The sequence below is a fragment of the Massilia sp. CMS3.1 genome, from assembly GCF_051262535.1.
In the GTDB taxonomy this organism is placed as follows: domain Bacteria; phylum Pseudomonadota; class Gammaproteobacteria; order Burkholderiales; family Burkholderiaceae_D; genus Telluria.
The window spans coordinates 228,448-282,483 of record NZ_JBIMES010000007.1 but is presented as its reverse complement, the minus strand read 5'-3'; the positions used below and the strand labels follow the sequence as shown (position 1 = coordinate 282,483).

The following is a 54,036-nucleotide window of genomic DNA, read 5'->3' as shown; positions in this document are numbered from 1 at the left end:
CAGTCCTGTCTTCCCGCGCCGCCTGCGTGGGCGCCGCCCTGTTTTCCCTCAGTGGCCTTGCTTGCGCTGAAACCACCCCGTCGAGCTGGAAATTTTCCGGTTTCGGCACGCTCGGCGCCGTCCACTCGGACGAACGCCAGGCCGACTTCGCCGCCTCGGTCCTGAAAGCCGACGGGGCCGGACGCACGGCACACTGGAGCCGCCACGTCGATACCCGGCTCGGCGGCCAGCTGGACTGGCGCCTCGATGCGCGCTGGTCCGCCGTCGTGCAGGTCGTCACCGAGCAGCGCCTCGACTCGAGCTACCAGCCGCGAGTGGAATGGGCCAACCTGAAATACCAGGCGACGCCCGAACTGGCCCTGCGCTTCGGACGCATCGCGCTGCCGATGTTCATCGCCGCCGACTACCGGAAAGTCGGCTATGCCTATCCGTGGGTCCGCACGCCGATCGAGGTGTATGGTGTCCTGCCGATCAGCAATAGCGACGGCGCCGATCTCAGCTGGCAGTGGAACGGCGAAGCCCTGCGCAGCACCACGCAGGCCTTCTATGGCCGCACCGACATGCCGCTCTTCGACGGCGCTCGCCTGCGCGGGCGCGCCATCGCCGGGCTCTCGCACACGGTCGAGCAAGGCGCGTTCAGCGCCCGCGCCTCGGTCATCACCACGCGCCTGTCGGTGAACCTGTTTCCGGAACTGTTCGACGCGCTCGACAGCTTCGGTCCCCAGGGGCGCGACATCTCGCGCCGCCTGAATATCGACGACAAACGCGCCACGGCCGCGAGCCTCGGACTGAACTACGATCCGGGCGACTGGTTCATCGTGAGCGAAGCCGGGCGCAGCAAAGTCAAGGGCTACCTCGGCGGCACGCGCTCGGCCTACCTGAGCAGCGGCTGGCGGCACGGTACCCTGACGCCGTATGCCGGCTACGCCCGGGTGTGGGGCCGCGAACCGGAAGGACCGAACGCGTTGGCACTGGGCGGCCTGCCGGCGCCGTCTGCGGCTGCAGGCGGCGCCGTCAATTCGGCGCTCGCTGCCATGATGCGCGCGGTGCCCTCGCAGTCCACGCTCAGCGCCGGCGTGCGCTGGGACCTCGCTGCAAATATTGCGCTGAAACTGCAGCACGAGCGTGTCACCACGCGCGCGGGCACGCGCGGCATGTTCATCAATTCGGTGCCGGACTACCAGTCCGGGCGCACGGCGCGGGTGACCAGCGCCGCCCTCGACTTCGTCTTTTGAGGGCAGGCATGACATTGATTCCCACCAGGCTCCTCGGCGCCATTCTCCTCGCGTTCTGCGCAGGGCTCGCGCAAGCCGGCGAGCTGGTCGTGATCGTCTCCGCCCACAGCCCGGTCGAGGCACTGCGCCCGGACCAGGTGGCAGCCATCTTTCTCGGCCAGGCGCCGCGCTTTCCGAACGGGGCGCTCGCCACCCCGCTCGACCAGCCGATCGCATCAAAGGAGCGCGACCAGTTTTACGCTCGCGTGGCCGGCAAGACGCCGGCCCTGCTGAAGGCCTATTGGTCGAAGATGGTGTTTACCGGCCGCGGCCAGCCGCCGCGCGACCTGGCAGGCAACGCCGAGGTGCGCAAGGCGGTGGCCGACGACCCGGCCCTGGTCGGTTATATCGAACGCGAGGCGCTCGACCCGAGCGTGCGCCAGGTTTTGCTGGTGCATTGAAAGGACGCGCATGATTCCCTCACTCTCCTCTGTCCGCACGGGCGGGCGCGCTTCGACACTGGCGCGCTGGCTCGGGCGCGGCCTCGACACCCATATTTCGCTGCCCCTGTTTGCCGTTCTCCTCGTCATCGGTTTGTGGGTCCTGACGCTGCGCGTGATCGACGCCGATCGCGCCGCCACCGTGCGGGCGGTCGAAGCGGCGACACGCGAGCGCGTCGCCACCTACGAAGCACAGATGGCGCGCAGCCTGTACGGCATCGACCAGACCCTGAAGGTGCTCAAATATGCGGTCGCCCTCAATGGCGCGCAAGGCGCGATTCCGGCCCTGCGCGCACAAGGCCTGCTGCCGCCGGCGCTGGTATTCGCGGTGTCGATTGCCGACCGCGACGGCCGCGTGAATGCCACCAACCCGGAGCGGGGCGCGCACGATATCTCGGGTACGGGTTACTTCCTCTACCACCGCAACAATGACCTGGGCCTGCCATTTGTCAGCGCGACCCTCGGCGACAGCGCCAACGCCGAGCCGCACCTGCACTTCACGCGCCGCATCAACGACGGCGCCGGGCGCTTCGCCGGCGTGGCGATCGTCGCGGCCGATCCGGCCTACTTCACCAGCGCCTATGAACGCGCGCGCGACGGCGAGCACGGCATGCTCGGTCTGGCCGGCCTCGATGGCCAGATGCGCGTCTTGCGCATGGGCGACAGCGTGACCTGGGGCCAGCGCATCGAACTCGGGAGCGCCGCCGGCGGCGTCAGCCTGTACCAGGGTCCGGACGGCGTGGCCCGTTACACCAGCGTGCAGCGCCTGCACGGCTTCCCGCTGGCGATCGTGGTCGGCCTGTCGCAGGAAGAGCAGTTCGCGCCGTTCAATGAAAAGCGCGGGACCTACCTGCTTGCCGCCGGCAGTGCCACCGCCATGCTGCTGCTGGTGGTGAGCGTGATCTCAGGCTGGGCCTGGCAGTTGGCCAGGGTGCGCCGGCGTGCGCGCCGCGCCCAGGAAACCTATGCCGCCGCCTCGGAAGGCAGCCTGGACGCCTTCTTCGTGCTGCGCAGCGTGCCCGGCCACGAGGGCGGCATCGCCGACTTCCTGGTGGAAGCGACCAACTCGCGCGCCGAGGGGCTCACCGGCCTGCCGCGCGCGCGGATGCAGGGCATGCTCCTGTGCGACGTGTTCCCGCACTTCCGCAGCAACGGCATTTTCGACGATATCGCCCAGGTGGCCCGGGATGGCCAGCCGCGCGAAGGCGAATGGCAGGCCTCCTCGCGCGAGGCCGACGGACGCTGGCTGCACCGCCAGGTGGTGGCGGTCGAGGGCGGCGCGGTGGTGATCGTGCGCGACATCAGCGAGCGCAAGCAGGTCGAGGCACGGATCTTTCACATGGCGCACCACGACGAGCTGACCGGCCTGCCGAACCGCAACCTGATGCATGACCGCATCGAGCAGGCCATCGGCAACGCCGCACGGCAAGGCAATGCCGTGGCGCTGGCGTTTGTCGATCTCGACGGCTTCAAGCTGATCAACGACGGCCTTGGCCACAAGGCCGGCGACGAATTGCTGAAGGTGGTCAGCCGGCGCATGGGCGCATGCCTGCGCCGCAGCGACACGCTGGCGCGCTTCGGCGGCGACGAATTCGTGATCCTGCTGCCGGACCAGGCGCATGACCCGCAGGGGCTGGGGCCGCTGCTCGAAAAAATCCGGCTCGCCGTCACCGAACCGATCGAGGTGGCCGGCCAGGCGGTGCAGGTCAGCTGCAGCATGGGCGTGGTGATGTACCCGCGCGACGGGCTTGACGCCAGTGCCTTGCTCCTGAACGCGGACGCCGCGATGTACCGCGCCAAGGACATGGGCAGCAATAACTTCCAGTTCTATGCGCGCGAGATGAATGACAGCGTCGAGGAAAAGCTGGTGCTGCTCGACGGCCTGCGCCATGCCGTGCAGGCGACCCTGGAGGGCGCCTTTGATAACGGCTTCCGCCTGTTGTACCAGCCCAAGGTCGACCTGCGCACCGGGCGCGTGTTCGGCGTCGAAGCGCTGATCCGCTGGCAGCATCCGGAGCACGGCATGGTGCCGCCGCAGCGCTTCATCGGCCTGGCCGAAGAGAGTGGCCTGATCGTCGAGATCGGCGACTGGGTGGTGCGCGAAGCCTGCCGCCAGGCGCGCGCCTGGGTCGACGCCGGCCTGCCGCCGATCACCATGTCGGTGAACGTATCGGCGCGCCAGTTCGAGGAAGCACGCCTGGTCGAGCGCGTCGCCGCGGCACTGCGCGACACGCGCCTGATGCCGGAACTGCTGGAACTGGAAGTGACTGAAAGCCTGATCATGCGCGACCTGCAAAAATCGGTCGCCAAGATGCGCGAGCTCGAAGCGATGGGCGTGTCGCTGTCGATCGACGACTTCGGCACCGGCTACTCGAGCCTGTCGTCACTGAAGACCTTTCCGATCAGCCGCCTGAAGATCGACAAGAGTTTTGTCAGCGAACTGGCCGACAACCCGGACGACCAGGCCATTGCCATGGCCGTGATCTCGCTTGGCCACAAACTGAATTTGCGCGTGATTGCAGAAGGCGTCGAAACCGAGCAGCAGCGCGCCTTCCTGCGCGAGAACGAGTGCGACGAGATGCAGGGCTACCTGTTCAGCAGGCCGGTGCCGGCGGACGAGATTGTCGACATGCTGGAGGCGTATGCGCTGGAGCTGGAGCTGGCCGCCGTGTAAGGGTTATTGGATTCCCGCCGCGTCGCGCAAGCGCCGCACCAGCGCTTCCGGATCCGCATCGACCTGCATCAGCGCCGCATGCCCCGGGCGCACGAAGCCCTCTTCCACCTGGTGCCGCGCGAAGCCCATCAAGCCATCGTAGAAACCATCGACATTGAGCAAGCCGATCGGCTTGGCATGAATGCCCAGCTGGGCCCAGGTCACCATCTCGAACAGTTCTTCCAGCGTGCCGAAGCCGCCCGGCATGGCGATAAAGCCTTCGGACAGCTCGGCCATCATGGCCTTGCGCTCGTGCATGTCCTTCACCACGAACAATCGCGTCAGACCGGCATGGCCGACTTCGCGTTCGACCAGCGCGCGCGGGATGACGCCGGTGGCTTCGCCGCCGAGGCGCAAGACCTCGTCCGCGATCACGCCCATCAGGCCGACCTTGCCGCCGCCGTAGACGAGGGCGATATTGTGCTCGACCAGCACGCGCGCCAGGCAGCGTGCGGCGTCGGCATACAGGGGCTTGGCGCCATTGGAGGCGCCGCAGTAGACGGCAATCGATTTCATGGAGGTTCCGTAAATAGTTAAGCGCCTGAGAAAACCGTCCAGGGCAAGGCGCAGCGTCGAAGACAGTACGATAGTACGGCGAGACGATGCAACGCCGCCATGGGCGGTTTTCTCAGGCGCTCGGGTCGCGGCCTTCGTCGGGGAGTTTTTTGAGGTACTCCTCCGAGAGCTTCTCGAACAGCAGGCTGGTATCGCCACGCAGGTAGGGCCCGAGCATCGACAGCACCTGGTAGCAACCACGCGCGAGCGCGTCGGCAATCGCCTGCTGCTCGCTGTATTTTCTCGGGTTGCGCACGTATTCGTAGGACAGCCAGTAAGTCGCCACCACGACCATGTTGGTCGCCATGGCGGCGATCTGCTGGTCGCTGGCATCGAGCGAATTTTCGCTGCGCAGGTCTTCGCACAGCTGGCGCGCGACCTTGATCTTGTGCGCCAGGATGGCCTTGAAGTGCAGCTCGAGCTTGCGGTTGCGCGACAGCAGGTCGTTCAGGTCGCGGTAGAAGAAGCGGTAGCGCCAGATCAGCTCGAACATCAGGTGCAGGTAGAGCCAGACGTCTTCCATGTTCGACCGCCGTCCCGCCGGCACCGTCAGGATGCGCTCGATCTCGGCCTCGAACTGCACGAAGATCGAATTGACGATGTCGTCCTTGTTGCGGAAATGGTAGTACAGGTTGCCGGGCGAGATATTCATCTCCTCGGCAATGACGGTCGTCGTGATGTTCGGCTCGCCGAACTCGTTGAACAGCCTGAGCGAGAGCTCGAGGATGCGTTCACGGGTGCGGCGTGGAGCTTTCTGTAGCATGGATGGCGGTGGTGGTGATGTCACTCGCAAGCATATCATCGAACCGCATGCCGGCGGCATTGCGCGGGCATGGCGCGCTTGCGGTTCAGCCGGCGGCGCCGCCTTTTGCCGCGGTGCGTTTGGTGGCCGGCCGCGCCCCCGGCGCTTTGGCCGCGGTCCCCTGCGCCGGCGCTGCCTTCGTCGCCGGTTGCGCAAGCGCCTTCTTCTGCGCCTTGCGGCGCAGGTGTTCGCCCGCGAGTTCCGCCAGCATCCGCTCCAGCTCATCGATGCGACCGTTCAGCGCTTCCATCTCGCTGCGCGCCGGCACGCCGATGGTGGCCAGCGCCCGCGCCACGCGTTCTTCAAACACCTGTTCCAGCTTGCCCCAGGTGCCGGACGCGCGGCGGCTGGAGCGCTCGGCCTTGCGCGCCACGGTGTCGGTCGCGTCCTCGACCTGGCGCGCGCGCTTTTGCAGCTCGCTGCCGTCGCGCACCAGGCGCGTGAACTCGCGCCCGCCCGCCTGCTGAGCCTTGGCGAACGCACCCAGGCCCGCCTGCCAGATCTGCTGGGCCGAGCTGCGCACGGCGCGCGCGAGCTCCTCTTCTTCCTGCTCGAGTTCCTTGATATTCTTCGTCATCGCTTCCTCATGCTGTTCACGCCATTGTCGGTGTGCTCGATAGAACCCGCATTCTAAACGCCATGCGTGCCTTGCACGGGTAAGGCCCCGTGCAGCAGTGCCAGCAATGCGTCGGCGCGCCAGGGCTTGGCCTGGTAAGCGTCGGCGTCGCCGCTGGCCAGGGCCGCGGCAATCGCCGGATCGTCCTGCGCGCCCGACAGCAGGATCCGGAAGCTGCCAGGCGCCAGGCGGCGCGCCTGCGCCAGCAATGCGGCGCCAGTCATGCCCGGCATCAGATGGTCGCTCACGATCACGGCAACGCGTTCGCGCGCCAGCACGGCCAGCGCGTCGGCGCCCGAACCCGCGCTCAGCACGCGCCAGCCCTGGCCCTGCACGGTCTCGTCCAGCATGGCGAGCATGAACGCGTCATCGTCGACCAGCAGCAGGACCGGGGCCGCCCCGTCATCGACGCCCCCGTCCTGGTCCGTTCGGCACTTCAGCGCGCCCAGCTCCTCCATCACGGTATCGAGCACGCGTCCGTTGCAGCCCAGCGCCACGTGGCCGACGCCGCCCAGCGCGATGTTGCGCGCCCCCGCCAGGATGCTCGAGGTCTGCGGCGAGACGATGTTGTCGTGGTGGCTGAAGATGGAAGTGATGAGCAGCCGTTGCGCGGCGTCCTCCGCGCTACCGAGCTCCTGCAGCCAGTCGCAGGCGGCGCCCTTGACGCGCCGCATCTGGGCTGCGTTGGCGCCCAGCCCGAAGCTCGCCAGCCCCGTGCCGTGGTGCGGCGTGCCGAGCGTGATGATGCGCGCCACGCGGCTGCTTCCGTGCACGCGCATCCAGGCGCGCGCCACCAGGCCGCCCATGCTGTGGGCGACGATGGCCACTTGCGACGCGCCGGTGGCGGCGCACAATTGATCGACCGCGCCCTCGATGAGCGGCACGTAGTCGTCGATCGCGCCGCCGACCGGTTCCAGGTCGATGCCGGCATAGCTGATGAAGTTGCGTTCCAGGCGCGGCAGCAGATAGCTCCAGTAGCCGCTGTTGCAGCCGTAGCCGTGCACCAGCAGCACGGGCACCGCGCTCGATTCCGGATCGATGTGGCGGCAGGGGGCGCCGCGCGGCATGAACCACGACGTGTACAGCATGCTGGTCCTGAATTCCTCGGCCAGGAGGCGCAGGCGAGCGCCCGGACCGAGATGAAATTCGGGGGGCGTCGGGCTGGCGAAGCAGGCGCTGAGGACAAAATTGTTCATGTTGATGGCCAGGCGTACCAGCGCCACGCAGGCAACACCCAGCGCAAGCGCCGCCCATAGCGGTACATCGAACCAGCGCCAGCCGGCCAGCGCAATGCCGGCCGCGCCCACCGCCTGCAGCACCAGCAGCCATTGCAGCATGCGGCGTGCGCTCATGCTCATGGCGCTACCCGTGGCGCCGGCTTGCCGGTCAGGCTGGTGGCCAGGCTGCTCGCCAGGCGCGCCGTGATGCCGTAGATCGACAGCTGGGGGTTGGCGCCGATCGAGGTCGGGAACAGCGAGCCGTCGTGCACCGACAGGTTCGCCAGCCCACGGTAGCGCCCGTCCGCCGAGGTCACGCCGCGCCGTTCATCGCCCGCCATCGTGCAGCCGCCCATCACGTGGGCCGACGCCACGCGCGTCATGTGCAACTGCTGCGGCAGCGTCGCGATGGCGCGCTTCGCCTCAGCCCATGAGGTATACAGCTGCGCCGTTTCGTGTGCCGGCTGCACGGCGCTCGCGCCGGCCGCGAACTGGATCTCGGCCATCGTGAGCAAGGCGCGGCGCGCGCCATCCCACAGAAAATCGTTGAGCGGATAGTCGAGCACCGCGGCGCCATCCTTCAATTGCACGGCGCCGCCCGGCGACTGTTCATGGAAGCCGTCGCGCAGCAGTGCCAGCATCCCGTGCATATGCGGGAACTGGCGCATGAGATCGAAGTGGCCGTGGCCGAAACCACCGAGCGTCGTCGACAACAGCACCGGATGCAGCGGCGGCGCTTCGAGTTTGTAGCCGAGCGGGCCGTCGATCGGGCTTGTACCCAGGAAGTGGTCCGAGTAAACGGTCTGCGGCGCACCGGCCCAGGCGTCCACGCGCTGCGGGAAGATGCCGGCCGAGATCAGGGTCGGGTGCAGGAAGGTGCGTTTTCCCAGCAGGCCGTGCGGATCGGGCGCGCCGGAACGCATCAACAGGGCCGGCGAATTGATCGCGCCGCCCGCGACGACGAAGTGTTTCGCGCGCAGGCGCAGCAGGCGTCCGGTGGGAGCGACGCCATCGGCGCTCAATGCGGTGCACAGCAGTTCGTCGGCGCGTTCGCCGCGCAGCACGAAGCGCTCCGCGCGCGCACGCGTCACGAGCGTCGCCCCATGCTCGAGCGCCGACGGAATCGTCGTCACCAGCATCGACTGCTTGGCATTCGTCGGGCAGCCCATGCCGCAGTAGCCCAGGTTCCAGCAACCCTTCACGTTGCGGCGAATGAAGCCCGATGCGATCCCGAGCTTGTCCAGGCCCCGTTTCAGGAGGTCGTTGTTTTCGTTCGGCGGGGCCTGCCAGTCGCTCACGTGCAGGCGCGCTTCCATCATCGCGAACCAGGGCTCCAGCGATGCGCTGTCGTAGCCGCTCAAGCCGAACCGGTCGCGCCAGTAGTCGAGCGTCGGCACGGGCGTGCGAAAGCTCGAGGTCCAGTTGACGGTGGTCGAGCCGCCGACGGTGCGTCCCTGCAGGATCTTGACGCCCTTGTCGAGCGTCTGGCGCGCGGCCGACTCCTGGTACAGGGATGGATAGGCGTCGGCCTCGCGCATCTTGAAATCGCCCGACGACTGCAGCGCGCCCTCTTCCACGATCAAGACCGACAGGCCCGCCAGCGCCAGGATTTCGGCGGTGACGCCGCCGCCGGCGCCGCTGCCGACGATGACGACGTCCGCTTCCAGGGTGCGGTCCGCTTCGAGGCGTGCGGCGTCGACGATCTTCCAGCCGCGTGCGATGCCGAGGCGGATCGGGTCGGGAATGATGGCTTGGGAGATGGGGATGGTTTTTTCGGTCATGGCGTTGACAGTTCCTTCATCGGCCCGGGATAGCCGATCGCACTCCAGTTGGCCGACTGCGCATACCAGGCGCCGAGCGATAGGTCGTGCAGCGCGCTGTAGGCGGTGCGCAGCAGGGCAAGGCGGTGCAGGCGCCAGTCCTGCAGGAAAGCACTGACGGCCTGCGGATCGGCTTGCGTCCAGCCACCCGGGATACCGGTCAGCAGACGCCGCGCCGGCGCCAGCGCGAGCAGGCCAAACAGGTCCTGCACTTCCTTTTGCACCGATAGCGGCAGGTTCGCAATCGCCGTGTGCACGCCCGCGACAGTGCGGGACACCGCCGCCGTGCGCTCGGCGGGGCTGGCGGGCAGCGCACCGGCCAGCATGGCCGGGACGATGGCGCCCAGGGCGGCGCGCGCTTCGCCATCGAGCACGAAGCGTTGCAGACCTGGCGTGTGCAGGGCGCGGTAGATGCCGCCGCCTGCGGCCAGTACGAGCGCGCCCACGGCACCGGCTTTCAGGAAGGATCTGCGGTTTGTCTCCATCTGGAATCCTTGTTGTTATTGCCTCTAGTGTACGCCAGGCTGACGCTGTCGAAAGAGCATCGATCTAGAGGGAGTCGTCGGGATGACGGCATTCCTGTGCTCCATGCAAATAAGCTTTGCCATGGGGGCCTGTCATGCAAATTTTGTTTGCATCGCGCTACGGCCCTGAACATTGCTGCCGACAAGCCTTCTCAAGCACGCAGCGCCCTTGTACCATGGAGCATTCAGCTCGACTACGAAAGCTTTACATGACCAGTTCCCTCCTCTCCCGCGCCGGCTGCGTCGCCCTGTTCGCCGCCGCTTTGGCCCTGCCCGTGCAGGCCGCCAGCACTGCCACGTCGTCCGCTTCGAGCGCGGGTTCGGCCTCGTCGGGCAGCGTTTCCGATTCGATGGGCGCCTCGAGCAACAGCTCCGGCGGCGACGACCGCGTGGCCGCCGGCCAGTACCGCGTCATCGACATCGCCGCCGCACCGGGTAAACCAGGCACCACGCGCATGACCCTGCACGCGGCTGCCGCCGGCGCCACACAGGAATTCACCCTTGACGTGCCGAACCGCGTGCTGGCGCAGCGCACTGTGGACAAGGGCGCACTGGTGCAAGTGAACCTGCGCGAATACGGCTATGAATTCGCGCATGCGGACAGCAAGCAAGCCTTCTTCCTCGCGCTCGAAGACAACTGGCACCGCGAACTGGGCTCGCAAAAAGTCGCGATCTGATGCGGAATCGGCTGCAACCGCGGCCGCAACCGCGGCTGCGACCGGGGCTGCGGCCGCTCTGCGCGGCCCTGGCCTTCTGCGCGAGCGGCAGCGCCTGGGCCGGTATCCCGACCTTCTGCGAACGTGCGAACGAGATCAGCGCCGCCGACCAGGACCGTGTGCTGCGCTTTGCCGGCGTCCTCAAGCGCGAGCTGGAACATTCCGGCGCGCGCGTGGCGCTGGTCTCGCGCGCCGGCACCGACCTGAGCCGCTTCGGCCTGGTGTATTCGCACGCCGGTATCGCCTTGCGGGACAACCCCGCCAGCCCCTGGGCCGTGCGCCAGCTCTACTACGCCTGCGACGAATCGCGCCCGCGCCTGTTCGACCAGGGCGTCGCCGGTTTCGCGCTCGGCGCCGAAGCGCCGAGCCGCGGCCACATGTCGCTCGTGTTCCTGCCCGATGAAGACGGCGCGCTGGAAAGGACCGCGCTCGACAAATCCCTCGCCCTCTCGCTGCTGGCGGGCCGCTACAGTGCGAATGCCTACGCCTTTGGCACGCGCTATCAGAATTGCAATCAGTGGGTGGCCGAGCTCCTGGCCAGCGCCTGGGGGCGTTTCGACGGCACCGGTGCTCCGCGCGAGCACGCCCAGGCCTGGCTGCGCGCGCAGAACTACACGGCCGGCCCGGTGAGGATTGCATCGCACGCGATGATGTTCGCGGGACAGTTCGTGCCGCTGGTGCATGTGGACGACCATCCGGTCGAGGACATCCACGCGCTCGCACTGCAGGTGAGCGTGCCGGAGTCGATCGAGGCGTTTGTTCATCGCCGGCTGCCCGAGGCGCGCCGGGTGGAGATGTGCCACGACAAGGAGAGGATTGTCGTGCGGCGCGGGTGGGAACCGATCGGTGCGCAGTGCCGCGCAAAGCCGGGAGACGAAATCATTGGGCTTGGCACCTGAGCCCTTCGCAGGACCGTCTGGCCACGACCCATCGCATGGTGTACTTCAAGGAATACGGGCAGGCCCTGCAGGCGTCCTGCGATGGAGAAAGATCACGCAAGGCTAACACACAGGCTTGCGACACGCGCATGTCGATGCAAGTAAATACTAATTGTACTCACAAGCAAGATTTCATTCTTTGTGTCGCGATTTAACCTTTATAGTTTGCATGCAAGCACTGCCATATGGCGGCTTGCGCAATTTCTGCCGCGACGCATAAACCTGTGCGAATAGATGCGGAAAGACAGTGAGTCACCTTAAGGGCCCTAACATGATTAATTTAAAACGATATACAAAAATGCTGATCTGTTCAGCCGGTTTGCTGGCGGCATCGCTGCTGGCAGGCTGCGGTGGCGGCGATCAAGGCCGCGATCCGATTCTCGGCGTTCCAGCCGCTACGCTCGCCAGCATCGCGGTCACGCCGGCCACGGCCTCGGTTGCCCTGGGCGCCAGGCAGCAGTTCACTGCAACGGCATCCTATACCGACGGTTCGGCACGCGACGTCAGTGCCAACGCAGCGTGGAGCTCGGCGACCACCGCTGTGGGCACGGTCAACGCTGCCGGACTGGCCACCGGCGTGCGCGCCGGAACCACCATCATCACTGCGGCATTCGAAGGCAAAAGCGGGACCGCTACCTTGACCGTGCTGCCAGCCTCGCTGGTCTCGCTGGCGCTGACGCCGGCAGTGACCACTTTCCCGATCGGCGCGACCCAACAGCTGGCAGCCGCCGCGACCTATTCCGACGGCAGCGTCGTCGATGTCACGGCCAATTCGACCTTCCTGTCGGCCACCCCGGCCTCGGTGACTGTCGGCGCGGGCGGCTTGATGACGGCCGTCGCTTCCGGGACCTCGGCGCTGAGCGCAAGTTTTGGCGGCAAGAGCGCCAACGCGCAGGCCACCGTGACCATGGCGACTGTGTCGAACATCGCCGTGTCGCCGGCAATCGCCGGCGTTGCAGTGGGAGGCACACAGCAGTATATCGCCGTCGCCACCTACTCGGACAACTCGACCGCCATCGTCACCCGCACCGCTGCCTGGAGCTCCGGCTCGAACGCCATCGCCACGGTAACGAACACCGGCGTCGCCACCGGCGTCACGCCAGGCACTACCACGATCAGCGCAGCCTTTGGCGGCCAATCGGGCAGCGGCAACCTGACCGTGACCGCCCTGCCGGTCGTCCCACCAGTTGAGCCACCAGTGGTCCCGCCGGTCGTGCCACCAGTCGTGCCACCAGTCGTCCCACCAGTTGCCAGCGTCAACCTGCGCAGCGCGGCGAGCTTCGCTGTCCTGGCCGGCACCGCGCTGACCAACAATTCCGGCGGCACCACCCTGATCAGCGGTGACGTCGGCTCACCGTCGCAAACCACCGATCCGACGCTGGCACCGGGGCCGTACACCAACTACAAGTCGGGCGCAATCCTGGACAATGCCCTGGCCGACTTGCAAAGCGCCATTACCGACGCCAACGGCCGCAGCTGCGACGTCAGCTTCGCCGCCAACATCGACCTCGGCGGCCTCGCATTGCCTCCAGGTGTGTATTGCTACGCCGGCTCCATCAGCGTCACCGGCACCCTGATCCTGAGCGGTCCTGGCGTGTATATCTTCCGTACCGCACAGACCCTGAACACGACTGCCAACTCGACCATTGCACTGACGAATGGCGCCACGGCCGACAACATCACCTGGGTGCCGACCGGCCCGACGACCCTGGGCGCGAACAGCGTCTTCAAGGGAAGCATTCTGGGTCAATCCGCTGCCATCACCGTGGGCGACAACACGACGCTCCTGAATGGCCGCGTGCTGTCCGGCGCCGCTGTCACGCTGCGCAACAACCAGATCGCCAAATAAGAATGACTTTCATGAAAACCACCTGCACATTCAACCTGGCCATGCTTGCCGCGTACGCCGCCATGCTTGCCCAGCCGGCGCTTGCCGCCGACACGGCCGGCGACACCTTCATCAACCCGGACTGGGCCAACAGCGCCTGGTACGTCGGCGGTTCGCTCGGCCAGTCGCGTGCGGCCATCGATGAACCGCGTATCCGGCGCAGCCTGGCGGCAAACGGCGCCACCGTGACGGCCTTCGATTCCGACGAACGCGAACTTGGCTTCAAACTGTTCGTCGGCAAGCAACTGAACCAGTACTTTTCGGTGGAAGCCGGCTATTTCGACCTGGGCAAATTCAGCTTCGCAGCAACGACTTCGGGCAACGGCAACTTCCGCGGCGAGGCTGGCTTTCGCGGCGCAAACCTCGACCTGGTCGGGCAACTGCCGGTGACGCAACGCCTGTCGCTGCTGGGACGCGCCGGGATGCAATATGCCCACACCCGCACCAGCTTTACCGGCAACCGGCTAGCCGCGGTCACCAATCCAAACCCGCGCGAGAAAAAGCTGGGCGCCAAGGTCGGCCTGGGCCTGGAGTACAAGCTGAGCGAGGCACTCGCCCTGCGCGGCGAAGTCGAGCGTTATCGCCTCAATGACGCCGTGGGCAATCGCGGCGAGGCCGATCTGCTCTCGCTCAGCCTTGTCTACAAGCTGGGCCGGCCGGCAACGCGTGCCTTTGTCGCCGCGCCGCAGCCTGTGGTCGTGACCGAAGCGCCGGTCGCCGCGCCAGCGGTCCAGGCGCCTGCGCCACAGCCGGTATCGGAGAAGGTATCGTTCGCCGCGGAAGCCCTGTTCGATTTCGACAAGGCGATCGTCAAGCCTGAAGGCAAAGCTGCCCTCGACGCCTTGATGGCCAAGCTGCAGGGAATGAACACGGAAGTGATGATTGCCGTCGGCCATACCGATTCGGTGGGCTCCGACGCCTACAACAACAAGCTCTCGCTGCGCCGTGCGGACGCGGTCAAGGCGTATCTGGTGTCCATGGGCCTGGACCCGGCCCGTTTGTACACCGAAGGCAAAGGCGAATCGCAGCCATTGGCGTCGAATGCGACCGCCGAGGGCCGCGCCAAGAACCGTCGCGTGACCATCGAAGTGGTTGGTACGCGTACCGTCACGCGCTAAAACCGCTGTCGATGGAAGAGCCACCGCGGCATCGTGCCGCGGTGGCTTTTTTTATGACCTGCCGTGCAACTACCGCTTCAAAATCTGCCTGGCAATCCCGCGCAGAATATTCACCTCTTCCGTCTCCAGCTGCGCGCGCGAAAACAGCCGCTTCAAACGCGGCATCAGCTTCTTCGGGTTATCCGCATTCAGGAATCCGATCGACACCAGCGCCTCTTCCAGGTGCGCATACATGCCCTCGATCTCGGTCACGCTGGCCGCGTCGCCATGGAACCCGATCGGCGTCTCGATCACGCCATCGCCGATCGCCGCCATCCGGCATTCATAGGCCAGCACCTGCGCCGCCTGCGATAAATTCAGGGATGAATAGGCGGGATTGGCCGGAATATTGATCAGCACATTGCACTTCTCGACTATCTCGTTCGGCAAGCCGACGCGTTCGTTGCCGAGGATGAGCGCGGGCCTCACCTCGCCCTGCCCTGCCGCATGGCCGGCAAAGGCGCGCGGCGTCCACACCGGCGGCGAGAATTCGCGCAATCTGGCCGAGACGGCGGCGGCGAAATTGCAGCCTTCCAAAGCTTCGCCCATGGAGCCGACGACGCGCGCGCCCTGCAGGACATCGAGGGCGCCGCTGGCAAAGGCAACCGCTTCCGGGTCATTCAAGAAGTCGGTGCAGCGCGGCGAGACGAGCACGAGTTCGGTAAAGCCCATGGTCTTCATGGCGCGGGCCACCGAGCCGATATTGCCGGCGCGGCTGGTCTCGACGAGCACGAAGCGCAGGCGGTGAAAAAGAGACGTGTCGGTTTCGTTCGGGTTCATTTAAAATAGCGCTATCGCGCGGCGACGAGCAATTGAAATTCTGGCATCAAGGGCCGGAATTCTAACGGGTTCGGCGCCGCTTTGCTCTTTAATTCAACTCATACTCGATCGTCCGCGGCGCTCTATGCGCGGTGGGCGTCAGCGTTTTTTCAGGGAAAAGATAACATGCATCCAATGCTCAATACGGCCATCAAGGCCGCACGCCGCGCCGCCACCGTCATCAACCGCGCGTCTTTCGACCTCGACCGGATCGTGGTCTCTGAAAAACAACATAACGATTTCGTTACCGATGTCGACCAGGCGTCCGAGCAGGCGATCGTCGAGACGCTGTTGAAAGCTTACCCTGACCACGCCATCCTGGCCGAAGAGTCGGGTCCGTCGCGCAACCTGAACGACGACAGCGAGTATGTCTGGATTATCGACCCGCTCGACGGCACCACCAATTTTTTGCACGGCTACCCGAACTTCTGCATCTCGATCGCGCTCCAGCACAGGGGTGTGATCACCCAGGCCGTCATCTATGACCCGGTTCGCAACGACCTGTTCACTGCCAGCAAGGGCGCCGGCGCCTACCTGAACGACAAGCGCATCCGCGTCAAGAACCACGACCGCATCGGCAAGGCCCTGATCGCCTCCGGCCACGGCACCGATCCGCGCGCGCTGGCCGAATACCTGCGCATGTATGAAGTCGTCGCTTCGCGCTGCCATGGCATTCGCAGCAGTGGCTCGGCCGCGCTGGAACTGGCCAACGTGGCCGCCGGCCGCGTCGATGCCTACTTCGAAAAAGGCCTGAAAATCTGGGATATCGCCGCCGGTTCGCTGTTAGTTACTGAAGCGGGCGGCATTTGCGGCGAGTTCAGCGGCGAGTCGGCCTACCTGAACAAGGGCGACATCATGGCCGCCGGCCCGAAGGTATTCGCACAGTTGGTCCCACTGATGGTCCCTTTCGCGTAATTAGCGTAAAATAGCGGTCTAGCTTGTTGCCGTGGCGCGTTGCGCACCACGGCGCCCATCCCGGCATTTCCCAGCGCAACAAAATACCGACAATGATTGTAGGGCCGGCGTACCGCTTAGCGGTGCTGCAACGCCGTTGCTATCATCCCCTCCGATCCTGGCGCCGCTTGCGCCGCGGCGGAATCAACCTCACCAGAAGAGATCCATGTCATTTGCTACCCTCGGCTTGTCCGACGCTATCGTTCGTGCTGTCACCGAACAAGGTTACACCGTCCCCACCCCAATCCAGGCACAGGCGATTCCCGCCGTGCTCGGCGGCGGTGACCTGCTCGCCGGCGCCCAGACCGGCACCGGCAAGACCGCCGGCTTTACCCTTCCGCTGCTGCAGCGCCTGTCGACCGACGCTGTTGGCGCGGCCTTGACGAGCAAGAACTCGCCGCGCCGCATCCGCGCCCTGGTCCTGACCCCGACCCGCGAACTCGCAGCCCAGGTCGAGGAAAGCGTGCGCCTGTACGGCAAGTACACGAACATGAACTCGGCCGTGATCTTCGGCGGTGTCGGCATCAACCCGCAGATCAAGCTGTTGAAGCAAGGCGTCGACGTCCTCGTCGCCACCCCTGGCCGTTTGCTCGACCACGTCGGCCAGCGCACCGTCGACCTGTCGAAAGTCGAAATCCTGATCCTGGACGAAGCCGACCGCATGCTCGACATGGGCTTCATCCACGACATCAAGAAAGTGCTGGCAGTGCTGCCGGCGAAGCGCCAGAACCTGCTGTTCTCGGCCACTTTCTCGGACGAGATCAAGGCCCTGGCCGACAAGCTGCTGAACAACCCGGCCTCGATCGAAGTCGCACGCCGCAATTCGACTGTCGAAGTTATTTCGCAAAAGATCCACCCGGTCGACCGCGACAAGAAGCATCCGATGCTGTCGCACCTGATCAAGGAAAACGACTGGAGCCAGGTGCTGGTGTTCACCCGTACCAAGCACGGCGCGAACAAGCTGGTCGAGCAGCTCGGCAAGGACGGCATCGGCGCAATGGCGATCCACGGCAACAAGAGCCAGACCGCGCGTACCAAGGCGCTGTCGGAGTTCAAGGACGGCGCCCTGCAGGTGCTGGTCGCGACCGATATCGCCGCGCGCGGCATCGATATCGACCAGCTGCCGCACGTGGTCAACTATGACCTGCCGAACGTGCCGGAAGACTATGTGCACCGTATCGGCCGTACCGGCCGCGCCGGCGCCACCGGCGAAGCCGTGTCGCTGGTCTGTGTCGACGAGCACGACATGCTGAAAGATATCGAGAAGCTGATCAAGCAGACGCTGCCGCGTCAAGTGATCCCGGGCTTCGAGCCCGACCTGAACGCCAAGGCCCAGCCGATCCAGCTGCGCAGCGGCGCGCCAGGCCATGGCGGCCGTAGCCGTGCACCTGGCGGTGGCGGCGGCGCAGGCCGTGGCCAGGGCCAGCCGCGCAGTGCGGCCGCCGGTGGCGGTGCACGTCCGGCCGGCAACGGCGGTGGCCGTCCGGCTGCGGCTGGCGGCGGTGGCGGTGGCGGTAACCGTGGCGGCGATGCCAGCCGTGGTCCGCGTTCGGCGGCTGCACCTCGTACGGGTGGCCGCGGCCGCTAAGCGGTTCGCGAATCAGATTCAGATTCAAATCAAAACAGCCCGGACTATCCGGGCTGTTTTTTTTTGCGTTCTCGTACGGGCGTGCGTTCGCCGCACGATTGGACATCGCCTGCGTACTTGGCGGCGCAGTGCTACGATAACGGGCTGACAACATTCGAGACCGACATGCCCAAATTCGCCGCCAACCTGAGCACGATGTTCACCGAGCTCAGCTTTCTCGACCGCTTTGCCGCGGCGCGCGAGGCCGGATTCGAGGCCGTCGAATTCCAGTTCCCGTATGCCTGCGAACCTGACTGGATCGCCGGCCGCCTGTCCCGCTACCAACTCGAACTCGTGCTGCACAATTTCCCGGCGGGCGACTGGCCGGGAGGCGACCGCGGCATGGCTTGCGACCCACGCCGCATCGCCGAGTTCCGCGACAGCGTCGCGCTGGCCCTCGACTACGCCGACGAACTGGGGGTGAAACAATTGCACTGCATGGCCGGCATCCTGCCGCCGAATGTGCCGCGCGAGCGCGCCCACGCCACCTATATCGCCAACCTGCGCTACGCCGCCGCCGCGCTGAAAGAACAAGGGCTCGACCTCCTGATCGAGCCGATCAACGACCGCGACGTGCCGGGCTATTTCCTGACCGGTTCGCGCCAGGCCGCGGCCGTGATCCGTGAATGCGCCGTCGATAACCTGTTCCTGCAGTTCGACATCTATCACGCGCAGCGCATGGAGGGTGACCTAACTAATACCATGCGCGAACTGCTGCCCCTGATTCGCCATATCCAACTGGCCGATGTGCCGGGCCGGCATGAACCAGGCACCGGCGAAATCAATTTCCCTTACCTGTTCCGCGTGCTCGACGAGCTCGGCTATGACGGCTGGATCGGCTGCGAGTACACGCCCGCCGCCGGCACCCTCGAGGGCCTCGGCTGGCGCGGGGCACACTCCCCTGCCCTGGCAGTACATAGCTAGACAAGCCTGACCGGCTGCGGCACCATTGTCTCCTTATTAATAAGGAGCGAACATCATGATCCAGGGACTGCGCACCGTCATCTATCCGGTCACGCAACTGCTTGAAGCGACACAGTGGTACCGCCGCGTGCTCGAGAAGGAACCCTATTTCGACCAGCCCTTCTATGTCGGCTTCGAGGTCGGCGGCTTTGAACTCGGCCTGATTCCCGACGGCGTGCCCGGCAGTACCGGCGCGACCGCCTACTGGGGCACGCAGGATGCGGCAGCCGAACTGGCGCGGCTGGAGTCGCTCGGCGCCAGCGTCGAGTCGCCGTTGGCGGACGTGGGCGACGGCATTCGCGTGGCGACCGTGCGCGACCCCTACGGCAACCTGTTCGGCATCATCGAAAACCCGCACTTCGACCGCGCCAAGGTCGCCTGAGTTGATCCAATGCAACGCCGCTGTGCGCGGCGTTTGCCAAAATAGGGTCTTTCCGTCCGGCATCTTCGCCGGCTCGAGAGGACCCGATGAGAACAGTTCGCTTTGCCCTCACCACCTGCCTGCTGACCGTCAATCTGGTACTGGGCGGCTGCGCATCCAGCGGCGGTCCGGTCAGCCTGGTGGAAGTGCGCGAATTCGCCGACGCCTCAGCCAAGCTCGGCGGCTATGGTGAACTCTCGCGCCGCTACCGCGACACGTATGAGCGCGAACAGCCGTATCTGCCCGCCTCGAGCGACAAACTGGCGCGCGAAAACGACGCCAAGCGGCGTGCCGTGTACGAAGACTTCGTCAGCGTGCAAAAGGCCCTCGTGCTCTATATGCAGACCTTGAGTCTGTTGGCTGGAGATACGCGCTACGACCTGACCGAACGCATCGACGACCTCGGCAACGGCTTGAAGGCGAATACCGAATCGGGCCTGCAGCAGCGTCATGTCGCCGCCTACACGGGATTGACGCGCCTGCTGACACGTGCGATCGCCTCCGGCTACCAGAACCGCAGCGTCGACACCATGGTGCGCGACGGCGACGCCGACGTTCAGACCCTGTTAGAGGCGATGATCTCGCTCACCCGCCTCTACTACAAGACCAATGAGAATGAAAAGAAGACCGTGCTCGGCATCTTCGACGTCGAACTGCCTTTCACCAAGGGTAATAACGAACGCATGCTGGTCACGCTGGCCAAGGTGCATTACCTGAACAAGGCGAGCGAGTACAAGCTCATCGACCGCCGCTACGACCTGGCCTTGCAGGGATTGACCAAGGTGGCGCTCGGGCACCAGAAACTGCGCGAAAACCTGCACAAGCTGACGCAGGAAGACGTCAAGCGCATGCTCGGCAATTACGGACGCGACCTGCGGATGATCCGCGACGGCCTCGTGAGCGAATGATCTTCAGGGAGTCACTATGGCAAACGAAACGAAACCGAAAGGCGACACAACCGATCTGGCAATCGACGCATTCGCCGGCGCGGTAGCCGGCGCGGTCACCGAAGGCATCACGCAGGGGGCGCATCCTGCCAACGCCGCCGTTGCCATCAAGGTGGATGGCGGCGCTGCCGGCACATTAGCGGCGACAGCGGCGAATGCGCCAGCGGCCGGCAAGGGTGGTCTGGCCAGCGTGGCGCAGATCGTCGAACTGGCCGACCAGCTCTCGGCCTGCGCCGACGGGCTGCACGAGCGCATCATGCGCGACATCCGCACCTACGACGGCGTCGTCGTGCCGCCCCATGTGCAAGCCACCGCGCGCGCGCTGCTGGAAGACGAGCTGCTGTTGCGCCAGCGCGCCAACGGGCTGTATGCCGACGCCGCCACCTATATCGTCAAGTCGCTCGGCAAATCGCAGCAGGGCGTGGTGGCGCTCACCACCGCAGCGGCCGAGAAGATCCGCAAGATCGCGCTGATCGGCGACATCACGGGCCTGGTAGCCGGCCTGCTGCACCTGGCGGACGCCGCGGCGACCGGCCAGGCCGCCTCGGTGATCGCCGCGCTCGACAAGATCCATACGCACATGAAGGCCATCGACACCCTCAAGGCACCCGTCAAGCCCGCCTAAGGAAGTCTGCAAGCGCGCACGTGCGCCCATGTTCTTCCGGCCCGCATCGCGCTACACTGGTCCCACACCAGTTCATGTGGGAGATCGCAATGAACGGCTTTTCCTGGCTCCGGCCAAGCGCGCGGCTTGCCGCCGCGCGTGCCTGAAGCGCGCAGGTTCCCCATGAACGTTCTTGATCAAAGCCAGCTGATCCAGTTGCGCGCCGCGCTCGAGACGCAGCTGGCGGCGCTTAGCCGCACGGACGCGCCGCAGAGCGCGGACGGCACACGTGACCTGCCCGTCTCCGAAGTCGAAACCTCACCTGCCGACAAGGCGACCGTGCGCCTGCTGAACGATCTTGCCCTCGAGGCTGCCGGCCACCATGTGGCCCGGATGCAGGTGCTGCGCCGTGCGCTCGCGAAATTCGAGGATGGCAGCTATGGCCTGTGCGAGGAATGCGGCGACGGCATCGGGTTCTTGCGACTCGAGGCCCGCCCGGAGGCGCATCTCTGCATCGGCTGCCAGACGCGCCTCGAAAAACGCTAGCGCATGTGCTGGCCGCCGTTGATGGCGATGTCGGCGCCCGTGATGAAAGCGGCGGCGTCCGACACCAGATAGGCGATCAGGGAGGCCACTTCTTCCGGTTCGCCCAGGCGGCCGAGCGGAATCTGCGGCAGGATCTTCGTTTGCATGATCTCCTGCGGCACGGCCTCGACCATCTTCGTGCGCAGGTAACCCGGCGAGACGGTGTTCACCGTCACGCCATGGCGCGCCGTTTCCAGCGCCAGCGCCTTGGTGAAGCCGTGCATGCCGGCCTTGGCGGCCGCGTAGTTGGTCTGGCCGTAGGCGCCGCCATTCGCATTGACCGAGGAAATGTTGATGATGCGGCCCCAGCGCTGGGCCGTCATCGGACCGACCGCCTGGCGGCTCATGTGGAACACGCTGTCGAGGTTGGTGCGCAGCACGTCGTGCCAGTCGTCCAGCGTCATCTTGCGCAGGCTGGCGTCGCGCGTGATGCCGGCATTGTTGATCAGCACATCGATACGTCCGAATTCATTGAAAAGGGCTGCCATCATGGCTGCGCAGGCGCGGTCGTCGGTGACGTCGAGGCGCCAGTCGCGAAAGCGGTAGCCCTCGTCGCGCTGGGTTGCGAGCCAGCCCTCGGGCGAGCGATTCGAGGGCGAATACGTTACCGCCACCGTGAAGCCCGCGTCCGCCAGCTGGCGGCAAAGTGCCGTGCCGAGTCCGCCCATCCCACCTGTTACCAGAGCAACCTTGTTCTTTTCCATGTTATCCCCTTGTCATGAACGGCCGGATGGCCGAAAGCGACAAGTCTAGGAGTCAGAATCGGAACGCCTTTGATATGGATCAAGGTTTACAAGGCCTTGGCCCTGCAAGAGGCCGCTCTTAATGGACGATTTCGGGGGGTACCGATGCATCGAAATCGGCCCAGTCGCCCTCCACGATGTTGCCGCGGGCGCGTTCGATCTGGACCGCGCCCAGGCGGCGCATCACATCCACGGCGCGCGACTCGTCACCGGCCTCGTCGAAAGCGACGGCGACCAGCATCCCGGCCTTGCGCTGCTCGACCGGTGCGCGGCCGCCCTCTTCGCCTTCGCCCGCTTCCTTCATCTTGGTAAAGCTGAACAGCGAGCCGACGTGAGCACCGACCAGGCCGCCGACGATCGGGCCGAGCGGACCGGTCACGGGGATGGTCGCGGCACCGACGACGGCACCAAGCGCTCCGCCGGTGGCGGCGCCCTTGATCACGCCTGCCGGCGTTTCCTTGGCGCCGGGCGAGACGATGTTGTCGCCGCCGATCGGCGTCATGTCGTGCTGACCGGCCTGGCTCAGGTAAAAGGTGCTGACGCGCTCTCCCGTGAAGCCGGCCTCGGCCAGGGCGCTGGAAGCAGCGTCGGCCTCGTCCTGGGTCTGGAAGTGCCCTGCAATAATGATGGACATCGGTTTCTCCTGCATGGTTATCGTTGGTTACTCGAAGCATGCTCCTGCTGGGCTGCGCATTCTGTACGCAAACGCACGCAGTTCATAGCCTATTGCCATTGCCCGTAAGCCATGCCATCGAACACCGGTTCTGGCGCCTGAGGCGTTTGCCAGGCGCGCGGATCGACGCGGTAGTATTTCAGGAATTCCTCGTACAGGGCAGGATGGCGCGCGGCGAGGCGGTGCGGCTGTTCGAAAAAGGCTTCGGTGGCCACCGCGAAGAACTCGGCCGGATTGGTTGCGCCGTAATGGTCGAGCACGCCCTCCCGGCCGAACCAGGCGTCGTGGCGCAGGGCCGCGAAATCGCGCGAGAGCACCTCGGACCAGCTGCGGTAGCGCTCAGGACTGCCGAGATAGGGCGCACCGTTGGTGGCACCCGATTCGCTGTCGAGCTGGTGCGCGAACTCATGCAATACAACGTTGTGCGTGGGCGGCTCCTCCATCCCGGCGCGGCGCACATGGTCCCAGGACAGGATCACGCGGCCGTCGTCCCAGGATTCGCCCAGCAAGTCCTGGCGCTCCTCGGTCACCACGCCCGCCGCGTCGACCTGGCGCCGCGGTACCAGGAAGGCGCCCGGGTAGACCAGTACCGCGTTCAGGGTCGGATACACGGAGTCGCCCCGCGTGCCCAGCAGCAGCAGGCAAGCCTGGCCGGCGATCGTCAGGCGCATCTCCTCGCTGATCTCGAGGCCTGCGCAGCCGACAAAGGTTTTTTCATGCAGGAAGCGCCGCACCAGGCGCTCGAGGCGCGCGCGCTGGGCCGCGTCCATCTCCCGGTACTGTTCGACATTACACTCGAGGATCTCGAGCTCGGCAACCGCCAGCGGCCGCGCCAGGGCGCGCCGCAGGCGCCAGCGCGGCACGGCCCAGGCCAGAAGACCCGCGGCCACCAATGCTGAGACGGTCCACAAGGCTTCCATCAGGCCGCTCCCGCCAAGGTGTTGTCCTTCATGCGCCGCCCAGGTGCGCGTCCAGTTCGTCGGCGCCGCCGATCAGGCGTCCGCCGATGAACACCTGGGGCCAGGTCATGCGACCGCTCAGCGCCCGCAGCACGCTGGTATTGATTCTCTGGTCCTGCGAGATATCGGTATAGCGCAGTCTGCGTTCCGAGAGCGCCGCCTTGGCACGGGCGCAGAACGGGCAGCCCGGACGCGAGAACACGACGATCGGTTCAGGCGCCCGCGCGTCCGGATTGATGTGGTTCAGCATGGTGTCGGCGTCGGACACAGCGAGAGGGTCGTCATCGTCCCCACCCTCCTCTTCGATGAAGACCTTTTCGATAACACCGTCGCGCACCAGCATCGAATAGCGCCAGGAGCGCATGCCGAAGCCGAGCTGGCGCTTGTCGACCAGCATGCCCATGCCGCGCGCAAAATCGCCATTTCCATCCGGGACAAAGGTGATGTCATCCGCTTCCTGGCCCTGCTTCCACTCGTTCATGACGAAGGCGTCATTGACGGAGAGACACAGGATATCGTCGACGCCGTTGTCGCGCAGTACAGGCGCGAGTTCGTTAAAGCGCGGTAAATGGGTCGATGAACAGGTCGGCGTGTAGGCGCCGGGCAGCGAGAACACGACGACGGTCTTGCCCTTGAACAGTTCGTCAGAGGTCAGGTCTTGCCACCCGTTCTCGCGCCGCGCCTTGAACGTCACGGCGGGTACGGGTTGGCCTTGCAGCGATTCGGCGGTGGGCAGCATGGGTATTCCTTTGCAAATGGGGATGCGGCGAGATCGCCTTCGAGCGCAAGTGGGGCCTGTTGCCGGCTTTTCAATGTTGCCGGATCGTCGTAACAGCGCGACCCGGCCGGGCAGAACGTAAACGACAAACGCCGCGCAAAGCGCGGCGAATGCTTGACGACAGCGATCGTCGATTACAGGAATGCGCGTCGGGTCTCCACCGCCGCGCCTTCCTTCAGAAGGTCTTACTTGCCGAGCTGGCTCGGCGCAGGGCCGAACAGTGCGGCGACCAGCGGATCGCGGGTAACCGGGCTGCGGTTCACGCGGATCGCGTAGTGGGTGTCGTCCGCCAGGATGTGGAAGTGGCGGCCGCTGCCGGCCATGCTCTGCTCGCGCAGGCCTGGACGTTCCTTGCGCGGGGCGACGCCTTCACGCTTCGGCTGGCAGATCGCGGCCAGGAAGGCTTTCACGCGTTCCTGGTCCGGGCAGATCTGGTACACGGCCTTGCCCAGATAGGTGGCGGTGCCTTCGATGTAGCGGGCCAGTTCGATGACGCCGGCTTCGCGCAGGTCGCGGATGTACTTGCGGGCGCCCGATGGCGAGAACTTCAGGAACCATGCGATCTCGTCGGCCAGCATTTCGTGGGTCGACAGTTCGTTGATCAGCTTTTGCATGTTTTCGATCCGACGCTGCGTGGCAGAGGTCGACCGCACGCGCTCGATCGGCGCCAGCGAGATGGGCGCGCGTTCGGTTGGCTGCGGCGGGACGCGTTCGATCAGCGCTGAATTGCTGGAGGTGTGCACTGCGCCGATGTCGCTTTGCACCGCGTTGTGATGAGTCGTTGCATGCATGTTGGTTTACTCCAATAAAGAGAGAGACTGGGAGGTCCGGGTCGCTGTGTGTGGTCTGACACTCTGACAACACCTCGGGTTCCGCTTAACTGACCTCAAGGTTGCCTGCGTCAGCCCGGCCGGTCTGTGCGCCATCCAACATTGGCAAAATTCCTCAGAGCATTCCGATAAGCCTGTCTTTACGGAAAATCAGACGCGACTTGCAAACCACGCAATTGTCGCAAAAACACAACGCTTTGCCTGATATTTTTTTCTCAAACAATTGATTGTAGAAATTACATTATTTCTCCGGCTCTATAGGAGGGAAATGCGCTTTCGCCGTCACTTCGTTGTAAATCTACCACTCCGCAGTATGGGTAAGTGCGCTAGCGCACCGACCCTCTGGAACTCGTCCTCGTATTCTCCAGTCCAACATCACTGTCTCAAGCACGCGATGTCACCATACCTTTTCAACTAATGGGAGTTTCCTGTGAACAATACGAAGAAGATCGCTCTGGCTGTCGCCATGCTCTGCGCCACTGGCACCACGCTGGCCCAAGAAATCAACCCGTCCTGGTATATCCAGCCTAGCGTCGTCGGCATGAAGCCTGACGCAGACTTCGGCGTGAACGAACGCGACTGGGGCGGTGGCCTGAAGTTTGGTAAAGCCATCAACCAGAACCTGGATGTCCAGATCGGCGCCACCCACGTCCGCGCTGAAGATGGTTCTGCACGTTACCGCCAGACCGTCGTCGGCGCCGATGCGCTGCTGATGCTGTCGCGTTCGAACATCCGTCCGTTCGTGCTGTTCGGCGCCGGTGTCGAGCGTGACAAGGTCGAAAACTCGATCCGCCGCGTGAGCAAGAACTCGCCATACCTGACCGCTGGTATCGGCGTCCAGGCTACCCTGACTCCACAGCTGTCGCTGCAAGCGGACGTGCGTTCGGTGCGCGGCTTCCTGCGTCATGACGAGCTGTATGGCTTCACCCGCAGCAACAACAAGTACCTGACGATCGGCCTGAACTACGCGTTCAACCCGCCTCCAGTGGCAGCTGCGCCAGCGATGGCACCGGCACCAATGGCAGAAGCGCCAATGCCTGCACCAGCACCGGCACCGGTCGCTCCGCCAGCACGCTTCGAAAAGGTCACCCTGTCGACCACCGAACTGTTCACGTTCAACAGCGCTGCCCTGAGCATGCCACAGCCTAAGCTGGACGAGATCGCTGCTGCCCTGGCCGCCGACACCAGCATCACCGACGTCGACGTTACCGGCTACGCCGACCGTCTGGGTTCGGACAAATACAACCTGGCGCTGTCGCAGCGCCGTGCTGACGCTGTGCGTGAATACCTGGTCGGCAAGGGTGTCGATGGTTCGCGTCTGAAGGCCTACGGCAAGGGCGAGGCCAACCCGGTCGTGACCTGCACCGAGAAGAACCGTACCGCTCTGATCAAGTGCCTGGAGCCAAACCGTCGCGTTGAAGTCGAGCAGATCACGATCGAAAAGCGCGTTCAGTAATCAAGATCTCATCCATCACTCTGCCCGTCATGGGCGAGTGCTGAGATGCGGCCTGAGGGGTACTTCGCTCTGTCAAGCCCGTGTTTAAACAACGCGGAATCGACAGGGCCTGGTGCCCCTTTTCTTTTTCGGAGAATCCGTATGGACAAAAAACAGTGGTTTCCTTATTCGCGCCAGATCGTCCACATCCTGAAGTGCGCCGTGATGGAATGGCTGGCACACCGTGCGGCCAGCAAGGGTGCGGCCCTCGCCTTCTATACGCTGTTCTCGCTGGCGCCGATCCTGGTGCTGGTGATTGCCGTCGCCGGTTTCTTTTACGGTGCGGAAGCGGCGCAGGGCCAGCTGCTCAACGAGTTACGGGGCCTGGTGGGCAAGGAAGGCGCCGAGACGATCCAGGCGGTGCTGGCCGGCGCGCAAGACAAGGAAACCGGCAAGATCGCAACGATCATCGCGACTGTGCTGCTGCTTGTCGGCGCCACCAGCGTGTTTGCCGAGCTGAAGGATAGCCTGGACGAAATCTGGGGCGTGCCGGCGCCGAAGGATGCCGGCTGGTGGGACATCCTGCGCACGCGCGTGCTGTCGTTTGGCTTGATTCTCGTGCTGGGCTTCCTGCTGATGGTGTCGCTGGTTGTCACTGCGGCGATGGCAGTCGTCGAGAACTACTTCGGCGGCATGTGGAAAGATTCCGCCGTGATCCTGGGCTGGATTTCGTCGTGCATCAGTTTCCTGGTGATTGCGACGCTGTTCGGCGTGATCTACAAGTTGCTGCCGCGGATCAAGCTTTCCTGGCATGACGTCGGGATCGGGGCGCTGGGGACCGCGGCCATGTTTACCTTGGGTAAATTCCTGATCGGCCTGTACATAGGCAACAGCGGCGCGGCCAGCAGCTTCGGCGCGGCCGGTTCGCTGATCGCCCTGCTACTGTGGGTATATTATTCGGCCCAGATCTTCTTCCTTGGCGCCGAATTCGCCCGCCAGTATGCGCTGCAGCTGGGAAGCTTGCGGCACAAGCCGGCAGAGGTAACGGGGGCGAAGGACGTCAAGCGGATGGCGTGAGTTGAACGTTGACCGAATGCAGAACGGCGCGGAGTCCGACAGGATCCGCGCCGTTTTTCAATTACTCGCCCAACAACTCCGCGATCACTTCCATTCCCTCGACCCGCTCGGCAACCGTCTTGAGGATCACGACCACCGGCACGCCAAGCAGCAAGCCCCACATACCCCAGAGCCAGCCCCAGAACAGCAGGCTGACGAACACGGCGGCCGGGTTCATCTTGGCGATCTTGCCCGTCATCCAGGTAGTGACGACCATGCCGACCAGGGTGGCGATGCCCATCGAGGCGCCGGCGACCAGAATCACCATGCGCAGCGATTCGAATTGCATGAATGCGACCAGGCCGGTTGCGGTGGTGATCAGGAGGGGACCGAAATACGGCATGACGTGCGCCACGCCGGCGAAGATCGCCCAGGCGCCGGCGTTGTTCAGGCCGATCGTGCGCAGCGTCACCCACATCAGCAGCGCCAGCAGGATGTTCGTGACCAGCAGCATGAACATGTAGTTCTGGATCGAGGTGTTGATGTCGTCCAGGATGTGGACCGTGACTTTTTTGCGCGTCAGGGACGGACCGGTGAGCTTGACCAGCTTGCGCTTGAAAGTGTCGCCTGCCAGCAACAGGAAAAACACGAGGAACAGCACCATCGTGGCCTGGGTGAGGAAGGCGGCGAGACCGACCGAACCGGCCAGCAGCCAGTCCGTAATGCGAAACGCGGGCGAGGCCGGCTGCGACAGCGTGGGGCGGCGCTGGATCAGGCGCGCATCCTTGTTCTGGCCGACGCTTGCGGTGGCCTTTTCGATCTCGGCGGCGGCTTTCTGCATCTGCTGGAAGGTCGAGCCCTGGCCGGTTGCCGCACTGGCCATCAGCCTGGTGACCTTCTGGGTGAGCGTAGGCAGTTCGTCGATGATGTTGAAGAATTCGTCTTGCAAGCGGTACATAGTGGCACCGAGTCCGCCGATCAGGATGGCGGTCACCAGGGTCGCACCGATGACGCGCTTGATGTGGATGCGTTCGAGCCAGCGCACGACCGGACTGAGCGTGTAGGCGATGAAGATGCCGAGCAGGAGCGGCACGAAAAATTTTTGCGCCCACTGGAGTGCAAACACGAAGGCGACGGTCGCCAGGATGCCAAGCGAAAGTCCGCGGGCATTGACGTGGATGGGAAGACGCAGGGCGCCGGAGTGCAGGGTGATATCGCCCGCGCCGGAGACAAGCTCCGACTGGGCGATGTCCGCCGTCTCGTGCGTAACGAGCGGCGGTGCCTCAGGGGCGGCGGAATTGTTCGGATCGGCGAGAGCCGAGCCAGGACTGGCGAGATGCATGTGTTTGCCAAATAAAAGTTGCCGGACCGCCGCCCAGCGGCGGGATTATTTCACGCGGATGTCATTCTTGACCGACGTTACGCCCTTGATGCCACGTGCGACTGTCACAGCGCGCTGTGCATCTGCAGGCTGAGCCACAAAGCCCGACAGCTGAACGTCACCCTTGAAGGTTTCGACGTTGATCTCGGTTGCCTTGACGGTTGGGTCAGCAGCGAAAGCAGCCTTCACCTTGGCGGTGATGATGCTGTCGTCGACGTATTCGCCAGTGCTTTCCTTCTGTGGGCCCGAAGCGCAGCCTACCATGGTGAAGGCGAGTGCGCCGGTAAAGATGGCGGTGGCGAGACGTTGGGTGATTTTCATGATGGATCCCTTTCTGGGGTTGGTCAAAGTAAATATTGCTCTTGTGAGCGAATCCGGTACGTTATTTGCCGTACGCGGTTTTTGCGGCGTCGACGCACTGGTCTTTCGCCGCGCCGGCAAACGCGTCGCACTTCTCGAGTGCGACGCGGTATTCCGCCGACAGTTTGTCTTCACGCGCATTGCTGCGCGCTTCGATCATCTTGCGATCCGCCGTGGCATCGGCCTGGGCGGAGATTAAAGTCGCCTTGGCCTGCTTGATGCACACATCGCGGGGATTGCCCGTTACCGCGCCGCAGCGCGCCTTGTCGCGGTCGTAATTCGCGTCGGCGATGCGCATGCGCGCCTGGGTATAGGATTTCAGGGTGTTCTTGTAGGCGGCGCCTGCCTCTTCCTCGACCCGCACGCGTTCGGCTTTCACTTCGGCGATGCAGACATCGCGCGGGTTGCCGGTGACGGCGTCGCAGCGGGCGCGCGCCACCTTGTAATTGGCGGCGGCCATGTCGCGCGCCGTGTTGTATGCGGTCTTGGCGTCAGGCACCGGAATTGCCTGTACCACAGGCTGCGTCACAGGTTGGGCGCGGGCCTGGGCCGACCACATCAGGGCGGCGCCGACGATCATCAGTGTGTGGACATTTTTCAGCTTGCTTGTCATGTTCTTGTTCTCCGTGTGGCTTGACCTTGGTGATGTTTTACGCTGATTGCGGGGCTCTCTCTGTACGCTGTCGAACACAACAGGATATGTCGGATCGATAATGTTGCTTCGGCAATTCAGGGTGCGGCATCGCACAGACCCGGCTTCTGGACGCTCTTATTCTTGACTCACACTTATTGCCAGGAGAAGAATATGAAAGCACCACGCACTCTCGTCGCCGCAGCCGTTGCCGCCGTCGCCCTGCTCTCGGGCTGCGCCAGCTCGCCCATGAACAACAATGGCTACAACAGCGGCTATAACAACGCCGCCGCGATGGGCTACGGCACCATCGAGTCGATCCAGGTCACTCAGGCCGAGAACCGCACCAGTGGTGGTGGCGCGGTGGTCGGCGCCCTGGTTGGCGCATTGGCCGGCAACCAGGTCGGCAGCGGCAGCGGCCGTACCGCCGCAACCGTCGCCGGTGGCGTCGGCGGCGCCTTGATCGGCAATAACGTCGAAAAGAACCGCAATGCCACGGGCGGCCAGGAGATGTACCAGGTCAACGTGCGCATGGATAACGGCGAATACCGCACCGTGGTCCAGGACAGCGTTTACGACCTGCGCGTGGGCAACCGCGTGCGCATGGTCGACGGCCGCGTCTACCGCTACTGATCGGTATGAAAGGCGCAGCCTCGGCTGACCTGCACATGGCGTCTCGGGCCCCGCGCCGGATGCGGCCATGCAGAGCCTGCCGCGCCGACGACATCACCTGACGCAGCATCGGGCCGGCATTGCCGGCCCGTTTCATTTCGTGGAGGTAAAGATGAAGGTGCATAGCGATGTAAAACATGTGTTCAGCGCGGCCCTGCTATTGGCGGCCAGCGCCTTGGCTGCCGCGCAAAACAGCAACGACGCGATGGTGGCGCCTGCCGCGGCGAGCAAACAGACGAATGAAATCGCAGCGGGCGACCCGGCACGCTGGCATCGCGAGGATGTGACAGTCCAGCAGCGCTCTCATTCACGTCAGAAAGAAATCAGCGCGGCGCTTGCTGAAGCGAAGAACGCCTGCCGCCAAGGTCCCGCGACGGAGCGCCCGGGCTGCCTGAAAGCAGCGCAGGATACGTGGAAAGAAGAAATGGCCGCGGCGCGTGCGGAGGCCGGCGTGCAGCCAGGAACCCGGACCCGTTAACACGGCGGCAGACAAAAAAAGACGGCGTCCAATCAATGATTGCGACGCCGCTCAAGCCCCACCATATTCCTTGCCCATCAGGCCCGGTGCCGGAACCCTGCTCGATGGCAGCCGCGGCCGCCATCCGGTTTGCTTCAGAGCGCGCGTTGTGCGCGCCGTTTCTTCATGTACCAGCTGGCCACGCCGATCAGTGCGGCACCAGCCAGGGCTGGCTTGACCAGCCGGCGCTGGCGGACGAAATTGAATGCGGTCAGCGCGTAAGGCATCAGTACCGCGATGCTCGTGCCCGTAGGTTTCAGCAGAGCATCAGCCCGGGCCCGCAATGCCCACGTGGCCTGGTCCAGAGCAGAATGTAACATGACTTCGGGCCGCGCGCCGTGCTTTACCTGTGCCTTGGCGTAGGTGATGCCGGCGCGATAGAACTCGCCCTCGCGCAGCAACTCGGCCTTGCGCTTGACCGGGTCCGTGCTGTGCTTGTGGCCAGCCAGTCCGGTCGGTTCGTCCTGGTGATGCTTGTGGTCGTGTTTTTCCATGTTCCCTCCCCTGTAGGTGGCCGCTTAAAGCAGCGCGTCGCGGTCGTTCCGGAGTTCTTTCATCGTTTCCGGGAAGGCGAGCTTACCCTGCTTGAGCAAAGCCAGTCCCTTCATCACGAGAGCGGCCGTGATCGCCAGAAACACCAGGAACATCACCAGCAGGATCTTCCAGCCCCAGCTGTCCCAGGCCAGCATCACGATAGTCGCGGTGCCGTAGGCCAGTGCGAACCACACGGCGAGAACGGCGCCGGCGAAGATCGCCAGCAGTTCGATCGCGTGGTTACGCACTTCCGACATCTCGAGGGCCGCTAATTCCAAGCGGGACACGACGAGGCCGAACAGGTTTTTCGCCAGGCCGGAGATGCCGCCGATGAGTCCGGGACCATGCACGACGGTTTCGGTCTTTTCCATGGCCTTATCTCCGGCGAAAATTATTTACGGCCCAGGAAGATGCCGACCAGCAGGCCGACACTTGCTGCGGCAGCGACGGTACGCCATGGGTTGTCTTTAACATAGACATCGGCGGTCTCGGCCAGTTCCTTGCTCTTGATGACTGCTTGACCTTGATACTGGCTGGCCTTGCCCATGGCGCGGTCCAGCAGCTCCATGCCGCGGTTGCGCATTTCGTCGGCTTTTTCGCCGGTCAGCGAGGTAGCGGCGGAGAGCAGTGCCTGTGCGTCCTTGACCAGGACCTTCATGTCGGCGCTGGCCCTGTCCAGGTTGGTGTCGATCGAATTGCCGGTGCGGGTAGTGGTGTCTAGCATGGTGAACTCCTGTTGTAGGTTGTGTGGTTGGTGTTAAAAAATCAAGGCACGAGAAAATCGTGCATGTCGTCGGCGTGCTCTTCCTCGACGGCGAGGATTTCGATCAGCATCTGCTTCGTGGTCGGATCCTTGTCGCCGATCGCCAGGATCATCTGGCGGTAGGATTCGATCGCGACGCGCTCGGCGATCAGGTCGGCACGCACCATTGCCTGGGTGTCTTCCGAATCGTCGTACTCGGCATGGCTGCGTGCCGTCAGCGTGGCCGGATTGAAATTCGGCGAGCCATTCAGCTGCGCGATGCGCTCGGCGATGCGGTCGGCGTGCTCCTGTTCTTGCTGGGCATGTTCGAGGAACTCGGCCTTCAGGGCGCCGTTGTTGGGGCCGCTGACGGTGTAGTAGTGGCGCTTATAGCGCAGCACGCACAGCAATTCGGTGGCGAGCGCGTCGTTCAGCATGGCGATGACCGCTTCGCGGTCAGCCGCGTAGCCCGCGGTGACGGCGCCGTCGTCGAGGTTGGCTGCTGCGCGCCGGATCGCCTCGATGTCGAAGCCATGCCCCAGGGGCGTCTTGCTCTGTTCCATGACGTTTCCTTAAAAATGCATCAGTAAATTAACGGGTGGCCGAGCGCGGCGCAATTGGTGCGTTGCCGTTCGACAGCACGACTTCGACGCGGCGGTTCAGCTGGCGGTTGGTTGCCGTGTCGTTACCGGCGACCGGGAAGGCTTCGCCATAGGCCTTCATCGCGACGCGCTCGCGCGCAACGCCCATGCTGCCCATTGCCGTGGCGACCGCATTCGCGCGGCGCTGCGACAGGTCCTGGTTGTAGCTCGAGCTGCCGGTGCTGTCGGTAAACCCTTCGACCAGCACAGTGCGCTCAGGGTTCTGCGCCATCACGTCGCCCAGCTTGCGCAGGGTCGACATTCCGTTCGGAGTCAGGTTCGCTTCGTTGGTGGCAAACAGCACGTCGCCAATGGTGACGACCAAGCCACGCTCGGTTTGCTTCGCGTTCAGGTCGAGCAGCATGGCCTCTAACTTGGCAGTGCGTTCGGCCATCGCGCGGGTCTGATCCTGAGCGGTGGCAGCCTGCTGCTGGGCCATGGCGGCCTGCTGCTGGGCGGCTGCAGCTGCAGCTTGGGCTTCGGCGGCGTCGCGTTTGGCGCGGTCGGCTTCGGCGGTGCGTGCTTCCAGGCGCACTTCGTTGCGCTGGCGCGATGCATCGGCGATGTTCGCTTCGGCGGCCTTGGCGCGCGCCACTTCCTGTGCGGTGGCGATCTTCTGCTTGGCGACATAGGCCAGGCGGTCGATGTCTTCCAGGCTTTCCTTCTTGGCGGCGGCAGCGTTGGCGGCATTGAGCGCGTCGCTGGCCTGCTTGAACTCAAGCGGTGCGTAGCTCGACACCTGCGGGTTGTTATTGGCGGCGACGAAATCGGCGCGTGCCTGGTCCAGCTGCGGCGTCGTGGTCGGCGTCGTGCTGCAGGCTGCCAGCAGGATGGCGCTGGCAAGGACTGCCGGTTTCAAAAAACGTGGTGTCATGGTCTTCCCCTTCGGTCATGGCGCCAGTTAGGCGCCTTGGCGTTAATTTGAGCGTGGCTTACTGGGTGTTGGCGCGGTCGACTTCCTGGCGCAGCACGCGCAGGTCTTCGTTCAGCGCGTTCGACGCTGCGGTGGCCTTGGCCGAATTCGACTTGCTCTGTGCCAGCTGTGCATCGGCCTGGGCCTGCATCGCCAGTTCGCGCGCCAGCTTGTAATCCTTCGACGCCAGGGCTTCGTTGGCGCGCATCATCTTCGCGCGCGCTGCCGTGATCTCGGCAGGAGCCAGCTCGGCGGCGCCCGCCTGCACTGCGTTCTCGACTGCATTGCGCGACACCGCGACGTCGGCCGTGGCCGGTGCCTTCTGGCTGGCGCAGGCGGTTAACAACAGCGCTGCGGTCAGTGCCGTGGCACGGCCCAGCTGGTGCATCGAACGATTCATGTTCATGTGATTCTCCTGAGATGTAAGCAACTTGTTAACGTTATAAGCCTGTTATCGGTCGAGTTCGGTTCGCTGCCGCACATAGATTGCATATCGATCCCGGAGCGCCGATGCTCATCCGCCGCACCGTGCGACACCGCACATTGATGACCGACGCCTTTGCGCTAAGCTTGGCCGCAAGACCGGTACCCAACGAAGGATCGTCATGCCCGATACCACACCACGACACGACGCCGGCCACAAGCACGGCGGCAAGAAAAAGAAAATTTTGCTTGGCCTGCTGGCCACCCTGATCGCGGTTCCGATCATCGCCATCATTTTTATCCTTACCTTTGATTGGAACAAGGCGCGCCCGTGGCTCAATGCGAAAGTGGGCGAGGCCATCGAGCGCCCGTTCGCGGTCCGCGGCAACCTGGCGGTGGAATGGGAAATCCCGGCCAAGCGCATGGCCAAGGCCGACCGCCACCTGCGCGACTGGCTGCCCTGGCCGCACCTGATCGCCAATGACATACACGTTGGCAACCCGGCAAACATGAAGCAGATGGACATGGCGCGCGTGCGCCAGTTTTCGTTCTCGCTCAATCCCCTGGGCCTGCTGCAGCGCAAGATCGGGATCCCGGTGCTGCGCTTCGATTCACCCTATGTCGAGCTGCAGCGCACCGACAGCACCCACTACAACTGGGTCTATAAAAAGAAGGACACCGAATCGAAGTGGGAACTCGACCTCGAGCGCGTGGTGCTGACCGACGGCGTGGTGCGCGTGATCGATGCGCTTACCAAGGCCGACATCACGGCCAATGTGCAAACCCTGGGCAAGGACACAAAATACGGCGTCGGCTTCAAAGTCACCGGCACCTACAACGGCGCCCCGGTCACTGGAGGCGGCAAGCTCGGCCAGGTGCTGTCGCTGAAGGACCAGAACACGCCCTACCCGATCCAGGCCGACATGCGCAGCGGGCCGAGCCGCATTGCGATCGAAGGCACCGTCACCAGCCCGGCCAGGCTCAAGGAAGTCGACCTTCAGCTCGAGCTGGCCGGACGCAGCATGGCGCGCCTGTACAACTTCACCGGCATCACGCTGCCGGAAACCCCGGCCTTCTCGACCTCGGGCCGCCTGCGCGGCGAACTCGATCGTGAACATGGGCGCTGGACCTACGACAAATTCAAGGGCAAGGTCGGCTCGAGCGACATCGGAGGCAAGCTCGTGTATGAAGGCGGCAAGCCGCGCGGCAAGCTCTCCGGCAATGTCGCGACGCGCAAATTGGTGTTCTCCGACCTGGGTCCGCTGATCGGCGGCGACTCGAACGAAAGCAGGAAGGCGCGCGGCGTCGACACCGTGCAGCCGGGCGGCAAGGTACTGCCGGTCGAACAATTCCGCACCGAGCGCTGGAAGGCGATCGACGCCGACGTGCGTTACGGGGCCGAGCAGATCATCCGCGACAAGGCGCTGCCGATCAGCAAACTCTCGACCCACCTGATCATGAAGGATGGCGTTATCACGCTCGCCCCACTCGATTTCGGCGTTGCCGGCGGCACGCTGCGCTCGACCATCCGGTTGGACGGCAGCGGCGCGAAAGGCAACACGATCGCGGCCACGGCCAAGGTCAGCGCGCGGCACATCCAGATCAAGCAGCTGTTCCCGACGATCGAGAAGATGCAGGCGACGGTCGGCCAGATCAATGGCGACGCCCAGCTGTCGGCCACCGGCACATCAGTCGCGGCCCTGCTCGGCTCGTCGAACGGCGAAGTCAAGGCGCTGGTGAACCAGGGTACGATCAGCAAGATGCTGCTCGAACAGATGGGCCTGAACGTGGGCAACATCATCGTCACCAAGCTGTTCGGCGACAAGCAGGTGCAGCTCAATTGCCTGGCGGCTGATTTCAACGTCAACAAGGGCGTGATGCAATCGCAGGTATTCGTGGTCGACACCGCGGAAGCCATCGTGAACGTCAACGGGACGATCAACCTGGCGAACGAACAGATGGACCTCACCATCAAGCCGGAAACCAAGGCGCTGCGCCTGTTTACGCTGCGCGCGCCGCTGTATGTGCGCGGCCCGTTCAGCAAACCCGACGTCTCGGTCGACAAGGGTGTGCTGGCCTTAAAAGCGGGCGGCGCGGCTGTGCTGGCAACCATCGCGGCGCCGGTGGCTGCCCTGCTCCCGCTGATCAACACCGGTCCGGGCGAAGACAGCGACTGCGGGCGGCTGGTGGCGCTGGCCAAGCAAAAGCCGACGGCCCCGCCGCCGGGCAAGGCCAGGGCGCGCTGATGAGCAAAGCAGTGCGTGTGTGTGTTGCCGAACAGACTCTGCGGTGCGCCATGCATATTCTGTAGCCAACGCTGACACAGGAAGACGGCATCAAGGATACGCATGACGCATTGGACACCGGCCCTGGCCTTGCTGGCGGCCCTGATACTCGGGGGACCGCTGGCAGGCTGCGGCAGCACCGGCAACTTGCTGGCGACAAGTGTGAAGGTGGACGATTTCACCATCACGCTTGGCGTCAAGGCTGCGATCAAACGGAGCACGGAACTCAAGGCTGCGGACATCGATGTCGCCACTCGCGAAGGCATCGTCCAGCTGAGCGGCTATGTCCACTCGGCGGAAAACGTGGCAACCGCAGCATCGGTTGCACGCACAGTGAAGGGCGTGAAATCGGTCAGGAATGACCTGCGCCTGAAGTAAACCCATCCAAGGAGATTATTATGAAAAACATCAAACACCTGGCAGTGAGCGCTACCCTGGCTACCCTGGCACTCGGCCTGACCGGCTGTGCCGGCATGTCGCATCAGGACAAGACCACTGCGGTTGGCGCTGGCGCCGGCGCCGTGATTGGTGGCGTCCTGACCGGCGGCAGCGCAATCGGCACGGTCGGCGGCGCAGCTGTCGGCGGCGTCATCGGCAACCAGGCCGGCAAGACCAACTAAGTTTTTACCTTGTAGCACCTTTGGTAAATACATACAAAAACCCCGCTTGCGCCTGCGCAAGCGGGGTTTTTGCTTCGTGGGCGTCGCTTTCTTTATTTATCCGGGCTGGTCGCGCGCAGCATGCACTGCGACAGCCGGTCGAAGTGGAGCAGCGCAGCCTGGGTCAGTTCAATTCGCTTGCGCCGCGTGTCTTCGGTATCGGCAAGCATAATCCAGCCCTTCTGGCGCATTGATTTCAGGCGGTTGTGAACAGTTGCCGGGGCACCCAGGTCCTGGTTGCCCATCACGTCGCGGACCGACAGGCGTTCGTCGGTCTGTCCGGCGCGGGCAACCAGTTCGAGAATGCGCTCTTCCAGGGGATCGAGTTCAGGCAGGGAGGGCAGCCCGCGTAAGGCCTGGCTCAATTGCAGGAAGCGCAGGTAGATATCGGCGGGACGGGTCTTCTTCATGATAATGTCGTTGCAAACTCGGCAGCTGTCATGACGCACGATCGCGTCCCTCTACCGGCTGGTTGAGGATTATTGTACTGTATCGACAATGATGATGAGCCAGCTCAAATTAAACATACTGATGATCAGCGCCACGATCCTGATGTTCCTGATCGCACTGGCCATCAACGAACTGCTTTTTACACGCCTGGAATTTGCACCCGGCATCAATTGGATCTATTTGCCCGCAGGCGTTCGGCTGCTGAGCACACTGCTATTTGCCGAAGCGGGAGCAATCGGCCTGCTGCTGGTATCGTGGGCAGTTTGCTTTTTTTATTTTTTCCCGAACGACCCGGTCCGCTCATTCATGGGTGGCATCCTTGCCAGCGCCAGTCCCTATCTGGTCTATCTCGGCATGCGCTACCACTTCGGTTTGCAAGCCGCGCTGACCAACCTGACACCAGCAAGATTAATCGTTTGTGCGCTGGCGTTCTCGGTCGCCAGTCCCCTGCTCCATCATCTTTGGTTCGCGCTGTACGAGGACAGGACGGATTTGGTCCACAGCTTCCTGGTCATGGCAATTGGTGACTTCTGCGGCACTATTACTGTTCTTTACACTGCCAAATTCACTCTTGCACGGACAGCACCCGTGCGCGGTTAAAGCGGCAATGCCATGCGCATGCCACTGTGCGTGCAAGGTATCGCGCAGGTTCTCCGCTTCATAGCGCAGTGCGAGCACGACAGGGTCAAGCGGGTTCGGCCAAGCATGTACGAGTACGTCTCGTAGCCGGTTGTCGAGCTCGTGCATGCGCCGTTCGAATACCTCCGGTGGAGCGGCCCGATCGGATTCAAGATTCGGGCCAGCCACTTTGCGCCACAATTCCTCCAGGTCGAGTTCGATCCCATAGCTACGCGCGGAAATCAGGTTTGCTTCCTCGATCAGATGCAGTGCAGTATCGGTGAGTGGCCACATGCTGGAAACGATGCAAGGTTGGTAGCCGGCGCCCCCGGCGCGCTTTGTGACAAGCGGGCAGCGGTTCGGGAACAAGAACCGCTCCAGAAATCATAACATTAAACGGGACCTTGCGCGCCGCCGAGACCACCCGGGATCCTCGTTCTAGAATTTGTCACGGCATGTTCAGTGAAAGCAAGCTGACCACCTTACACAAAGGCACTCGACAAGGCCCCCGCTCCCGCATCCTTGACGATCTCGTAGCAAGTGCACGACGCCGCCGCCAGCCCTTCGGCATCGAGGATCTCGATATTGCCGCGGCTATAGATAATCAACCCCTGCTGCTGCAGCGCGCTGGCCGCCTTGGTGACGCCAACGCGGCGCACGCCCAGGGCATGGGCCAGGAACTCGTGGGTGAGGTGGAATTTGTCGGACTGCAGGCGATCGCGGGTGATCAGGAGCGAACGCGCCAGGCGCGCCTCGAGCACATGGAAGCGGCTGCAGACGGCGATCTGGATCGCCTGCGCCAGCAGGGTGTCGGTGTAGCGGTACAGCACCCGTTGCAGGGCGCCGTTGCGGGCGAATTCGGCGCGGAAAGCAGCGCTGTCCATGCGGCTGGCGCTGCCCGGACGCTGGACCACCGCGCGCACCTGGGCCGTTTCATGACCGAGGGCGACGGTAGCGCCGAGCATGCCTTCGCGGCCCACCAGGCCGACCTCGAGCGTCATGCGCCCGCCGGCCACGCCCAGCAGCGAGATCAGGCAATCGTGCGGGAAATAGATATACCGTATAGGATTACCCGCCTCGCCCAGCACCTCGCCGGCCTCGACATGCACCTGGTCGAGCATGGGCAGTACCTGGGCAAGCTCCTGCGGCGGGAGCGCGGCCAGCAACAAATTGGCGTTGTGCTCGGCGACGTCGGGAGGAGCAGCAAAGTTCATCGAATCCTCGCGGTGAATGGGGAGTCCGGCAAGGGCCGGAAAACTCGTTACGGATACATTTACAAACAACTTCGATCAGGTTAAATGCTCTGATAGGGGGTGTATGTTCGGTGACGCACGGAATACCTTGTTGTTCCTAGGGACAATGTTTACATCGGCCGGCGCCATGCCGGTTGACGCGGAAAGCACCTGCCAGACCGCAACCAATGGAGAACAAGCCATGAACAACATTCCCACTCCACGAGTGCGCAGTCAGCACCATCCCCAGCTCCTGCTCGCCGCGCTCGCGGTCCTGCTGTTCTCCCTGATCGGCACCGCTGCCATCATGGGCTGGATTCCTTCTTCCATCGGCGGCAATGCGAACCGCCAGCTGAACGAGGCCGAGCGCGCAGCGCTGGCGTCGACCCTGCCGCCGGCCGGCCAGGCCGTTCCGCTGTCTCCGGCCGCCAACATGGCGCAGCTGGCACCGCAAGGCACGACGTATGCCGCGGCGCCGGCCGCAGGGCCGTCCTATCCGTCCCAGCAGGTAGCCCAGGGCTACGCTGCGGCGCCTGGCCAGGCTTACGCGCCGGCACCAACCCAGGCCTATGCACCTGAACCGGCACCGGCCCCGCGCACGATTGTCAAGCAGAAGCCGGTGCAGGTCGCGGCCGCCGAGCCGAAATGGTGCGGCAATTGCGGCAATATCGAATCGGTGCGTGCGATCAAGCAGCGCGCCCAAGGCAGTGGCCTGGGTGCAGCCGGCGGCGCCGTCATCGGCGGCCTGTTGGGCAACCAGATCGGCGGCGGTACCGGGCGCCAACTGGCGACCGTCGCCGGTGCGGTGGGCGGCGCCGTGGTCGGCAACCAGGTCGAAGGCAATATGAAGGCCACCACCAGCTACGAAATCCGGGTCCGCCTGGACGACGGCACCCTGCGTACTTTCAACCAGTCTAGCCAGCCGCAATGGCGCAGTGGCGACCGTGTGCGCATTGTCAAGGGCCGCCTGCGCGCCGCCTGATACCGCTCTACCCCAGTGTTGAATGAAGCCGGCCGTCCGCAAGGAATGCCGGCTTTTTTCATATCAACAACCCCGATGGAGGCCCGATAATCCAGCAAACGCCCAGGCCTTGAGTTTTTCCTCACGGCAACGTGCGCCAGCGCACGGAAGTACTGCTGAGCTACCCCGAGAATGGCTGGGCGCAACAGAAGCGCCTGCACGCACGGGCCTGCCGCAGCCCACGCCACCCATTCCAACTTCGCATAAGGGGAGCACCATGAACAGCCTTGCATGGATAGGCATCATCGTCTGGGGTCTGGTCGTCACGGGTGTCGGACTGGTCTCGGCCTCGCCGCCGCCCGAGCAGACGGGCGAGCTGGCGGCGCACGACGTCTTTTTCCTCGTCAGCGGTGGATTGCTGACCTGCCTGATCGGGATCGTCGGCCTGCTCGGCTTCATGGGCTGGATTCCGGGATTGCGCAACGCCCGATTGCGGAACGAACAAAAATCTGGCGCATAATGTACGCCAGCGAACGGTGATGCTGAGCTTGGAGCGCAATACTTGATTCACCCCGCCAACATCGGCGCAAACCCAGTGAGGAGACTCATCATGCTGTACACGATTGCAATTGTTCTGGTCGTTTTGTGGCTGCTCGGCCTGGTTACCTCCTACACCATCGGTGGCTTCATCCACATCCTGCTCGTGGTTGCCGTCATCATGATCCTGGTGCGCCTGATCAGCGGTCGAGGCATATAGAAAAGCCGCATGCAGTACCATACTGGTTGTATTGGGTCGTGCCCGGCTGCGCCTCGCATGGCCGGATACCGACCAGGCACAACCGAACCAGGTTGACCAATCCGTTTCGTGGCCGTACCCACAGGGCGCGCCTACGAAACGGATTTCTTTTTTTTCAGGAGTTCATCATGACCACATACTTTACTAAATCCGCCGTTGCCGCCACCATCCTCGCCCTCGGCGTCTCCGGTTGTGCCGACATGAGTGCCACCCAGCGCGGCACCGCCACCGGCGCCGGCGCCGGTGCGGCCCTCGGCGCACTGATCGGCGGCACCACCAGCGGCGGCGGCTCGAATCGCGCCGCCAAGGGCGCCGTCCTCGGCGGCGCTGCCGGCGCCGTGATCGGCAACATCTGGTCCAAGCGCATGGAGCAGCAGAAGCAGGCCATGGAACAGGCAACGCGCGGCACCGGCGTGGAAGTGACCCAGACCTCGGACAATCGCCTGAAAATGCAGATTCCGAGCGACGTGTCGTTCGATACCGGCCGCTCGGACATTAAGCCGAACTTCCAGCCAGTGCTCGAGCGCTTCGCAACCACGCTCAACGAGAACCCGGCGACGAACGTCGTCATCATCGGCCACACTGATGCCACCGGCAATCCGGGCATCAACCAGCCGCTGTCGGTCGACCGCGCAGCCCGCACCCGCGACTACCTCGCCGGCCGCGGCGTGAACCCGTCCCGCATCACGATCGAAGGCCGCGGCGAGCGCGAGCCGATCGCTTCGAACACCGACAACAACGGCCGCGCACGCAACCGCCGCGTCGAGATCTATGTCGCCGAACCAGGCCGCGGTTAATTTGTTGCCATAAGCTTTACTGCTGAAGCGAGCCGCCCCGTGCAAACCGGGCGGCTTTTTTCCGCCTGGACAAGCTGCCCCATGGCGAGAGCGTCGTCGTCAAGACTGTCGTATTGCTGCAAACCCTGCAGTTGCACAGCATGAACGGGGTGTGAGAGCGCGTTCCGGGCCCTCTGGCGCCCCTCGGCAGTGGCGGCCTGGAGCCTGCTGTTCACGCCAGTGTTCGGCTCCCTGCTCCTGATATACAACTGGCACGTGCTGGGACAGGCGCATGCGGTCCGTTCGGCGCGCCGCTGGCTACTCGCCAGCATGGCCGTGCTCGTGCTGGAACTGCTGGCCGGCGCTGTCAACGAACGCGTCAACGGCAGCACGCCGCTGGCGCAACTGATCGGGGCTGCCTGGCTCGGGCTGTGGCTGCTGGCCGCCGCGGCGCCGCAGTGGCAGCTGGTGCGGCGCGCTTCGGTCGTCGCTATGCGCGGCGCGGCTGGAACGGGGCGCTGGGCATGGCGGTGGTGTGCGGCGTGGCATGCTGGGGCGCGGGATTCACGTTGACGCGCCTGTTGCTGGCGGTTACCTGACCCGGACCCCGGCTTATCGTTTACCGGTACTGCATCTCTCTCCCGCAAGTCCACACGCCGCGTTAACGCAGCTTTCGCCCATCTCTCCTGACATTTGTTTCCCAGCGGCCACATCGAGCTGCTGTGTACGCTGCCGTACCAATTCCTGGCGGCCACAAGGGTACACTGTCGCCTACAGGGAAATGGACATTGTATGCTTGACATTCTTGAACGCATCGACCCGCACGGCGACCGCATTGACTTGCTGATCGAGCTGGCCGATGGCCTGCGGCCGAGCCGGCGCCATCTCGGCCATGCGCGCGCGGCCGTGCGTACGCTTACACAACTGCTGCGGGGTAATCCGACGCAGGCCTGGGCGCTGCGCAGCTATATCGTCACGCTGCTCGAAAAACGCCGCCACACGAGCCTGTACAGCGACATCGGCATCCTCTCGAACGACGGCTTCTTCACCGAACTGAAACGCCGGATCGCCTGGCGCCTGCTGCCGCCCGCGCTCGACGACCTCTACCTCTCCGACGCCCTCGACCAGGTGCTGTATGCGGAGGAAGACCATCGCTGGATCCGCTCGGTGCCGGACGCCGACTGGCTGGCCCTGTTCGACGTCGTCGCAGACGCCCCGCCCCCCAAGGATGCCGCGCCCGACCGCGCGCGCCTGGTGACGACCATGGGCATGCTGGACGCCATCCGCACCCTGTCCTGCCGCGTCTGCGCGCTCGGTCTCGAGCCACGCCTGGTGCACAGCTACAGCGAAATCGAGGATTTCGATTCGCCTTTCCTGATGCAGAACATCGAGGTCAACCAATACCTCGACGAGTACGCGCGCTTCCTCGAAGAGAGCATTGCCCATCCGGGCGACCCGCGCCATCTGCTGGTGATGCTTGACCAGTGCGACGACGTGGTGGCCAAGATCCGCCGCAATTCGCTCTCCTTCGGCACCAGCGTCGCATTGACCTATGTGCTGCTGGCTATTACGCAGAGCATCGGTCGGCTGCGCAAGCTGCTGTTCCTGGTCGACCTTAGCGAGTCGGCGCTCGGCGAGACGCCGCAGACGCTGGCCGCCCCGCCAGCCCCGGCCGACGCCGCTCCCGTGGTTCCGTCCGAAAGCCGCGCCCTGGTGACCATTCCGGCCCAGAACGAGCAGCGCCCGGTCAGTGCGCAACGCGCCGCGGCCCTGGCCCTGGCCCAGGAACTGGTCGAAGCCCACAACACCAAATACAAGGTGCGCGGCCTGTTCAGCGCGAATATCCACCTGCTGGCGCGCAACGTCACGGAAAACGCCAGCCGCACCGGTGAGCACTACATTGCCGAGAGCCGGGCCCAGCTGCGCAGCATGTTCAAGGCTGCGGCCGGCGCCGGCTTCATCGTCGGCTTCATGGCGATGTTCAAGATCTTGCTGGGTTACCTGCGCGCCGCGCCCCTGGTCGAAGCTTTTCTCTTCAGCATGAACTATTCGTTCGGCTTCATGCTCGTCCATATGCTGAGCTGGACCATTGCGACGAAGCAGCCGGCGATGACGGCCCAGCGCATCGCCGCCGGCCTGCACAGCCCCGATGGGCGCAGCATCGATTTCGACCGGATGGCCGAACTCGTCAACAAGGTATTCCGCACCCAGATCGTGGCCGTCCTCGGCAACGTGATCGTCGCCTTCCCGACCGCGCTGGTGATCGCGATCGCCTACCGGCAGATGATGGGCGAGCACCTCGTCACGCCCGACAAGGCGCTGCACCTGCTGCACGACATCGACCCGTTCGGCACGCCGGCGCTGTTCTACGCCGCTGTGGCCGGGGTCTGGCTGTTCGTGGCCGGACTGATCTCGGGCTACTACGACAACAAGGCGCTCTACACGCGCATGGGCCAGCGGGTGCGCCAGCTGCGCTGGCTGGGTGCTCTGCTCGGGATCGAGCGGCGCGACCGGCTGTCGCGCTATGTCGAGGACAATTTGGGCGGCCTGATGGGTAACTTCTTCTTCGGCATCCTGCTCGGCACCACCGGCACGGTCGGCTTCCTGCTCGGCCTGCCGCTCGACATTCGCCACGTGACCTTCTCGACGGCGAACTTCGCCACCGCCCTGGTCGGACTCGACTATCGGATGAGCTTGCCGATGGTGGCCAATGCCTTGGCCGGCGTGGCGCTGATCGGCGCGGTCAACCTCCTGGTCAGCTTCAACCTGGCGCTGTGGGTGGCCTTGCGCGCCCGGAATATCCGCTTTACCCGCAGCGTCCTGTTGCTGCGCGCACTAGGCCGGCGCTTCCTGTATGCGCCGATCGACTTCTTCATCGGGCCAAGGGATGCCGACATGGTCGACATCCCGACCTCAACCAAGGGTAACAAATGAACAAACGACGCATCACATGGTGGATTGCCGTTCTCGGCCTGATCGGTGTGATGGCGTCCTGCCGCACCCTGCCCGATGCCGACAAGTTGCCTGAAACGGCGAAAAAGACCAACCCGACGATCGAGCACGCGAGGGGCACGCTGTCGAAGGGACAGACTTCGGCGCTCTTGCAGCGGCGCTGGGCGAATGCGACGGCCGACCTGAAGCAGCTCGCTGTGCTCGAGGAGCAGGCCACCGGCTTGCCGCTGATCGCCGGCAACAACGTGCAATTGCTGTTCGACGGCCCGGCGACGATGCGCGAGATGATGGGGGCCGTGCGCGGCGCCACGACCTCGATCAACCTGGAAACCTATATCTTCGACCAGGATCCGATCGGCCTGCAGTTCGCCGAACTGCTGATCGAAAAGCAGCGCGAGGGCGTCATCGTCAACGTCATGTACGACAGTGTCGGCACGCTCGGCACACCCCAGGCTTTTTTCGACCGCATGCGTGACGCCGGCATCAACATGGTGGCATTCAATCCCGTCAATCCGGCCAAGGCCAAGGGCAACTGGTCCATCAATAACCGCGACCACCGTAAACTCATGGTGGTCGACGGCCGCGTCGCGTTCACCGGCGGCATCAACATCAGCAGCGATTATGCGAACAGCTCGCTGTTCCGGTCACGCGCCAAGCCCGGCAAGGTCGACAAGAACAAGATCGGCTGGCGCGACACCCACGTGAAAATCGAGGGGCCCGCCGTGACGACGCTGCAATGGGCGTTTGTCAACGCCTGGGTGCGCCAGGAAGGCGGCGAGCTGGCGCCACGCGATTATTTCCCGCGGCTGGATCCGGCCGGCGACAAGTTCGTGCGCGTTCTGGCCACCGAGCCGGGCAGCCATTCGGAAATCTACAAGTCGCTGATGGTCGCGATTAACGAGGCGAAAAAGTCGGTGCACATCACCTCCGCCTATTTCGTGCCCGACCAGCAGATCGTCGACGCCATGATCGCCGCCGCCAAACGCGGCGTCGATGTGAAACTGGTGCTGCCGGGCGTGTCGGATCACGGCCTGGTGATGTATGCCGGGCAGGCATTCTACGAGCAGCTGCTGGCCGGCGGCGTGAAGATCTTCCAGCTGCAGGTGGCGATCCTGCACGCCAAGACGGCGGTGATCGACGAAGCCTGGTCGACGATCGGCTCGGCGAATATCGACCGCCGCAGCTTCATCCACAATCACGAGCTCAACGTGGTGATCATCGATCCGGCCTTCGGACGCGAGATGGAGAGCGCCTTCAATGAAGACTTGCGCGATTCGAAACAGGTCACGCTCGAACAATGGCGCGGCCGTCCCCTGGCCGACCGCATCAAGGAATGGGCGGCGCGCCTGACCGAGTACTGGATCTGATACCGCGAAAATGACGAGGCCGGCTTGATGCCGGCCTTTTTTTGATCGCCTGCCTCAAATACCTGCGGCCAGCATCCCCTCCGCCGCCGGCGACCAGATATTCCCGCGACGCAGGAATTTTTCGGTAAGGATGACGCGGAAGGTATTGCTCAGCGAATCCCAGCCATAACGGTCGACTTCGAGCCGCTCATGCTCGACGCGCAGCAGGTTGAAGGAATTGACTTCTCCCCTGCCCCGCGTCGAGGTCGCCGTACCCGCCTGCACCACCAGTGCCGCATAGGCATCGATCTGGTAGCGCGAAGCCGTGCTGGCCGCATGGCTGACGTGCATGTGCCCGGCCAGCAGCACATCGACGCCGCATTCGGCGAACACTTCCATTGCCATCGGCGCGCGGTCGACCAGGTCCTGCTCCTTGAACGTCGTCGGCAGGTCGAACGGGTGGTGGGTGACGACGATCCGCGTGATGTGCGGCGCGAGGCCGTCGAGCTGCGCGTGGATGCGTTGCACCTGCTCCTTGTTCACGCGCCCATCCTTGATCGTCAGCGAGCGCGCCGTGTTCACGCCCACCACGGCGATTTCGTCATCGACAAAAACCGGGTCGAGGTCGTCCGTGATGTAGCGCTTGAAGCGGTCCAGCGGCCTGACGAAGCGCCGGAACACGTTGTACAGGGAGATGTCGTGGTTGCCCGGCACCACGATCTGCGGGCCAGGCAAGGTGTCGAGGTAAGCGCGCGCCTCTTCGAATTCTTCGGTGCGGGCGCGCTGGGTCAGGTCGCCGGAAACGACCACGACATCGGGCGCAATCGAATGGATCAGGTCGTGGAGCGGCCCCAGCAGGGCCTGGTCGACACGCCCGAAATGCAGGTCGGACAGGTGGATAATGGTTCGCATTCAGTATATTCCCAGGTGATCAATAGTCGGTTTGTCGTGCACGAGCCCCCTGGCGCCGGCGCAGCGTCGCCACGCCGGTCACGCAGATCGCCAGCCAGGCGCAGGCCTCAAGCATGCCCGCCAGCACATCGGACAGGTAATGGGCGCCCAGGTACAGGCGCGAGCCGGCCACCAGCAGCACCATCGCGCAGGCCCCCGCCACGATGGCGGCGCGTGCCGGCCAGCTGTGCGCGCGGCGCGTCAGGTAACAGGCCAGCACACCATACAGCAGGGTCGCCGCGACCGTGTGCCCGCTCGGGAAGCTGTAGGTGCTCAAGGCCAGGATCGGTTCGTCGAAATGCGGGCGCGCGCGCTCGAACGTATGTTTCATCGCGACGTTCAGCAGCATCCCGCCCGGTACGGCGGCCAGCAAGGTCAGCATCCAGTGGCGCGCATCGCGCCGCACCAGCCACCAGCCGGCCAGGGCAGCCAGGCTCAATACGCCGGGCGTGCTGTGCAGGTGCGTCACCCCCAGCAGGAAATTGCGCAGCAGCGCACTGTCGTGGGCATGCGCGTGCAGCCAGGCAGCCAGGCGCAAGTCGACTTCGGTGATCGGCGCGCCATCGACGACGGCACCGGCAATGCGCGCGAAACCGGCCATCGCCAGCAGTAGCGCCAGCACGCCCAGCGTCAGGTGCAGGCCGAACTCCTCCTGCGGCGAAAAGCGCGCGGCGGCGAAGCGGTGCAGGCGGGTGGTCAAGGATTTGTTCATGGAAGGATTCGGGCCGATGGCAAAAAAACTACACATTAAAGATTTTACTGTGGTTATGTACAGTAACTGTGGATTTATACAGTAGTTATGCTATTCTGGTTTCACTGACCAACATAATTCAAACAAAGGAAACGTCGATGACCACTCTGAACAACTCTTTCGGCCTGGAATACGCTCCTACACCTTTTCTTATGCGCATTGGACGCCGCGAAATCCTGCTCACCCGTGACTTCCGCAAACGCTTCTACCCGATCAATCCGATCATGGAGTGCGATACCGGTGTCGAGCCTGGCCACGTCGAGGTCCTTTTCTTTGGCCGTTGGCTCCTGATCCTGTCCAAAGCGCACTGATAGAGCGGGCAGGATGCCGGCACAGCGCCAGTATCGCCCGGCCGGCATGTTGTTGCCAACGCATACACGCTTGGCGCAACGGTTGAAATTCGCATAACCATAGCTGAAATCATTCGTTTTCTTCGGATGAGCGGGGCAATACCCTAGCGGTAACCCTGTTCCAACTCATCCGAAAGAAACGTATGTTCAAGAAATTTGCTCAATCGCTGGTAGCCGTCGCGCTGCTGGCCCAGTCCGCTGCTTTTGCGGCCGACGTCACCCTGCTGAACGTCTCGTACGATCCGACGCGGGAGCTGTATCAGGACTTCGACAAGGCTTTCGCCAAGCACTGGAAGGGCAAGACCGGCGACAAGGTCACCGTGCGCCAGTCGCATGGCGGCTCGGGCAAGCAGGCCCAGGCGGTGATCGACGGCCTTTCAGCCGACGTTGTCACACTGGCACTGGCGTATGACATTGATGCTATCAGTGAACGCGGCCTTATCGCGCACAACTGGCAGGATCGCCTGAAGAACCGCAGCGCGCCCTACACCTCGACCATCGTGTTCCTGGTGCGTAAAGGCAATCCGAAAGGCATCCGCGACTGGGGCGACCTCGTCAAGCCGGGCGTCTCGGTGATCACCCCGAACCCGAAGACCTCGGGCGGCGCGCGCTGGAACCACCTTGCGGCCTGGGGCTATGCGCTGCGCCAGCCGGGCGGTACCGATGCCACTGCACGCGAGTTCATCAACAAGCTGTACAAGAACGTGCCGGTGCTCGACTCGGGCGCACGCGGCGCCACCACTACCTTTGTCGAGCGTGGTATCGGTGACGTGCTGCTGGCCTGGGAAAACGAGGCGCTGCTGGCGCTGCGCGAACTCGGTCCGGGCAAGTTCGAGATCGTGGCGCCGTCCGTGAGCATCCTGGCCGAGCCGCCGGTGGCCGTGGTCGACAAGGTCGCCGACAAGCGCGGCACGCGTCCGGTCGCCCAGGCTTACCTGGAATACCTGTACAGCGACGAAGGCCAGGACATCATCGCCAAGAACAACTACCGTCCGTCGGTCGAGAAGTTCTCGCGCAAGTACGCCTCGCAGTTCCCGAACATCAAATTGTTCACGCTCGACCAGGTGGCCGGTAACTGGACCAACGCCCAGAAAGCCCACTTCGCCGATGGCGGTGTCTTCGACCAGGTGTATAACCCGGCCAAAAAATGACTTGAAATCGACGACATGGCCACGACTGTATCAGTTCGATAAGTCGTGGCCTGCCCGCCCCCGCCGGGCAGTCCTTCCCGTACTACCCGTGGAAAGGAAGCCCTCATGTCAGCAAAACTTCGCAACATCAACGAACAAGTGATCGTCATTACCGGCGCCAGCAGCGGCATCGGCCTCACCACCGCCCGTATGGCCGCTGAACAAGGCGCAAAACTCGTGCTTGCCGCGCGCAATGGCGAGGCGCTCGACCAGCTTGCCAGCGAACTGCGGCGCCAGGGTTGCCAGGTGGCGACTGTCACCGCCGACGTCGGCAACGCGCCTGATGTCGAGCGTATCGGCCAGACTGCGCTCGAGCGCTATGGCCGCATCGATACCTGGGTCAACAATGCCGGCGTCGGCACCTTCGGACGCCTGGAAGACGTGTCGCTGGAAGACCACCAGCGCCTGTTCCAGACCAATTTCTGGGGCGTTGTGAACGGTTCGCTGGAAGCGGTCAAGCGCATGAAACCGCGCGGCGGCGGCGCCCTCATCAATGTCGGCAGCGAAGTGTCGGACGCCCCGGTCCCGCTGCAAGGCATGTATTCGGCCTCGAAGCATGCGGTGAAAGCCTTTACCGACTCGCTACGCATGGAGTTGCAGAAAGAAGAGGCGCCGATCTCGGTCACCCTGATCAAGCCGGCCGCGATCGACACCATGTTTGCCGTGCACGCCAAGAACTACATGGAGAAGGAAGCGATCCTGCCGCCACCGGTCTACGCGCCCGAGCTCGTGGCTAAAGCCATCCTGCATTGTGCAAGCCATCCGAAGCGCGAAGTGTTCGTCGGCGGCGCCTCCAAGTTCGTCTCCGCCACCCGTGCCCGCATGCCACGCCTGATGGACCGCTATGTTCGCGCGACAATGTTCAGCCAGCAAAAATCGAAGTTCGACAAGATGCCGGGACGTCCCGACGCCCTGCACGCGCCGGACCCGACCCATGCGCTGCGCGAGCGCCAGGGCATGACCGAGCGCAGCGTCAAGGAAACCTCGGCCTATACGGCGCTGAGTCTGAACGCGAAACCCCTGATGACGGCCCTGCTGGGCGGCGGCGCCCTGTTCGCGGCCTGGAAACTGGCGCAGCCGCAATTGGCACGCCGGCGCCTGACCCGCACTTGAGCGGCAGATGTTTGGACGTGAAAAAGGCGCGCAGATTGCGCGCCTTTTGCGTTGTTGCGGCAGACGATTATTTGTCGTCGTCCTTGCCAGTCGGGGGGCTGCTCGCCAGGAACTCGGTGTCTTCTTCCGTCAGCGGCAGGTCGGGAATCGATTCGATGCGGTCGGTATCGATGTCGGCGCCATCCTTGACGACGGTATCGCGTCCGGCGGAAGCGCGTTCGCCGGTACCGCCCGCGTCGCTGTCACTCGAGAAATTCGCGTCGCCGACGTCAGGGCCCGCCGTGTCGCCGGCATGGCTCGCCTCCATATCGGAGTTTGTACCCTCGTCCAGATGGAGCAGCTGGTCGTCGTCGAGGTTGGTCGCAAAGCCGGGACCGCCGACCACGTCGCTGCCTGTATCGGAAGTGTCGCTCGGTCCGAGTGAATCAATGCCATGGCCTTTGCCAAGGCTGCGGTCTGCACTCTCCGGAAAGTTGTCCGGATCGAGGGTACTAATACCAGTCATGATGCCTCCGTGAAGATGGTTGTCGGATAGTTCAGAGATCGTGTCAGGCTACAGGCAATTGTCCGCGCGCGTCGCAGCGCACGCTTGGCCTCCGGATGCATCAGAAGGAGTGGCGCATGCCGATGTTAAGAGCCGCATTGCCATTGTCGCGCGCGCTGGCGTTGCCGACCGCATAGCCGGCGCCATTGCGGTTCTGGATACGCGAATAGGCGGCATAGAAATCGGTGCGGCGCGACACGGCGTGGCTGGCGCCGAAGGCGACCTGGTTGGCATCCTGGTTGGCCAGGTCGCGGTCGTCCTTGCAGATGTAGGAAGCGAGCAGGGACGTGCCCTGGCCGAGCGGCACCGCCAGGCCGAACAGGCCGTCGCGGCTGTTGCTCGACGCCGTGCGCGCCAGGCCGGCGCCGTAAGGATTGTCGGGATTGAACAGGGGCGAACCAGCCCAGCCGCGGCTCAGGCTGTAGGCGGCGTAGGCCGTGCCCCAGCCCAGGCGCAGGTTGGCCGCCAGGATCGAATTGCGCGCCACGGTGTCGTTGCTGGTCTTGCTGTTGAGCTGGACGCGCACGGCGTTCAGGTTCTGGTGCGCGGCGCGTACCGTCAGCGGCCCGGCTTCGACGCCCACCGTCATGCCCCAGGCACGCCCGGCGGGCGAGGTGTCGACCCTTTCCTTGAGCGCGTACGATGCACCGGCCGAGATGCCGCGCCTCAGCGCCCCGTAGTACTGAACGCTGTTGTCGGCGCGGCGTCCGCCGCCGATCAGCTTGCTTGCACTACCCGCCATGCCGCCCTTGAACGGGTCGCCCACATCGACCAGCGCCAAGTATTGCAGGTTGTACTGACGCCCGATCGTGAGTGCACCGAATTCGCCGGCCAGGCCGACAAACGCTTGGCGCCCGTACAGGCGATCATGCTGGTTCCTGCTCCCGGTGTCGACGTGCAGTCCGCTTTCGAGGGCGAAGATGGCTTGCGCATTGCCGACAGGTTCGCGCCCGTGGATGCCGATATGGGATTCCGATGCCAGTTTGCTGCCGACCTGGGTGGCGCAGGCGCCGGTGCAACCGCCTTGCCCCACGACGCCGGCGTCGATGACGCCATACGTCGTCACCCCGCCCTGCGCACAGGCTAACGCGGCACTTCCTCCCAGCACTGCAAACGTGACAAACAACTTGAGCATCGGCGTATCCTCTCTACGCCTCTACCTTACCCCTCTCAAGCGGGTTCATCTGTCGAATGTCGCACATACCGCTGACCAGTTCGGCTTGTCGTCATGTAGGCAAACTCTGACTTCCCTCAAGAAACAGTTCACACCGCCAAGGTCACCCTGTTCTTGCCACCCCGTTTTGCGGCGTACATGGCGCCGTCGGCACGCGCCAGCCAGGCATCGAGATCGTGGGCGTCTTCCGCCAAGTGCAGGGCAACACCGATGCTGGCGCCGACCGATACCGATGCGCGTTTCAGGGTGTATGGGAGACGCAGCACGGCCAGCAGGCTGTCGGCTTTCTCATAGGCATCCTGAGCGTCACCCAGCCCTTCGAGGACGACCACGAATTCGTCGCCGGCCAGGCGCGCGACCAGGTCGGTCTTGCGCACGGCCCCGAGCAGGCGGGCACCGAACTGGCACAGCAGCGCGTCGCCCTCTTCGTGGCCATGGGTATCGTTCACGTTCTTGAAACCGTCCATGTCGAGAAACAGCAAGGCGCAGGGTTTGTGGGCGCGCGCGGCGCGGTGCATGGCGTCAGGCAAGGCCTGCATCAGGGCGCGCCGGTTCGGCAACCCGGTCAAGCCGTCGTGCATCAGCAAGGCCTGCAGCTCGGCGGTCCGCGCCGCGACCGTGCTCTCGAGCTGCTGGTTCATCGTCTCGAGCGCGTAGCGGTGCGCCTCTTCGCTGCGCACCAATTCGCGCATCGCCTGCGACAGCACCTGTGCTTCGTGGAAGCCGTCGACCACCGGAATGTTTGCGGCGCCTCCACCGGCGCGCGTCGCCTCGATGGCCCCCTCGATCGCGCTACCGAGCGCATCCATCGGCCGCGTCAGGCGGCGCGCCAGAAGTGCCGCGCACATGGCGAGCATGGCCGCCATCAGAACGCTCAGCCCGATCATGCGGCGTTCCAGTGTGCGCGCCTCGGCCAGCGCTGCATCCTCGGTATGACGCACCAGCACGGCCCATCGCAGCGTCGCCGGATCGCCATCGGTGCCGGTACGGCTGTAGCCGGTCAGGTAGATCTTGCCGTCC

General features: G+C 64.1%; 60 protein-coding genes (2 of these 60 cut by a window edge). 32 read left to right on the top strand and 28 right to left on the bottom strand.

Annotated elements, in window-relative coordinates:
• The 3 genes in view from ACHAC9_RS13890 to ACHAC9_RS13880 are tightly spaced (at most 10 nt apart) and all read left to right on the top strand, a layout consistent with a single transcriptional unit that may run on beyond the window.
• Window positions 1–1,235 carry the 3' portion of a hypothetical protein gene (locus ACHAC9_RS13890; protein ID WP_435760590.1) on the top strand. It extends 16 nt beyond the left edge of the window, so 1,235 of the gene's 1,251 nt are visible here — the last part of the coding sequence; its start codon lies beyond the left edge, outside the window; its stop codon occupies window positions 1,233–1,235.
• Between the two features lie 8 nt (window positions 1,236–1,243).
• Complete coding sequence (locus ACHAC9_RS13885; RefSeq protein WP_435760589.1) at window positions 1,244–1,675, top strand: phosphate ABC transporter substrate-binding protein; 432 nt, start codon at window positions 1,244–1,246, stop codon at window positions 1,673–1,675.
• 10 nt (window positions 1,676–1,685) lie between these two features.
• Window positions 1,686–4,388: a bifunctional diguanylate cyclase/phosphodiesterase gene (locus ACHAC9_RS13880; protein WP_435760588.1), complete on the top strand. Its 2,703-nt coding sequence runs from the start codon at window positions 1,686–1,688 to the stop codon at window positions 4,386–4,388.
• Between the two features lie 3 nt (window positions 4,389–4,391).
• Here the strand turns inward: ACHAC9_RS13880 and ACHAC9_RS13875 are convergent, their stop codons facing one another.
• The 6 genes from ACHAC9_RS13875 to ACHAC9_RS13850 all read right to left on the bottom strand — a co-directional run bounded on the left by ACHAC9_RS13875 (window position 4,392) and on the right by ACHAC9_RS13850 (window position 9,922).
• Complete coding sequence (locus ACHAC9_RS13875) at window positions 4,392–4,943, bottom strand: TIGR00730 family Rossman fold protein (RefSeq protein ID WP_435760587.1); 552 nt, start codon at window positions 4,941–4,943, stop codon at window positions 4,392–4,394.
• Window positions 4,944–5,055: 112 nt separating this feature from the next.
• A complete protein-coding gene (locus ACHAC9_RS13870; protein ID WP_435760586.1) occupies window positions 5,056–5,745 on the bottom strand; it encodes a TetR/AcrR family transcriptional regulator in 690 nt (229 codons plus the stop codon).
• Window positions 5,746–5,830: 85 nt separating this feature from the next.
• The gene (locus ACHAC9_RS13865) at window positions 5,831–6,361 is read right to left on the bottom strand and encodes a phasin family protein (protein WP_435760585.1); all 531 of its coding nucleotides are present in this window, start codon (window positions 6,359–6,361) and stop codon (window positions 5,831–5,833) included.
• Window positions 6,362–6,414: 53 nt separating this feature from the next.
• Window positions 6,415–7,758 (bottom strand): alpha/beta fold hydrolase, encoded by a 1,344-nt coding sequence (locus ACHAC9_RS13860; protein WP_435760584.1) that lies wholly within the window; start codon window positions 7,756–7,758, stop codon window positions 6,415–6,417.
• Window positions 7,755–9,398 (bottom strand): GMC family oxidoreductase N-terminal domain-containing protein, encoded by a 1,644-nt coding sequence (locus tag ACHAC9_RS13855; protein WP_435760583.1) that lies wholly within the window; start codon window positions 9,396–9,398, stop codon window positions 7,755–7,757. Before ACHAC9_RS13855 ends, ACHAC9_RS13860 begins: the two co-directional genes overlap by 4 nt.
• Complete coding sequence (locus tag ACHAC9_RS13850) at window positions 9,395–9,922, bottom strand: twin-arginine translocation signal domain-containing protein (protein ID WP_435760582.1); 528 nt, start codon at window positions 9,920–9,922, stop codon at window positions 9,395–9,397. Before ACHAC9_RS13850 ends, ACHAC9_RS13855 begins: the two co-directional genes overlap by 4 nt.
• Before the next feature lie 248 nt (window positions 9,923–10,170).
• Between ACHAC9_RS13850 and ACHAC9_RS13845 the strand changes: the two genes are divergently transcribed.
• From ACHAC9_RS13845 to ACHAC9_RS13830, 4 genes are all read left to right on the top strand, one after another.
• Window positions 10,171–10,638, top strand: a complete 468-nt coding sequence (locus ACHAC9_RS13845; protein ID WP_435760581.1) for a hypothetical protein — start codon at window positions 10,171–10,173, stop codon at window positions 10,636–10,638.
• Window positions 10,638–11,576, top strand: coding sequence for a DUF2145 domain-containing protein (locus ACHAC9_RS13840; RefSeq protein ID WP_435760580.1), 939 nt, complete (start codon window positions 10,638–10,640; stop codon window positions 11,574–11,576). The genes ACHAC9_RS13845 and ACHAC9_RS13840 overlap by 1 nt, the downstream gene beginning before the upstream one ends.
• Window positions 11,577–11,913: 337 nt before the next feature.
• Window positions 11,914–13,464 carry an ice-binding family protein gene (locus ACHAC9_RS13835; RefSeq protein WP_435760579.1) on the top strand — a complete coding sequence of 517 codons (1,551 nt, stop codon included), beginning with the start codon at window positions 11,914–11,916 and terminating at the stop codon, window positions 13,462–13,464.
• A gap of 11 nt (window positions 13,465–13,475) precedes the next feature.
• A complete protein-coding gene (locus ACHAC9_RS13830) occupies window positions 13,476–14,621 on the top strand; it encodes an OmpA family protein (RefSeq protein ID WP_435760578.1) in 1,146 nt (381 codons plus the stop codon).
• Window positions 14,622–14,690: 69 nt separating this feature from the next.
• Here the strand turns inward: ACHAC9_RS13830 and ACHAC9_RS13825 are convergent, their stop codons facing one another.
• Complete coding sequence (locus tag ACHAC9_RS13825; protein ID WP_435760577.1) at window positions 14,691–15,440, bottom strand: RNA methyltransferase; 750 nt, start codon at window positions 15,438–15,440, stop codon at window positions 14,691–14,693.
• A 174-nt stretch (window positions 15,441–15,614) separates the two neighbouring features.
• Between ACHAC9_RS13825 and ACHAC9_RS13820 the strand changes: the two genes are divergently transcribed.
• The 7 genes from ACHAC9_RS13820 (at window position 15,615) to ACHAC9_RS13790 (ending at window position 21,541) form a co-directional block, all read left to right on the top strand.
• Entirely contained in the window at window positions 15,615–16,394 is a 780-nt protein-coding gene (locus ACHAC9_RS13820) for an inositol monophosphatase family protein (RefSeq protein ID WP_435760617.1), read from the top strand.
• Window positions 16,395–16,599: 205 nt separating this feature from the next.
• Window positions 16,600–18,021 (top strand): DEAD/DEAH box helicase, encoded by a 1,422-nt coding sequence (locus ACHAC9_RS13815; RefSeq protein ID WP_435760576.1) that lies wholly within the window; start codon window positions 16,600–16,602, stop codon window positions 18,019–18,021.
• Window positions 18,022–18,186: 165 nt separating this feature from the next.
• Window positions 18,187–18,984 carry a hydroxypyruvate isomerase gene (gene hyi / locus ACHAC9_RS13810; protein ID WP_435760575.1) on the top strand — a complete coding sequence of 266 codons (798 nt, stop codon included), beginning with the start codon at window positions 18,187–18,189 and terminating at the stop codon, window positions 18,982–18,984.
• 55 nt (window positions 18,985–19,039) lie between these two features.
• On the top strand, window positions 19,040–19,405 hold the full coding sequence (locus ACHAC9_RS13805) for a VOC family protein (protein WP_435760574.1): 366 nt from the start codon (window positions 19,040–19,042) through the stop codon (window positions 19,403–19,405).
• Between the two features lie 86 nt (window positions 19,406–19,491).
• On the top strand, window positions 19,492–20,352 hold the full coding sequence (locus tag ACHAC9_RS13800) for a hypothetical protein (RefSeq protein ID WP_435760573.1): 861 nt from the start codon (window positions 19,492–19,494) through the stop codon (window positions 20,350–20,352).
• Window positions 20,353–20,368: 16 nt separating this feature from the next.
• On the top strand, window positions 20,369–21,016 hold the full coding sequence (locus ACHAC9_RS13795) for a hypothetical protein (protein ID WP_435760572.1): 648 nt from the start codon (window positions 20,369–20,371) through the stop codon (window positions 21,014–21,016).
• A gap of 162 nt (window positions 21,017–21,178) precedes the next feature.
• Window positions 21,179–21,541, top strand: coding sequence for a TraR/DksA family transcriptional regulator (locus ACHAC9_RS13790; protein ID WP_435760571.1), 363 nt, complete (start codon window positions 21,179–21,181; stop codon window positions 21,539–21,541).
• On the opposite strand, the gene phbB is transcribed toward ACHAC9_RS13790, so the two are convergent.
• The 5 genes from phbB to ACHAC9_RS13765 all read right to left on the bottom strand — a co-directional run bounded on the left by phbB (window position 21,538) and on the right by ACHAC9_RS13765 (window position 25,524).
• Window positions 21,538–22,284, bottom strand: coding sequence for an acetoacetyl-CoA reductase (gene phbB, locus ACHAC9_RS13785; protein WP_435760570.1), 747 nt, complete (start codon window positions 22,282–22,284; stop codon window positions 21,538–21,540). The two genes, ACHAC9_RS13790 and phbB, sit on opposite strands and share 4 nt — an antisense overlap.
• 118 nt (window positions 22,285–22,402) lie before the next feature.
• Complete coding sequence (locus tag ACHAC9_RS13780; RefSeq protein ID WP_435760569.1) at window positions 22,403–22,957, bottom strand: hypothetical protein; 555 nt, start codon at window positions 22,955–22,957, stop codon at window positions 22,403–22,405.
• 89 nt (window positions 22,958–23,046) lie between these two features.
• On the bottom strand, window positions 23,047–23,916 hold the full coding sequence (locus ACHAC9_RS13775; protein WP_435760568.1) for a zinc-dependent peptidase: 870 nt from the start codon (window positions 23,914–23,916) through the stop codon (window positions 23,047–23,049).
• Window positions 23,917–23,944: 28 nt separating this feature from the next.
• A complete protein-coding gene (locus ACHAC9_RS13770; RefSeq protein WP_435760567.1) occupies window positions 23,945–24,694 on the bottom strand; it encodes a glutathione peroxidase in 750 nt (249 codons plus the stop codon).
• Between the two features lie 224 nt (window positions 24,695–24,918).
• Window positions 24,919–25,524: a winged helix-turn-helix domain-containing protein gene (locus ACHAC9_RS13765; protein WP_435760566.1), complete on the bottom strand. Its 606-nt coding sequence runs from the start codon at window positions 25,522–25,524 to the stop codon at window positions 24,919–24,921.
• Between the two features lie 469 nt (window positions 25,525–25,993).
• On the opposite strand from ACHAC9_RS13765, the gene ACHAC9_RS13760 reads away from it, so the two are divergent.
• Both ACHAC9_RS13760 and ACHAC9_RS13755 read left to right on the top strand, forming a co-directional pair.
• Complete coding sequence (locus ACHAC9_RS13760) at window positions 25,994–27,019, top strand: OmpA family protein (protein ID WP_435760565.1); 1,026 nt, start codon at window positions 25,994–25,996, stop codon at window positions 27,017–27,019.
• Between the two features lie 141 nt (window positions 27,020–27,160).
• Entirely contained in the window at window positions 27,161–28,075 is a 915-nt protein-coding gene (locus ACHAC9_RS13755) for a YihY/virulence factor BrkB family protein (protein WP_435760564.1), read from the top strand.
• A gap of 61 nt (window positions 28,076–28,136) precedes the next feature.
• Here ACHAC9_RS13755 and ACHAC9_RS13750 read toward each other — a convergent pair whose 3' ends face one another.
• From ACHAC9_RS13750 to ACHAC9_RS13740, 3 genes are all read right to left on the bottom strand, one after another.
• Entirely contained in the window at window positions 28,137–29,396 is a 1,260-nt protein-coding gene (locus ACHAC9_RS13750) for an AI-2E family transporter (RefSeq protein WP_435760563.1), read from the bottom strand.
• A gap of 45 nt (window positions 29,397–29,441) precedes the next feature.
• Window positions 29,442–29,756, bottom strand: a complete 315-nt coding sequence (locus ACHAC9_RS13745; protein WP_435760562.1) for a BON domain-containing protein — start codon at window positions 29,754–29,756, stop codon at window positions 29,442–29,444.
• Between the two features lie 61 nt (window positions 29,757–29,817).
• A complete protein-coding gene (locus tag ACHAC9_RS13740; RefSeq protein ID WP_435760561.1) occupies window positions 29,818–30,408 on the bottom strand; it encodes a hypothetical protein in 591 nt (196 codons plus the stop codon).
• Window positions 30,409–30,600: 192 nt separating this feature from the next.
• On the opposite strand from ACHAC9_RS13740, the gene ACHAC9_RS13735 reads away from it, so the two are divergent.
• Window positions 30,601–31,059, top strand: coding sequence for a glycine zipper 2TM domain-containing protein (locus ACHAC9_RS13735; RefSeq protein WP_435760560.1), 459 nt, complete (start codon window positions 30,601–30,603; stop codon window positions 31,057–31,059).
• A gap of 67 nt (window positions 31,060–31,126) precedes the next feature.
• Entirely contained in the window at window positions 31,127–31,576 is a 450-nt protein-coding gene (locus tag ACHAC9_RS13730; RefSeq protein ID WP_435760559.1) for a hypothetical protein, read from the top strand.
• A gap of 134 nt (window positions 31,577–31,710) precedes the next feature.
• Here the strand turns inward: ACHAC9_RS13730 and ACHAC9_RS13725 are convergent, their stop codons facing one another.
• Genes ACHAC9_RS13725 through ACHAC9_RS13700 form a run of 6 tightly spaced genes read right to left on the bottom strand, consistent with a single transcriptional unit; the run spans window position 31,711 to window position 34,845 of the window.
• Window positions 31,711–32,109 carry a hypothetical protein gene (locus tag ACHAC9_RS13725; protein WP_435760558.1) on the bottom strand — a complete coding sequence of 133 codons (399 nt, stop codon included), beginning with the start codon at window positions 32,107–32,109 and terminating at the stop codon, window positions 31,711–31,713.
• Between the two features lie 24 nt (window positions 32,110–32,133).
• Window positions 32,134–32,520, bottom strand: coding sequence for a phage holin family protein (locus tag ACHAC9_RS13720; RefSeq protein WP_435760557.1), 387 nt, complete (start codon window positions 32,518–32,520; stop codon window positions 32,134–32,136).
• A 20-nt stretch (window positions 32,521–32,540) separates the two neighbouring features.
• The gene (locus ACHAC9_RS13715) at window positions 32,541–32,873 is read right to left on the bottom strand and encodes a DUF883 family protein (RefSeq protein ID WP_435760556.1); all 333 of its coding nucleotides are present in this window, start codon (window positions 32,871–32,873) and stop codon (window positions 32,541–32,543) included.
• Window positions 32,874–32,914: 41 nt separating this feature from the next.
• The gene (locus ACHAC9_RS13710) at window positions 32,915–33,454 is read right to left on the bottom strand and encodes a ferritin-like domain-containing protein (protein WP_435760555.1); all 540 of its coding nucleotides are present in this window, start codon (window positions 33,452–33,454) and stop codon (window positions 32,915–32,917) included.
• Between the two features lie 28 nt (window positions 33,455–33,482).
• On the bottom strand, window positions 33,483–34,406 hold the full coding sequence (locus tag ACHAC9_RS13705) for an OmpA family protein (RefSeq protein ID WP_435760554.1): 924 nt from the start codon (window positions 34,404–34,406) through the stop codon (window positions 33,483–33,485).
• A gap of 58 nt (window positions 34,407–34,464) precedes the next feature.
• Window positions 34,465–34,845 (bottom strand): DUF4398 domain-containing protein, encoded by a 381-nt coding sequence (locus ACHAC9_RS13700; RefSeq protein WP_435760616.1) that lies wholly within the window; start codon window positions 34,843–34,845, stop codon window positions 34,465–34,467.
• Window positions 34,846–35,050: 205 nt separating this feature from the next.
• On the opposite strand from ACHAC9_RS13700, the gene ACHAC9_RS13695 reads away from it, so the two are divergent.
• The 3 genes from ACHAC9_RS13695 to ACHAC9_RS13685 all read left to right on the top strand — a co-directional run bounded on the left by ACHAC9_RS13695 (window position 35,051) and on the right by ACHAC9_RS13685 (window position 37,773).
• Window positions 35,051–37,114: an AsmA family protein gene (locus ACHAC9_RS13695; protein WP_435760553.1), complete on the top strand. Its 2,064-nt coding sequence runs from the start codon at window positions 35,051–35,053 to the stop codon at window positions 37,112–37,114.
• Window positions 37,115–37,216: 102 nt separating this feature from the next.
• Window positions 37,217–37,531, top strand: a complete 315-nt coding sequence (locus ACHAC9_RS13690) for a BON domain-containing protein (RefSeq protein ID WP_435760552.1) — start codon at window positions 37,217–37,219, stop codon at window positions 37,529–37,531.
• Between the two features lie 20 nt (window positions 37,532–37,551).
• Window positions 37,552–37,773, top strand: coding sequence for a glycine zipper 2TM domain-containing protein (locus ACHAC9_RS13685; RefSeq protein WP_435760551.1), 222 nt, complete (start codon window positions 37,552–37,554; stop codon window positions 37,771–37,773).
• Between the two features lie 92 nt (window positions 37,774–37,865).
• Here the strand turns inward: ACHAC9_RS13685 and ACHAC9_RS13680 are convergent, their stop codons facing one another.
• Window positions 37,866–38,222 carry a winged helix-turn-helix domain-containing protein gene (locus ACHAC9_RS13680; RefSeq protein ID WP_435760550.1) on the bottom strand — a complete coding sequence of 119 codons (357 nt, stop codon included), beginning with the start codon at window positions 38,220–38,222 and terminating at the stop codon, window positions 37,866–37,868.
• Between the two features lie 94 nt (window positions 38,223–38,316).
• Between ACHAC9_RS13680 and ACHAC9_RS13675 the strand changes: the two genes are divergently transcribed.
• Entirely contained in the window at window positions 38,317–38,862 is a 546-nt protein-coding gene (locus ACHAC9_RS13675) for a hypothetical protein (RefSeq protein ID WP_435760549.1), read from the top strand.
• Window positions 38,863–39,362: 500 nt separating this feature from the next.
• Here the strand turns inward: ACHAC9_RS13675 and ACHAC9_RS13670 are convergent, their stop codons facing one another.
• Window positions 39,363–40,094 carry a Crp/Fnr family transcriptional regulator gene (locus ACHAC9_RS13670; RefSeq protein WP_435760548.1) on the bottom strand — a complete coding sequence of 244 codons (732 nt, stop codon included), beginning with the start codon at window positions 40,092–40,094 and terminating at the stop codon, window positions 39,363–39,365.
• A 220-nt stretch (window positions 40,095–40,314) separates the two neighbouring features.
• Between ACHAC9_RS13670 and ACHAC9_RS13665 the strand changes: the two genes are divergently transcribed.
• The 7 genes from ACHAC9_RS13665 to cls all read left to right on the top strand — a co-directional run bounded on the left by ACHAC9_RS13665 (window position 40,315) and on the right by cls (window position 46,964).
• Entirely contained in the window at window positions 40,315–41,094 is a 780-nt protein-coding gene (locus ACHAC9_RS13665) for a glycine zipper 2TM domain-containing protein (protein ID WP_435760547.1), read from the top strand.
• A 256-nt stretch (window positions 41,095–41,350) separates the two neighbouring features.
• Window positions 41,351–41,593 carry a hypothetical protein gene (locus ACHAC9_RS13660; protein WP_435760546.1) on the top strand — a complete coding sequence of 81 codons (243 nt, stop codon included), beginning with the start codon at window positions 41,351–41,353 and terminating at the stop codon, window positions 41,591–41,593.
• 90 nt (window positions 41,594–41,683) lie between these two features.
• Entirely contained in the window at window positions 41,684–41,830 is a 147-nt protein-coding gene (locus ACHAC9_RS13655) for a lmo0937 family membrane protein (RefSeq protein WP_305822721.1), read from the top strand.
• Window positions 41,831–41,997: 167 nt separating this feature from the next.
• Window positions 41,998–42,666: an OmpA family protein gene (locus ACHAC9_RS13650; protein ID WP_435760545.1), complete on the top strand. Its 669-nt coding sequence runs from the start codon at window positions 41,998–42,000 to the stop codon at window positions 42,664–42,666.
• A gap of 189 nt (window positions 42,667–42,855) precedes the next feature.
• Window positions 42,856–43,218, top strand: a complete 363-nt coding sequence (locus ACHAC9_RS13645) for a hypothetical protein (RefSeq protein WP_435760544.1) — start codon at window positions 42,856–42,858, stop codon at window positions 43,216–43,218.
• 219 nt (window positions 43,219–43,437) lie between these two features.
• Complete coding sequence (locus ACHAC9_RS13640; protein WP_435760543.1) at window positions 43,438–45,579, top strand: site-specific recombinase; 2,142 nt, start codon at window positions 43,438–43,440, stop codon at window positions 45,577–45,579.
• Window positions 45,576–46,964: a cardiolipin synthase gene (cls, locus tag ACHAC9_RS13635; protein WP_435760542.1), complete on the top strand. Its 1,389-nt coding sequence runs from the start codon at window positions 45,576–45,578 to the stop codon at window positions 46,962–46,964. The genes ACHAC9_RS13640 and cls overlap by 4 nt, the downstream gene beginning before the upstream one ends.
• Window positions 46,965–47,018: 54 nt before the next feature.
• On the opposite strand, the gene ACHAC9_RS13630 is transcribed toward cls, so the two are convergent.
• Together ACHAC9_RS13630 and ACHAC9_RS13625 are read right to left on the bottom strand one after the other, a co-directional pair.
• Complete coding sequence (locus ACHAC9_RS13630; RefSeq protein WP_435760541.1) at window positions 47,019–47,855, bottom strand: metallophosphoesterase family protein; 837 nt, start codon at window positions 47,853–47,855, stop codon at window positions 47,019–47,021.
• Between the two features lie 19 nt (window positions 47,856–47,874).
• Window positions 47,875–48,606, bottom strand: a complete 732-nt coding sequence (locus ACHAC9_RS13625) for a phosphatase PAP2 family protein (protein WP_435760540.1) — start codon at window positions 48,604–48,606, stop codon at window positions 47,875–47,877.
• 137 nt (window positions 48,607–48,743) lie between these two features.
• Between ACHAC9_RS13625 and ACHAC9_RS13620 the strand changes: the two genes are divergently transcribed.
• From ACHAC9_RS13620 to ACHAC9_RS13610, 3 genes are all read left to right on the top strand, one after another.
• Window positions 48,744–48,956 (top strand): hypothetical protein, encoded by a 213-nt coding sequence (locus tag ACHAC9_RS13620; RefSeq protein WP_435760539.1) that lies wholly within the window; start codon window positions 48,744–48,746, stop codon window positions 48,954–48,956.
• Between the two features lie 182 nt (window positions 48,957–49,138).
• On the top strand, window positions 49,139–50,146 hold the full coding sequence (locus tag ACHAC9_RS13615; protein ID WP_435760538.1) for a sulfate ABC transporter substrate-binding protein: 1,008 nt from the start codon (window positions 49,139–49,141) through the stop codon (window positions 50,144–50,146).
• Window positions 50,147–50,251: 105 nt separating this feature from the next.
• Window positions 50,252–51,298, top strand: coding sequence for an SDR family oxidoreductase (locus ACHAC9_RS13610; protein ID WP_435760537.1), 1,047 nt, complete (start codon window positions 50,252–50,254; stop codon window positions 51,296–51,298).
• A gap of 67 nt (window positions 51,299–51,365) precedes the next feature.
• Here ACHAC9_RS13610 and ACHAC9_RS13605 read toward each other — a convergent pair whose 3' ends face one another.
• The 3 genes from ACHAC9_RS13605 to ACHAC9_RS13595 form a co-directional block, all read right to left on the bottom strand.
• Complete coding sequence (locus ACHAC9_RS13605) at window positions 51,366–51,803, bottom strand: hypothetical protein (RefSeq protein ID WP_435760536.1); 438 nt, start codon at window positions 51,801–51,803, stop codon at window positions 51,366–51,368.
• 100 nt (window positions 51,804–51,903) lie between these two features.
• A complete protein-coding gene (locus tag ACHAC9_RS13600; protein ID WP_435760535.1) occupies window positions 51,904–52,977 on the bottom strand; it encodes a porin in 1,074 nt (357 codons plus the stop codon).
• 128 nt (window positions 52,978–53,105) lie between these two features.
• On the bottom strand, window positions 53,106–54,036 hold the 3' portion of the coding sequence (locus ACHAC9_RS13595; protein ID WP_435760534.1) for a sensor domain-containing diguanylate cyclase. 785 nt of this gene lie beyond the right edge of the window; 931 of the gene's 1,716 nt are visible here — the last part of the coding sequence; its start codon lies beyond the right edge, outside the window; the stop codon is at window positions 53,106–53,108.

Bases quoted from the DNA above. Each gene is read 5' to 3' on its own strand.
- ACHAC9_RS13880 (WP_435760588.1), top strand. From the start codon at position 1,686: ATGATTCCCTCACTCTCCTCTGTCCGCACGGGCGGGCGCGCTTCGACA.
- ACHAC9_RS13860 (WP_435760584.1), bottom strand. From the start codon at position 7,758: ATGAGCATGAGCGCACGCCGCATGCTGCAATGGCTGCTGGTGCTGCAG.
- ACHAC9_RS13720 (WP_435760557.1), bottom strand. From the start codon at position 32,520: ATGGAAAAGACCGAAACCGTCGTGCATGGTCCCGGACTCATCGGCGGC.
- ACHAC9_RS13805 (WP_435760574.1), top strand. From the start codon at position 19,040: ATGATCCAGGGACTGCGCACCGTCATCTATCCGGTCACGCAACTGCTT.
- ACHAC9_RS13600 (WP_435760535.1), bottom strand. From the start codon at position 52,977: ATGCTCAAGTTGTTTGTCACGTTTGCAGTGCTGGGAGGAAGTGCCGCG.
- ACHAC9_RS13740 (WP_435760561.1), bottom strand. From the start codon at position 30,408: ATGACAAGCAAGCTGAAAAATGTCCACACACTGATGATCGTCGGCGCC.
- ACHAC9_RS13660 (WP_435760546.1), top strand. From the start codon at position 41,351: ATGAACAGCCTTGCATGGATAGGCATCATCGTCTGGGGTCTGGTCGTC.
- ACHAC9_RS13835 (WP_435760579.1), top strand. From the start codon at position 11,914: ATGCTGATCTGTTCAGCCGGTTTGCTGGCGGCATCGCTGCTGGCAGGC.
- ACHAC9_RS13865 (WP_435760585.1), bottom strand. From the start codon at position 6,361: ATGACGAAGAATATCAAGGAACTCGAGCAGGAAGAAGAGGAGCTCGCG.
- ACHAC9_RS13680 (WP_435760550.1), bottom strand. From the start codon at position 38,222: ATGAAGAAGACCCGTCCCGCCGATATCTACCTGCGCTTCCTGCAATTG.
- ACHAC9_RS13885 (WP_435760589.1), top strand. From the start codon at position 1,244: ATGACATTGATTCCCACCAGGCTCCTCGGCGCCATTCTCCTCGCGTTC.
- ACHAC9_RS13850 (WP_435760582.1), bottom strand. From the start codon at position 9,922: ATGGAGACAAACCGCAGATCCTTCCTGAAAGCCGGTGCCGTGGGCGCG.
- ACHAC9_RS13855 (WP_435760583.1), bottom strand. From the start codon at position 9,398: ATGACCGAAAAAACCATCCCCATCTCCCAAGCCATCATTCCCGACCCG.
- ACHAC9_RS13815 (WP_435760576.1), top strand. From the start codon at position 16,600: ATGTCATTTGCTACCCTCGGCTTGTCCGACGCTATCGTTCGTGCTGTC.
- hyi (WP_435760575.1), top strand. From the start codon at position 18,187: ATGCCCAAATTCGCCGCCAACCTGAGCACGATGTTCACCGAGCTCAGC.
- ACHAC9_RS13725 (WP_435760558.1), bottom strand. From the start codon at position 32,109: ATGGAAAAACACGACCACAAGCATCACCAGGACGAACCGACCGGACTG.
- ACHAC9_RS13845 (WP_435760581.1), top strand. From the start codon at position 10,171: ATGACCAGTTCCCTCCTCTCCCGCGCCGGCTGCGTCGCCCTGTTCGCC.
- ACHAC9_RS13755 (WP_435760564.1), top strand. From the start codon at position 27,161: ATGGACAAAAAACAGTGGTTTCCTTATTCGCGCCAGATCGTCCACATC.
- ACHAC9_RS13685 (WP_435760551.1), top strand. From the start codon at position 37,552: ATGAAAAACATCAAACACCTGGCAGTGAGCGCTACCCTGGCTACCCTG.
- ACHAC9_RS13670 (WP_435760548.1), bottom strand. From the start codon at position 40,094: ATGAACTTTGCTGCTCCTCCCGACGTCGCCGAGCACAACGCCAATTTG.
- ACHAC9_RS13745 (WP_435760562.1), bottom strand. From the start codon at position 29,756: ATGAAAATCACCCAACGTCTCGCCACCGCCATCTTTACCGGCGCACTC.
- ACHAC9_RS13655 (WP_305822721.1), top strand. From the start codon at position 41,684: ATGCTGTACACGATTGCAATTGTTCTGGTCGTTTTGTGGCTGCTCGGC.
- ACHAC9_RS13750 (WP_435760563.1), bottom strand. From the start codon at position 29,396: ATGCATCTCGCCAGTCCTGGCTCGGCTCTCGCCGATCCGAACAATTCC.
- ACHAC9_RS13610 (WP_435760537.1), top strand. From the start codon at position 50,252: ATGTCAGCAAAACTTCGCAACATCAACGAACAAGTGATCGTCATTACC.
- ACHAC9_RS13675 (WP_435760549.1), top strand. From the start codon at position 38,317: ATGAGCCAGCTCAAATTAAACATACTGATGATCAGCGCCACGATCCTG.
- ACHAC9_RS13775 (WP_435760568.1), bottom strand. From the start codon at position 23,916: ATGGAAGCCTTGTGGACCGTCTCAGCATTGGTGGCCGCGGGTCTTCTG.
- ACHAC9_RS13830 (WP_435760578.1), top strand. From the start codon at position 13,476: ATGAAAACCACCTGCACATTCAACCTGGCCATGCTTGCCGCGTACGCC.
- ACHAC9_RS13690 (WP_435760552.1), top strand. From the start codon at position 37,217: ATGACGCATTGGACACCGGCCCTGGCCTTGCTGGCGGCCCTGATACTC.
- ACHAC9_RS13615 (WP_435760538.1), top strand. From the start codon at position 49,139: ATGTTCAAGAAATTTGCTCAATCGCTGGTAGCCGTCGCGCTGCTGGCC.
- ACHAC9_RS13715 (WP_435760556.1), bottom strand. From the start codon at position 32,873: ATGCTAGACACCACTACCCGCACCGGCAATTCGATCGACACCAACCTG.
- ACHAC9_RS13840 (WP_435760580.1), top strand. From the start codon at position 10,638: ATGCGGAATCGGCTGCAACCGCGGCCGCAACCGCGGCTGCGACCGGGG.
- phbB (WP_435760570.1), bottom strand. From the start codon at position 22,284: ATGGAAAAGAACAAGGTTGCTCTGGTAACAGGTGGGATGGGCGGACTC.
- ACHAC9_RS13735 (WP_435760560.1), top strand. From the start codon at position 30,601: ATGAAAGCACCACGCACTCTCGTCGCCGCAGCCGTTGCCGCCGTCGCC.
- ACHAC9_RS13710 (WP_435760555.1), bottom strand. From the start codon at position 33,454: ATGGAACAGAGCAAGACGCCCCTGGGGCATGGCTTCGACATCGAGGCG.
- ACHAC9_RS13625 (WP_435760540.1), bottom strand. From the start codon at position 48,606: ATGAACAAATCCTTGACCACCCGCCTGCACCGCTTCGCCGCCGCGCGC.
- ACHAC9_RS13765 (WP_435760566.1), bottom strand. From the start codon at position 25,524: ATGCATGCAACGACTCATCACAACGCGGTGCAAAGCGACATCGGCGCA.
- ACHAC9_RS13665 (WP_435760547.1), top strand. From the start codon at position 40,315: ATGAACAACATTCCCACTCCACGAGTGCGCAGTCAGCACCATCCCCAG.
- ACHAC9_RS13800 (WP_435760573.1), top strand. From the start codon at position 19,492: ATGAGAACAGTTCGCTTTGCCCTCACCACCTGCCTGCTGACCGTCAAT.
- ACHAC9_RS13770 (WP_435760567.1), bottom strand. From the start codon at position 24,694: ATGCTGCCCACCGCCGAATCGCTGCAAGGCCAACCCGTACCCGCCGTG.
- ACHAC9_RS13640 (WP_435760543.1), top strand. From the start codon at position 43,438: ATGCTTGACATTCTTGAACGCATCGACCCGCACGGCGACCGCATTGAC.
- ACHAC9_RS13730 (WP_435760559.1), top strand. From the start codon at position 31,127: ATGCAGAGCCTGCCGCGCCGACGACATCACCTGACGCAGCATCGGGCC.
- ACHAC9_RS13795 (WP_435760572.1), top strand. From the start codon at position 20,369: ATGGCAAACGAAACGAAACCGAAAGGCGACACAACCGATCTGGCAATC.
- ACHAC9_RS13875 (WP_435760587.1), bottom strand. From the start codon at position 4,943: ATGAAATCGATTGCCGTCTACTGCGGCGCCTCCAATGGCGCCAAGCCC.
- ACHAC9_RS13620 (WP_435760539.1), top strand. From the start codon at position 48,744: ATGACCACTCTGAACAACTCTTTCGGCCTGGAATACGCTCCTACACCT.
- ACHAC9_RS13605 (WP_435760536.1), bottom strand. From the start codon at position 51,803: ATGACTGGTATTAGTACCCTCGATCCGGACAACTTTCCGGAGAGTGCA.
- ACHAC9_RS13825 (WP_435760577.1), bottom strand. From the start codon at position 15,440: ATGAACCCGAACGAAACCGACACGTCTCTTTTTCACCGCCTGCGCTTC.
- cls (WP_435760542.1), top strand. From the start codon at position 45,576: ATGAACAAACGACGCATCACATGGTGGATTGCCGTTCTCGGCCTGATC.
- ACHAC9_RS13820 (WP_435760617.1), top strand. From the start codon at position 15,615: ATGCTCAATACGGCCATCAAGGCCGCACGCCGCGCCGCCACCGTCATC.
- ACHAC9_RS13630 (WP_435760541.1), bottom strand. From the start codon at position 47,855: ATGCGAACCATTATCCACCTGTCCGACCTGCATTTCGGGCGTGTCGAC.
- ACHAC9_RS13790 (WP_435760571.1), top strand. From the start codon at position 21,179: ATGAACGTTCTTGATCAAAGCCAGCTGATCCAGTTGCGCGCCGCGCTC.
- ACHAC9_RS13700 (WP_435760616.1), bottom strand. From the start codon at position 34,845: ATGAATCGTTCGATGCACCAGCTGGGCCGTGCCACGGCACTGACCGCA.
- ACHAC9_RS13870 (WP_435760586.1), bottom strand. From the start codon at position 5,745: ATGCTACAGAAAGCTCCACGCCGCACCCGTGAACGCATCCTCGAGCTC.
- ACHAC9_RS13780 (WP_435760569.1), bottom strand. From the start codon at position 22,957: ATGTCCATCATTATTGCAGGGCACTTCCAGACCCAGGACGAGGCCGAC.
- ACHAC9_RS13705 (WP_435760554.1), bottom strand. From the start codon at position 34,406: ATGACACCACGTTTTTTGAAACCGGCAGTCCTTGCCAGCGCCATCCTG.
- ACHAC9_RS13650 (WP_435760545.1), top strand. From the start codon at position 41,998: ATGACCACATACTTTACTAAATCCGCCGTTGCCGCCACCATCCTCGCC.
- ACHAC9_RS13695 (WP_435760553.1), top strand. From the start codon at position 35,051: ATGCCCGATACCACACCACGACACGACGCCGGCCACAAGCACGGCGGC.